52 protein-coding genes (1 of these 52 running past the window's edge) are annotated in these 57,671 nt (G+C 42.5%); 22 read left to right on the forward strand and 30 right to left on the reverse strand.

The genetic code is table 11. The features are described from left to right. Positions 1–53 precede the first annotated feature (53 nt). Positions 54–3,590, reverse strand: a complete 3,537-nt coding sequence (smc, locus tag WG943_RS09365) for a chromosome segregation protein SMC (RefSeq protein WP_340408442.1) — start codon at positions 3,588–3,590, stop codon at positions 54–56. A gap of 195 nt (positions 3,591–3,785) precedes the next feature. On the opposite strand from smc, the gene WG943_RS09370 reads away from it, so the two are divergent. Beyond that, positions 3,786–4,301 carry a hypothetical protein gene (locus tag WG943_RS09370; RefSeq protein ID WP_340408444.1) on the forward strand — a complete coding sequence of 172 codons (516 nt, stop codon included), beginning with the start codon at positions 3,786–3,788 and terminating at the stop codon, positions 4,299–4,301. 39 nt (positions 4,302–4,340) lie between these two features. Here WG943_RS09370 and WG943_RS09375 read toward each other — a convergent pair whose 3' ends face one another. From WG943_RS09375 to pckA, 4 genes are all read right to left on the reverse strand, one after another. Next, positions 4,341–4,514 carry a hypothetical protein gene (locus WG943_RS09375; RefSeq protein ID WP_340408446.1) on the reverse strand — a complete coding sequence of 58 codons (174 nt, stop codon included), beginning with the start codon at positions 4,512–4,514 and terminating at the stop codon, positions 4,341–4,343. Positions 4,515–4,572: 58 nt separating this feature from the next. Next, positions 4,573–5,271, reverse strand: coding sequence for a DUF4159 domain-containing protein (locus WG943_RS09380; RefSeq protein ID WP_340408447.1), 699 nt, complete (start codon positions 5,269–5,271; stop codon positions 4,573–4,575). Between the two features lie 5 nt (positions 5,272–5,276). Continuing rightward, positions 5,277–5,993 (reverse strand): 16S rRNA (uracil(1498)-N(3))-methyltransferase, encoded by a 717-nt coding sequence (locus tag WG943_RS09385; RefSeq protein WP_340408449.1) that lies wholly within the window; start codon positions 5,991–5,993, stop codon positions 5,277–5,279. A gap of 218 nt (positions 5,994–6,211) precedes the next feature. After that, positions 6,212–7,822 carry a phosphoenolpyruvate carboxykinase (ATP) gene (gene pckA / locus WG943_RS09390; protein WP_340408451.1) on the reverse strand — a complete coding sequence of 537 codons (1,611 nt, stop codon included), beginning with the start codon at positions 7,820–7,822 and terminating at the stop codon, positions 6,212–6,214. Positions 7,823–8,051: 229 nt separating this feature from the next. Here pckA and WG943_RS09395 point away from each other — a divergent pair, with 229 nt between their 5' ends. The 3 genes from WG943_RS09395 to WG943_RS09405 all read left to right on the forward strand — a co-directional run bounded on the left by WG943_RS09395 (position 8,052) and on the right by WG943_RS09405 (position 10,958). Continuing rightward, positions 8,052–9,467: a peptide MFS transporter gene (locus WG943_RS09395; protein ID WP_340408453.1), complete on the forward strand. Its 1,416-nt coding sequence runs from the start codon at positions 8,052–8,054 to the stop codon at positions 9,465–9,467. A gap of 229 nt (positions 9,468–9,696) precedes the next feature. Beyond that, positions 9,697–10,311: a hypothetical protein gene (locus WG943_RS09400; protein WP_340408455.1), complete on the forward strand. Its 615-nt coding sequence runs from the start codon at positions 9,697–9,699 to the stop codon at positions 10,309–10,311. A 29-nt stretch (positions 10,312–10,340) separates the two neighbouring features. After that, positions 10,341–10,958 (forward strand): hypothetical protein, encoded by a 618-nt coding sequence (locus WG943_RS09405; protein ID WP_340408457.1) that lies wholly within the window; start codon positions 10,341–10,343, stop codon positions 10,956–10,958. A 128-nt stretch (positions 10,959–11,086) separates the two neighbouring features. Here the strand turns inward: WG943_RS09405 and groL are convergent, their stop codons facing one another. The 11 genes from groL to WG943_RS09460 form a co-directional block, all read right to left on the reverse strand. After that, positions 11,087–12,727, reverse strand: a complete 1,641-nt coding sequence (groL, locus tag WG943_RS09410; protein ID WP_340408459.1) for a chaperonin GroEL — start codon at positions 12,725–12,727, stop codon at positions 11,087–11,089. 39 nt (positions 12,728–12,766) lie between these two features. Beyond that, on the reverse strand, positions 12,767–13,057 hold the full coding sequence (gene groES, locus WG943_RS09415) for a co-chaperone GroES (RefSeq protein WP_340408461.1): 291 nt from the start codon (positions 13,055–13,057) through the stop codon (positions 12,767–12,769). Positions 13,058–13,308: 251 nt separating this feature from the next. After that, a complete protein-coding gene (secG, locus tag WG943_RS09420) occupies positions 13,309–13,692 on the reverse strand; it encodes a preprotein translocase subunit SecG (protein ID WP_340408462.1) in 384 nt (127 codons plus the stop codon). Between the two features lies 1 nt (position 13,693). Next, positions 13,694–15,010 carry a hypothetical protein gene (locus tag WG943_RS09425; RefSeq protein WP_340408464.1) on the reverse strand — a complete coding sequence of 439 codons (1,317 nt, stop codon included), beginning with the start codon at positions 15,008–15,010 and terminating at the stop codon, positions 13,694–13,696. Between the two features lie 35 nt (positions 15,011–15,045). Next, positions 15,046–15,573 (reverse strand): LptE family protein, encoded by a 528-nt coding sequence (lptE, locus tag WG943_RS09430; RefSeq protein ID WP_340408466.1) that lies wholly within the window; start codon positions 15,571–15,573, stop codon positions 15,046–15,048. After that, positions 15,557–16,837, reverse strand: a complete 1,281-nt coding sequence (locus WG943_RS09435; protein WP_340408468.1) for a sigma-54 interaction domain-containing protein — start codon at positions 16,835–16,837, stop codon at positions 15,557–15,559. The genes lptE and WG943_RS09435 overlap by 17 nt, the downstream gene beginning before the upstream one ends. 87 nt (positions 16,838–16,924) lie before the next feature. Next, on the reverse strand, positions 16,925–18,358 hold the full coding sequence (gene miaB / locus WG943_RS09440) for a tRNA (N6-isopentenyl adenosine(37)-C2)-methylthiotransferase MiaB (protein WP_340408470.1): 1,434 nt from the start codon (positions 18,356–18,358) through the stop codon (positions 16,925–16,927). A 194-nt stretch (positions 18,359–18,552) separates the two neighbouring features. Further along, the gene (locus WG943_RS09445; RefSeq protein ID WP_340408472.1) at positions 18,553–19,845 is read right to left on the reverse strand and encodes an anthranilate synthase component I family protein; all 1,293 of its coding nucleotides are present in this window, start codon (positions 19,843–19,845) and stop codon (positions 18,553–18,555) included. Between the two features lie 14 nt (positions 19,846–19,859). Next, the gene (locus WG943_RS09450) at positions 19,860–21,281 is read right to left on the reverse strand and encodes a tetratricopeptide repeat protein (protein ID WP_340408474.1); all 1,422 of its coding nucleotides are present in this window, start codon (positions 21,279–21,281) and stop codon (positions 19,860–19,862) included. A gap of 96 nt (positions 21,282–21,377) precedes the next feature. Beyond that, positions 21,378–22,109 carry a zinc ribbon domain-containing protein gene (locus WG943_RS09455; protein ID WP_340408476.1) on the reverse strand — a complete coding sequence of 244 codons (732 nt, stop codon included), beginning with the start codon at positions 22,107–22,109 and terminating at the stop codon, positions 21,378–21,380. A 3-nt stretch (positions 22,110–22,112) separates the two neighbouring features. Next, positions 22,113–23,216 (reverse strand): Nif3-like dinuclear metal center hexameric protein, encoded by a 1,104-nt coding sequence (locus WG943_RS09460; RefSeq protein WP_340408478.1) that lies wholly within the window; start codon positions 23,214–23,216, stop codon positions 22,113–22,115. A 70-nt stretch (positions 23,217–23,286) separates the two neighbouring features. Between WG943_RS09460 and lpxK the strand changes: the two genes are divergently transcribed. From lpxK to WG943_RS09475, 3 genes are all read left to right on the forward strand, one after another. Continuing rightward, complete coding sequence (gene lpxK / locus WG943_RS09465; RefSeq protein ID WP_340408480.1) at positions 23,287–24,348, forward strand: tetraacyldisaccharide 4'-kinase; 1,062 nt, start codon at positions 23,287–23,289, stop codon at positions 24,346–24,348. A 76-nt stretch (positions 24,349–24,424) separates the two neighbouring features. Further along, complete coding sequence (locus WG943_RS09470) at positions 24,425–26,314, forward strand: putative porin (RefSeq protein WP_340408481.1); 1,890 nt, start codon at positions 24,425–24,427, stop codon at positions 26,312–26,314. 127 nt (positions 26,315–26,441) lie between these two features. Continuing rightward, complete coding sequence (locus tag WG943_RS09475) at positions 26,442–27,050, forward strand: tRNA-(ms[2]io[6]A)-hydroxylase (protein ID WP_340408482.1); 609 nt, start codon at positions 26,442–26,444, stop codon at positions 27,048–27,050. Between the two features lie 148 nt (positions 27,051–27,198). Here WG943_RS09475 and WG943_RS09480 read toward each other — a convergent pair whose 3' ends face one another. Beyond that, a complete protein-coding gene (locus WG943_RS09480) occupies positions 27,199–28,464 on the reverse strand; it encodes an asparagine synthetase B (RefSeq protein ID WP_340408484.1) in 1,266 nt (421 codons plus the stop codon). A 137-nt stretch (positions 28,465–28,601) separates the two neighbouring features. Here WG943_RS09480 and WG943_RS09485 point away from each other — a divergent pair, with 137 nt between their 5' ends. Next, positions 28,602–29,843, forward strand: a complete 1,242-nt coding sequence (locus WG943_RS09485; protein ID WP_340408485.1) for an ABC transporter permease — start codon at positions 28,602–28,604, stop codon at positions 29,841–29,843. Positions 29,844–29,956: 113 nt separating this feature from the next. On the opposite strand, the gene WG943_RS09490 is transcribed toward WG943_RS09485, so the two are convergent. The 6 genes from WG943_RS09490 to WG943_RS09515 form a co-directional block, all read right to left on the reverse strand. Beyond that, entirely contained in the window at positions 29,957–30,409 is a 453-nt protein-coding gene (locus WG943_RS09490; RefSeq protein WP_340408487.1) for a GNAT family N-acetyltransferase, read from the reverse strand. Positions 30,410–30,494: 85 nt separating this feature from the next. Continuing rightward, positions 30,495–31,877 carry a serine hydrolase domain-containing protein gene (locus WG943_RS09495; protein WP_340408488.1) on the reverse strand — a complete coding sequence of 461 codons (1,383 nt, stop codon included), beginning with the start codon at positions 31,875–31,877 and terminating at the stop codon, positions 30,495–30,497. 73 nt (positions 31,878–31,950) lie between these two features. Continuing rightward, complete coding sequence (locus WG943_RS09500; RefSeq protein WP_340408490.1) at positions 31,951–32,649, reverse strand: DUF6794 domain-containing protein; 699 nt, start codon at positions 32,647–32,649, stop codon at positions 31,951–31,953. A gap of 225 nt (positions 32,650–32,874) precedes the next feature. Next, positions 32,875–33,504, reverse strand: coding sequence for an OmpH family outer membrane protein (locus WG943_RS09505; RefSeq protein ID WP_340408492.1), 630 nt, complete (start codon positions 33,502–33,504; stop codon positions 32,875–32,877). A gap of 78 nt (positions 33,505–33,582) precedes the next feature. Next, positions 33,583–34,902 (reverse strand): tRNA (N(6)-L-threonylcarbamoyladenosine(37)-C(2))-methylthiotransferase MtaB, encoded by a 1,320-nt coding sequence (mtaB, locus tag WG943_RS09510; RefSeq protein ID WP_340408493.1) that lies wholly within the window; start codon positions 34,900–34,902, stop codon positions 33,583–33,585. 124 nt (positions 34,903–35,026) lie between these two features. Further along, a complete protein-coding gene (locus WG943_RS09515; protein ID WP_340408494.1) occupies positions 35,027–36,868 on the reverse strand; it encodes an LTA synthase family protein in 1,842 nt (613 codons plus the stop codon). 267 nt (positions 36,869–37,135) lie between these two features. Here WG943_RS09515 and WG943_RS09520 point away from each other — a divergent pair, with 267 nt between their 5' ends. After that, positions 37,136–39,328, forward strand: a complete 2,193-nt coding sequence (locus WG943_RS09520) for a glutamine synthetase III family protein (RefSeq protein ID WP_340408496.1) — start codon at positions 37,136–37,138, stop codon at positions 39,326–39,328. 137 nt (positions 39,329–39,465) lie between these two features. On the opposite strand, the gene WG943_RS09525 is transcribed toward WG943_RS09520, so the two are convergent. Continuing rightward, the gene (locus tag WG943_RS09525) at positions 39,466–40,152 is read right to left on the reverse strand and encodes an MCP four helix bundle domain-containing protein (RefSeq protein WP_340408498.1); all 687 of its coding nucleotides are present in this window, start codon (positions 40,150–40,152) and stop codon (positions 39,466–39,468) included. 198 nt (positions 40,153–40,350) lie between these two features. Here WG943_RS09525 and WG943_RS09530 point away from each other — a divergent pair, with 198 nt between their 5' ends. The 7 genes from WG943_RS09530 (at position 40,351) to WG943_RS09560 (ending at position 46,706) form a co-directional block, all read left to right on the forward strand. Next, a complete protein-coding gene (locus WG943_RS09530) occupies positions 40,351–41,073 on the forward strand; it encodes a peptidase-C39 like family protein (RefSeq protein ID WP_340408500.1) in 723 nt (240 codons plus the stop codon). 3 nt (positions 41,074–41,076) lie between these two features. Then, the gene (locus tag WG943_RS09535) at positions 41,077–42,546 is read left to right on the forward strand and encodes a RimK family protein (RefSeq protein ID WP_340408501.1); all 1,470 of its coding nucleotides are present in this window, start codon (positions 41,077–41,079) and stop codon (positions 42,544–42,546) included. After that, on the forward strand, positions 42,539–43,795 hold the full coding sequence (locus WG943_RS09540) for a carboxylate-amine ligase (RefSeq protein ID WP_340408502.1): 1,257 nt from the start codon (positions 42,539–42,541) through the stop codon (positions 43,793–43,795). Before WG943_RS09535 ends, WG943_RS09540 begins: the two co-directional genes overlap by 8 nt. Further along, positions 43,789–44,517 (forward strand): N-formylglutamate amidohydrolase, encoded by a 729-nt coding sequence (locus WG943_RS09545; RefSeq protein ID WP_340408504.1) that lies wholly within the window; start codon positions 43,789–43,791, stop codon positions 44,515–44,517. The genes WG943_RS09540 and WG943_RS09545 overlap by 7 nt, the downstream gene beginning before the upstream one ends. Before the next feature lie 122 nt (positions 44,518–44,639). Then, positions 44,640–45,248, forward strand: coding sequence for a YqaE/Pmp3 family membrane protein (locus WG943_RS09550; protein WP_340408505.1), 609 nt, complete (start codon positions 44,640–44,642; stop codon positions 45,246–45,248). A 123-nt stretch (positions 45,249–45,371) separates the two neighbouring features. Beyond that, a complete protein-coding gene (locus WG943_RS09555) occupies positions 45,372–46,301 on the forward strand; it encodes a J domain-containing protein (protein ID WP_340408507.1) in 930 nt (309 codons plus the stop codon). Between the two features lie 48 nt (positions 46,302–46,349). Further along, positions 46,350–46,706 (forward strand): hypothetical protein, encoded by a 357-nt coding sequence (locus WG943_RS09560; protein ID WP_340408509.1) that lies wholly within the window; start codon positions 46,350–46,352, stop codon positions 46,704–46,706. Here the strand turns inward: WG943_RS09560 and WG943_RS09565 are convergent. After that, positions 46,693–47,439, reverse strand: coding sequence for a pseudouridine synthase (locus tag WG943_RS09565; RefSeq protein WP_340408510.1), 747 nt, complete (start codon positions 47,437–47,439; stop codon positions 46,693–46,695). The genes WG943_RS09560 and WG943_RS09565 overlap by 14 nt on opposite strands. 140 nt (positions 47,440–47,579) lie before the next feature. Here WG943_RS09565 and WG943_RS09570 point away from each other — a divergent pair, with 140 nt between their 5' ends. The 6 genes from WG943_RS09570 to WG943_RS09595 all read left to right on the forward strand — a co-directional run bounded on the left by WG943_RS09570 (position 47,580) and on the right by WG943_RS09595 (position 51,178). Continuing rightward, on the forward strand, positions 47,580–47,780 hold the full coding sequence (locus WG943_RS09570; protein WP_340408511.1) for a hypothetical protein: 201 nt from the start codon (positions 47,580–47,582) through the stop codon (positions 47,778–47,780). 108 nt (positions 47,781–47,888) lie between these two features. Further along, on the forward strand, positions 47,889–48,326 hold the full coding sequence (locus tag WG943_RS09575) for a hypothetical protein (RefSeq protein ID WP_340408513.1): 438 nt from the start codon (positions 47,889–47,891) through the stop codon (positions 48,324–48,326). Between the two features lie 121 nt (positions 48,327–48,447). Continuing rightward, the gene (locus tag WG943_RS09580; protein WP_340408514.1) at positions 48,448–48,741 is read left to right on the forward strand and encodes an excinuclease ABC subunit C; all 294 of its coding nucleotides are present in this window, start codon (positions 48,448–48,450) and stop codon (positions 48,739–48,741) included. A gap of 180 nt (positions 48,742–48,921) precedes the next feature. Further along, positions 48,922–49,920: a cation diffusion facilitator family transporter gene (locus WG943_RS09585; RefSeq protein ID WP_340408516.1), complete on the forward strand. Its 999-nt coding sequence runs from the start codon at positions 48,922–48,924 to the stop codon at positions 49,918–49,920. Between the two features lie 117 nt (positions 49,921–50,037). Continuing rightward, positions 50,038–50,712, forward strand: coding sequence for a peptide-methionine (S)-S-oxide reductase MsrA (gene msrA / locus WG943_RS09590; protein ID WP_340408518.1), 675 nt, complete (start codon positions 50,038–50,040; stop codon positions 50,710–50,712). Positions 50,713–50,776: 64 nt separating this feature from the next. Continuing rightward, positions 50,777–51,178 (forward strand): phage holin family protein, encoded by a 402-nt coding sequence (locus tag WG943_RS09595; RefSeq protein WP_340408519.1) that lies wholly within the window; start codon positions 50,777–50,779, stop codon positions 51,176–51,178. 459 nt (positions 51,179–51,637) lie between these two features. On the opposite strand, the gene WG943_RS09600 is transcribed toward WG943_RS09595, so the two are convergent. The 5 genes from WG943_RS09600 to WG943_RS09620 form a co-directional block, all read right to left on the reverse strand. Beyond that, on the reverse strand, positions 51,638–52,765 hold the full coding sequence (locus WG943_RS09600) for a tetratricopeptide repeat protein (RefSeq protein ID WP_340408521.1): 1,128 nt from the start codon (positions 52,763–52,765) through the stop codon (positions 51,638–51,640). Between the two features lie 77 nt (positions 52,766–52,842). Further along, a complete protein-coding gene (gene gyrA, locus WG943_RS09605) occupies positions 52,843–55,389 on the reverse strand; it encodes a DNA gyrase subunit A (RefSeq protein ID WP_340408523.1) in 2,547 nt (848 codons plus the stop codon). An 81-nt stretch (positions 55,390–55,470) separates the two neighbouring features. After that, a complete protein-coding gene (locus WG943_RS09610) occupies positions 55,471–55,710 on the reverse strand; it encodes a hypothetical protein (protein ID WP_340408525.1) in 240 nt (79 codons plus the stop codon). Between the two features lie 124 nt (positions 55,711–55,834). Then, a complete protein-coding gene (locus WG943_RS09615; protein WP_340408527.1) occupies positions 55,835–56,602 on the reverse strand; it encodes an SDR family oxidoreductase in 768 nt (255 codons plus the stop codon). 111 nt (positions 56,603–56,713) lie between these two features. After that, on the reverse strand, positions 56,714–57,671 hold the 3' portion of the coding sequence (locus WG943_RS09620; protein WP_340408528.1) for a metal-dependent hydrolase. 59 nt of this gene lie beyond the right edge of the window; 958 of the gene's 1,017 nt are visible here — the last part of the coding sequence; its start codon lies off the right edge, out of view — the gene reads right to left on this strand; its stop codon occupies positions 56,714–56,716.

Genomic DNA, 57,671 nt, shown 5'->3' on the forward strand with positions numbered 1-57,671 from the left:
AAAAGGGAGCCACTTATACTTAGTGGCTCCCTTTTTTGTTGCTATTTTTAAGGCTATGCGATCTGCCTTAAATCTACGGGAATTACTCTGGAAATACCTGCCTCAATCATAGTAATGCCATACATCACATCTGTAGAGGCCATGGTGCGCTTGTTATGCGTTACTACAATAAACTGCGATTCTCCTGAGAATTTACGGATGATGTTGTTGAACTTATCAATGTTGGCATCATCCAGCGGCGCATCCACCTCATCAAAAATACAGAACGGAGCTGGCTTAAGTAGGTAAATGGCAAACAGAAGCGAAATAGCTGTAAGCGTTTTCTCTCCACCTGATAACTGATTAATTGTGAGCGGACGCTTGCCTTTTGGCTGAGCCATGATTTCAATCTTAGACTCCAGCGGATTGCTTGGGTCTGATACTACCAACTCGCAATTATCTTCTTCGGTGAACAGGCTTCGGAAAACGTTTTTGAAGTTGCCCCTGATTTGCTCAAAGGACTCCATAAATTTCTCTTTCGCTACAGTGTCGATCTCGTTAATAGTGTCGATGAGGGTGTTCTTAGCGTTAAGCAGGTCATCGCGCTGCTCAGTAATGAATCTATTGCGTTCCTCAATTTCTGTATAAGCCTCAGCTGCCATAGCATTTACAGGGCCCATTTTATCTAAAGCAGACTTAACAGAGGCAATATGGCTGTTTAATTCTTCATCCGAAAGCGGAATCAGTTCGGTAGGCTCTGGTGGCGCAGTGGCAAACTCTTCCGTAGAGATGTTGAACTCCGCCGCCAAACGTTCCTGTATCGACACTAACTTAATTTTGGTGTCGTTCATGGTCTGCTGCATGCGCATCAAAAGCTCGTCTGCGTTCTGGCGCTTACGCTGCAGTTCACGTATTGTCTTTTCTTTCTCATCCAGCTCACCGCGTAGGCTGAAGTATTTTTTCTCGATTTCCTCCAGCTCTAGACCAAACTCACGTCTAGCCTCAATCATAGTTTCTACTACTGCCTCGTTCTCCTCTATAAAGGCCGTAGATTCCACTGTTTCTTCTTCAGCTTTAGCCAGCTCGTTCTTCAAGCCGGTAATACGTTCCTGGTTTGTCTCAACAGATTTTTGCTTATAGCTGATTTCCTGCTGTAAACTGTTAAAGCGGTTTTTAAGCTGGTGGTACTGTATATTTTCCTGGTTATAGCTGCCCGAAATCACAGCGATCTGTTCTTGCTGCTGTTCTAACTGTACTGCGTGCCGGGGAATTTCTTCTTCCAGGCGCTTAAGCTCCTGCATGTCTGCCTCGGCTTGCGGCGAAACTTCCATACTTTGCTCACGCAGTTCAATCAGGCGTTCGTGCAGTTCGTCGCGCTTCTGATCAAAATTCTTTAGGTTCTGCTGGTACTGCTCATACTTGATGCGTACCGTAAGCAGGTCCTGCTGCATTTTGGCAACATCCTTTTCAAGTTGCTTTATAGCTTCTTTCTTAGACTCGTTGCGGTGGTTCTGCAGGATCTGGTTCTGTGTATTGATGCGGCTTTGCAGCAAGTCTACTTGTTCCTGTAATTCGGTAACCTCTGTAGCCAATTTCTCCAGGTTCTGCTTACGGCCTAAACGGTTACCATCAAAAACACCAACAGAGCCGCCTGATAAACTAAGCGGTTTACGAATGGCACTACCATCTTTCAATATGATAGTCTTGTACTCGCTGCCGTACAGTTCTTCCTCAGAATCGTCTGAGATGTAAACATTTCGGAGCATGTACTTCATAAGGTTGCTATACTTTTTATCAGCAGAAACAACCTCATAGGCTGCTTTCAGGTTGCCTTCACTAAAGGTAGCAGTTGGCTCAAGCTCCTCTATCTCCGAAAGTATGATAAAGTTTGCGCGGCCTTTGTTTTCACTCTTAAGTAAGCTTATTGCATCTACGGCATCCTGCAGTTCATCTACAACAAAGTAGTTCATGTACTGCTCCAGGTAGCTTTCGATAAGCGGCTTATAATCAGGCTCGCAAACAAGTATGTCGGATAGGAGAGGAGCAGGCTTAGACCAGCTGTCGGTTTTGCTCAGAAACTTGATGGCTTCCGGGAAGCCCTCCATGTTCTCTACCAGCGATTTTGTCAGGTTGTACTGGTTCTGCTTAGAATCTAGGACACGGTTTAACTCAACCAGTTTGGTTTTAAGCTCTTCTATGGCCGCTTCTGTAGACTCTATACTTTGAGTTAACGTTTCTTCGTGGGCCTGCAATCTTACCAACTCAGAAGTGTTTTCTTCTAATACCTGTTGTGCTTCCTGTAGTTGTTCCTGAAGTATACGCCCGTCCTCGTCAGCGTTTGATTGCTGCTGCTGTAAACGCTCTAGCTCCTGGTTTATATTCTGTATCTGTACCTGGCCAATTTCCAGGGATTTGCTTAGCTGGTATACTTCATTCTGCTTTTGCTTGTGTTTCAGGACTATTGCTTGGTGTGCCTCCTGCAGGCTTGCTTTCTGCTCGTTTGCCTCCTGCAGCTGCTCTTTAACAGCTGCCATTTGCTCTTCCGATTCAGCAAATTTATCCTGCACTTCCATTAATTCGTCGCGCAGTTCAAGTATACTTTCCTGGGTATGTTCCAGGTTGGCTGTATCCTGCCCAATTTGCTGGCGCAGCTGCTGCATACGCTCTTTCAGGTAGTTGCTTCGCTCGGCCTTCAGCTTAATGTCGTTCTCTAACTGCCGCAGCTTGGCTGTCTGCACCTGCATGGTTTTCTGGCTTTCCGCCAGCTGTTCCTGCGTCTGGTTCAGTTCTTCTTTCTGGTCGGAAATGGCGTCTTCAGCCTCTGTTACGGCAAGCACATATCCTTCTTTCAGCTCCGTTTCATGCTGTACATCCTGCTGCAAGCGGTCCAGTGTATGCTGAAACTGAGAGATGTTGCGGTGAGCATATTCCAGGCTATGATTTTTATAGTCTTCCTTTAGCTGAAAGTACTTAATTGCTTGTTTTGCTTGCCTTTCCAGTGTTTTCATGTTTTTCCCGATCTCGAAAAGTACATCTTCAACACGCTCCAGGTCAGCGTCGGTTTCTTCCAGCTTTTTAAGCGTCTGCTTTTTTCTTACACGGAATTTTGAGATTCCGGCGGCTTCTTCGAACAATAAACGACGGGAGTTTTCCTTGTCATTAAGGATCTCGTCTACCATTTTCAGCTCTATAATGGCGTAGCTGTCGGAACCGATACCTGTATCCAGGAAAAGTTCGTTAATGTCTTTTAGGCGGCAGGTAACGCCGTTTAGTTGGTATTCGCTATCGCCGTTACGGAAGTACTTTCTGGTAACTGTTACCTGAGAATACTCTGTTGGCAATACACCACGGTTGTTATCAAACGTGATAGACACCTCGGCCATTTGGGTAGGCTTACGGGTTTTGGAGCCGTTAAAGATTACGTTCTCCATTTTGTCGGAGCGTAGGTTACGGGTTTTCTGTTCGCCCAATACCCAACGTATGGCGTCTACGATATTAGACTTACCACAACCGTTCGGCCCCACAATCCCGGTAATGCCGTTGTCGAAGTTAATGACTACACGGTCACCAAAGCTCTTGAAACCTTTAATTTCTAATCTTGATACTTGCATTCGCGTTCGCGGAATCTCTTCTGTTCTAACTTCAAAAGTAAGTTAATTTTCTTAATTAGCTATTCGGTTTTGTTTAAGTTCGTAAATAAAAACACTAGAGAATATGTGCGAATTGTTAAGCGGATATAGCCAGGAGGAATGGTTTTATAATAGGTATTAAAATACTATATTTGATAAAGTCATACAGCTACTACCATGGAAGATTTTAAGATCATACTTTACATACTTGCCGCAGTGGCTTATTTTCTTTTCACACAGTGGCGTAAGGCTTTTAGTGCACCTGAGCAGGAAGAAGAGGAGCGGCCTAAACCAAAGCGTGTACAGCAGCAACAGCCACAACAACCACCAAGGCCGGTAACTTCTTTTGAGGATATTCTGCGCGAGTTGCAACCTAAAATGGAGCAGGACAGAGCTGAACCTATTCCTGCACGTGAATTTGCAAGAGAGGTAACTCCAGCTCCCTTAGCTACGGCCACCGAGAGCACTACAAAGTATAAAAGTTATGAGCAGGCAGCTCCGAAAATATTATCATGGGAGAAAAAGGCAGAGGCCATAGAGGCTCAAAAAAGATCGATGGAGAGGCGACAGCCGGTGTTTAAAGCTTATAACCAGGAAAAAGCCCCGGAAAGCCGCTACGCTAAATTACTACGCAACCCTACCACTGTAAAAGACGCCGTTATACTTACTGAGATCTTAAAGCGGAAATTTTAGACTAGTTATTAATGGGGGTTAGATTGATTGGAAGGATTATTATTTCAACTGGTGGAACACAGAAATATCAGATTGGTAAGGTGAGGCAACAGCTCTTACAACGTTTTTTATGTTTACAAGTATCTTGTCGGCTATAAAGCGATAACTGTTTGTGTCCAGAAGCCTCTCCACTTCAGACGCTCGCAGGACCTTCGGACGCTGTGAGGTATTCATAGTCCTGTTTATCTAGAAATATCCAGAAAATCTGTTAAATCCTTTTTAACATTGGTCTTTATTGAAGGCCATCGCCATGCGTAATGGCATATGTTACAATGTTTGCTCCCATGCGTAGCGCTTGCTGCCTAACATGTTCCGGGTCGTTATGCACCTCCTGATCTTCCCAGCCATTTCCTAAGTCTGTTTCAAAAGTATAAAAACACACCAGGCGCCCTTTATGGATGATGCCGAAGCCTTGTGGCGGCTTGTTATCGTGTTCATGTATTTTGGGTAGTCCGCCGGAGAAGTTGAATTTCTGCCTGTAAATTGGATGATCGAAGGGCAGCTCGATAAACTCATACTCTGGAAATACTTTTTTCATTTCTTTTCGGATATACTTGTCCAGGCCATAGTTATCATCAATGTGCAGAAAACCGCCACTTAATAAATAGTTTCGAAGGTTTTGCGCTTCGGCATCGGAGAAGACTACGTTACCATGGCCAGTCATATGCACGAAGGGGTAACTGAAAATCTCAGGACTTCCTACTTCCACTACTGCTTCGTCGGGAGAGATATTCATATTCAGATTTTGGTTGCAGAACCTGATCAGGTTTGGGAGCGATGTTTTGTTAGCATACCAGTCACCGCCGCCGTTATACTTTAGCTTTGCAATTTTAAAACTGTACGTCTGGGCTAAACCCGTAAAGCAGGTTAAAATGACAAATATTACGGCAAGTATGGATTTTCTGAACTCAAAAAGTAGGCTTGTCTGCATAAGCTTTATAGTGGGGCGAATATATCATGTAGTACATTTAACGTATGGCACGCTACCAAGGCTGCCGTTTCGGTGCGTAATCTGCTTTTTCCCAAAGTTACTGGCCTAATGCCTGCTTCATAAGCTGTACTAATTTCAGCTGGAGAAAAGTCCCCCTCCGGGCCGATCAGGATGCAGTGCGGTTCACCGAATACATAATGGTCTTTTATACTTTTGGTGGCGTCGTCTTCTAAGTGAGCAATAAAAGTAGAAGACGGTTGAGATTTCTGAATGAATCTATGATAGGGGGTAAGGTCATTGAGTAAAGGCAGGTAGCCTTTCTGAGACTGTTTCATGGCGGCAACAGCTATTTTCTCAAGTCTGTCGAGGCGAAGCTGTCTGCGCTCTGAATGTTCGCATAGCAAGAAAGTAATTTCACTTACACCAATCTCAACAGCCTTCTCCACGAACCACTCCATGCGGTCTATGTTCTTGGTAGGGGCTACTGCAATGTGTGTGTAGTATGGCAACTTGCCGTACTCTATCTGCTTATCAATTATTTGCAGCTGACATTTCTTGTTATTAGCCTCTTGTATAATAGCTGTGTATAGGCTGCCTTGGCCATCTACTAAGTATATAGTATCACCATTGTGCAGGCGCAACACACGTGTACAATGTTTTGACTCCTCTTCCGGTAAAGTATAAAATTCGGATTTTATGTCTGGTGTATAAAAAAGATGCACTTCTGTTTTTAATTTAATTGTTGCTTGTTAAGTTGTTTAGCCGCACACATTTATAAACTATGATAAGGCTACAAAGTTTAAGTGACGTAGTGTATAGTAACGTACTTAAAACCACTAACATTTTAAATATACGAAAGTATCAGAGTACTTGATAACAGTAAAAGAAAAAGCCTCTCTGCACTGAGCAAAGAGGCTTTATACTTTAATGCTATAAATGCTTAAGCAGTTACTTCAACATTAGGTGCACCTGCCAGAATTTCATCATTTGCATACTCCGCATACTTCTGGAAGTTTTTAACAAATTTAGACGCCAAGTCAGTAGCTTTAGCATCGTACTCTTCTTTGTTAGCCCATGTATTGCGTGGGTTCAGGATCTCGTCCGGAACGTTAGGGCAAGTGTTTGGCATTTCAACACCGAAGATTGGATGCTTGGTAAACTCAACATTGTTAAGCTCACCATTCAGGGCAGCTGTGATCATGGCACGGGTATAAGGCAGTTTCATACGAGAGCCTACACCGTAAGGGCCACCAGTCCAGCCGGTATTCACTAACCAAACGTTTACATTGTTTTCTTCCATTTTCTTACCCAGCATTTCTGCATACTTTGTTGGGTGCAATGGTAAGAAAGCTGCTCCGAAGCAGGCTGAGAACGTCGTTTGAGGCTCAGTTACACCTACCTCTGTACCGGCAACCTTTGCTGTATAACCAGAAATGAAGTGGTACATTGCCTGGCTTGCGTTTAGCTTAGAGATTGGAGGTAACACGCCAAAAGCATCTGCTGTCAGGAAGAAGATGTTCTTCGGAATATCAGCTCTTGATGGCTCAATAGCGTTATCAATGTGGTTGATAGGGTAGGCAGTACGTGTATTCTCTGTTACAGAGTTGTTTGTATAGTCTACAGTACGAGTTCCCTCTACAAAGCGAGTGTTCTCAACAATGGCACCAAATTTAATGGCATCCCATATTTGCGGCTCTTTTTCATGAGTCAGGTCGATAACTTTAGCATAGCAACCGCCTTCAAAGTTAAACACGCTGTCTTCAGTCCAGCCGTGCTCATCGTCACCTATCAGTCCACGGTTAGGATCCGCAGAAAGCGTAGTTTTACCAGTGCCTGATAATCCGAAGAAAATAGCCGTGTCACCGTCTTTGCCTACGTTGGCAGAGCAGTGCATTGAAAGTGTATTGCGCTCCTGTGGTAGGATGTAATTCAGCACACCGAAGATACCTTTTTTCATTTCACCGGCATAACCAGTACCGCCGATCAGGATCATGTTCTTGGTGAAGTTGATGATCGCAAAATTTGACTGGCGTGTTCCGTCTACCTCTGGGTCTGCTTCGAACTCCGGTGCACAAATGATGGTGAATTCAGGTGTGTGGTTGTCGATTTCGTCCTGAGTTAGGCGCAGGAACATGTTGTTACAGAAAAGGTTCTGCCAAGCCTGTGTGTTTACAATGCGCAGGTTCAGGCGGTAGTCAGGGTGAGCACCTGCATAGGCGTCGCGCACATAAAGTTTACGGTCCTTTAGAAAGTCAACCATTTTAGCCTGTAGCTGATCGAATTTCTCTGGGTCGAAAGCGATGTTGATGTCGCCCCACCAAACCGTGTCTTCTGTTTTGGCATCTTTTACAACAAAGCGGTCTTTAGGAGATCGGCCGGTGAATTTGCCAGTATCGCACATTAGAGCACCTGTGTCAGTTAATACGCCTTCACCGTTTTTAACGGCTTCTTCAACCAGTTCGGCAGGAGTAAGATTCCAAAGCACCTCTTTAGCCTCCTTAATACCAAGGCTTTCCAGACCAACCTTAGATTTATATCCAGTTTCTTTCATTTGATTTTTTTGGGGTTTTGTTTTTAAACGGTTTGCTTCACAACTGCAGTACAAAAGTATAAAAAAATGTTTATCATAATATTGTGTAATGCAAATATTGCGCAGGCTTGTACACATTGGTATGGCTCGATACAAAATATTTGCCGGTATGCATTTTAACTAATATATTTACCTTCAATGTTTGCTTAATAACTCTAACCTAAACTAAACATTCAACTAATTAAAATTTATGTCTGTTAACCAACTTCACCCTGATGCTGCGGCGGCAAAAGAAAATCTGAAGCATCCCAAAGGGCTATACCTATTATTCTTTACAGAGTTATGGGAGCGCTTTAGTTATTACGGGATGCGTGGCCTCTTAATGCTATACCTAACTAAAACAGCCCTGGAAGGCGGCTTGGGCTATAGTGTAGCTGATGCAGCTTTAATTTACGGATACTTTACCGGCTTCGTATATTTTACGCCTATCATAGGCGGTTGGTTGGCCGATAAATTCCTGGGGCACCGTCGTGCTATCCTGATAGGTGGTGTACTGATGGCACTGGGCCAGTTCAGTTTATTCTCGACTCCATATATAGGAGTAGAGATGACCTACTTGGGTCTGTTACTGTTAATCATAGGTAATGGTTTCTTTAAACCGAATATTTCTTCAATAGTTGGTAATCTTTATGCGCAAGGCGACCCTCGCCGCGACTCTGCCTTCACTATTTTCTATATGGGTATCAACATTGGTGCTTTCCTGGCGCCACTAGTGTGCGGTTACCTGGCAGAAGACTACTTCGCAACAAAGGCTGTAGTAGATGGCGTTGAGCGTGTAACAAACTACGGTTTCCAGTATGGCTTCTTGGCAGCTGGTATAGGTATGGTGATTGGCCAGATCGTGTTTAACACATTAGGGCCACGCTTACTTGGTGATATTGGTCTGAAGCCGGTTAAAGCCGAAACTGATTCTGAGACTGGTGAAGCAGCTACTTCTAAAAAACTGTCTAAAGAGGAGGTTGATCGTGTTTCGGTTATCTTTATCATCTCTGTGTTTGTGATCTTCTTCTGGGCAGGTTTTGAGCAGGCTGGTAGCTCACTTACAGTTTACACTGATAGATACATTAACCGTGAAGTATTTGGCTTCCTTATCCCAACATCTTGGTTCCAATCAGTAAACCCGCTGTTTATCGTTCTGTTTGCTCCGTTAACTGCTAACTTGTGGCTGGCACTTGCTAAACGTGGCAAAGATTTGAGCATTCCAACTAAAATGGGTATCGGTATGATTTTGCTTGGTGTTGGTTTCTTCTTCATGGTGGGCGCTGTAATGGAGCGTGGCGGTGTTGAGGATGACACAATAAAGGCAAGCCTTGCCTGGTTGATTGCAACTTACTTCTTCCATACTATCGGTGAGCTTTGTCTTTCTCCGATCGGACTTTCAATGGTTACTAGACTGGCGCCTGTTACATTGGTGTCGATGCTTATGGGTGTATGGTTCTTAGCACCTTTCATTGCACAGATTGCTGGTGGTTATATCGCTTCTTATGTAGAGGAGCTTGGTGCCCTAACCATTTTCTCTGCTATTGGCGCTTTCGTAATACTTGCCGGTTTAATACTGCTTGCTATAACCCGTAAACTAGTGAACATGATGCACGGCCGCGGTTAAGCATACTTACATCTAATAAAAATCCCCTGATCTGCTTGTAGGTCAGGGGATTTTTATTTTAAGAAACCTGTGTTGCTTTCGCTGAAATTATCAGCGCAGAGTTGAACTTAAAATTAACTTATATTTTATCTTTCTAATTTAAACTTTTTTAAAAGGCTGCTATGTTGAGTGACAACTTGCAGGATAAGCTATCCTCAGGTTTAGATTTGATCATCAACTTTTAGCCACCATGTCTGCAAACTTAAAAAACACACGCAAAAGCCTTATTCTTTTTATATTTGCACTCTTCTCGCTTACTTCCTGCGAACTTATAGAGGCAGTAGATCAGGTAGTTGTCCCTAATTTTTCTTCGGGTAATAAAAGCGGCACCTACGTCATAAAGAAAGGGAAACACTACTCCAACAACAAAGCTAAAAAGCTTAAGGCAGAGATTATTCGAATCGAGGCCACTTTTGATAGTTCTGCCGTTTACACTACATCTGATCCAAAGAATCAAGCAGATATAAACAAGCTTTACGGCATGTCTGATTGCAAAACTAAGCACCACACGAATAGTGCCCGTTTCGGCTGGAGATGGTATAACAACCAGTTAGAAATATTGGCTTATACTTATGTTAATAAAAAGCGAGAGTTTAAACTGATCAGAGCAGTAGAGATTGGGCAGCCTGTGACTTATGAATTAAAACTTGAAGATAACCAGTATGTGTTTACTGTAAATGGTACAAAGGTAGTCATGCCAAGAAGCTGCAACGGAACTGGCGACGGCTATCTGCTTTACCCATACTTTGGTGGCGACGAAACTGCCCCACATACTATCAAGATAGCTATCAAGAATCTTATTTAATCATTTTGTTTATTAAGCAAATCAAATTAATGGCACCTTTAGAACTATTAATTTCAGCTACAGGCCGCTGCATCTGCTTTATCTTAGTGTCTAGTTGCTTGCTGTTAGGCTGTAAATCTACTGCTGATATTGATAATCCAGAACCAGCCTTAGTAACCTCTGTGCCTACTGTATACACAATTCCTAAAGGTGCTCATGGCACTAAATCTCCGTTCAGCCCCCGTAGCGTAACCAACTTAAAATTTGAAGCCACTTTTGATGCATCTGCCGTGTACGAAACCACAGACAAAGCTAACCAAGCAGATATCAACAAACTGTATGGTTTAGCCGATTGCAAATCGGATCACCATACTAACAGTGCTCGCTTTGGTTGGCGTTGGTACAAAAACCGCCTTGAAATACATGCCTATACTTATACTAACAAAGTAAGACGTTCTGTACTGGTAGATGTGGTGGAGCTTAATAAGTCTTATATTTACGAGTTATCGTTTGAGGACGGAAAGTATGCGTTTAAACTAAACGATAAGGTTGTTACGATGTCAAGAAATTGCAGCGGAATAGCAGAGGGATATCAGTTGTATCCATACTTTGGAGGAGATGAAGCAGCGCCGCATGACATCCGCATATCTATTCTGGACCTGAACTAGTAAACCTCTAAATGTTTACTTAAATAATATGACTTTCAGGACTTACCACTGAGAAATATGAATTAAAAAGCCCCTGCACCAGAAGGTACAGGGGCTTTTTTTATATAGTTATACTATAGGAGGTCTGATTACATCATGCCGCCCATTCCGCCCATGCCGCCTGGCATGCCACCACCCATAGGGGCAGACTCTTCAGAAGGCTCTTCAGAAACTACACACTCGGTAGTTAGAAGCAGGCCAGAGATAGAAGCAGCGTTTTCTAAAGCAAGGCGTGTAACTTTAGTTGGATCGATGATACCGGCAGCGAACATGTTCTCATACTTGTCGTCGCGGGCATTATAACCTAAGTCACCTTTGCCTTCGCGCACAGCCTGTACTACTACAGAACCTTCGCCGCCTGCATTGGCAACAATAGTTCTTAGTGGAGCCTCTAAAGCTGTTTTGATGATCTGAACACCTGTTTGCTCGTCAGCATTGTAAACATCAATGTTGTTAAGCGCGTCGATAGCACGGATAAGGGCAACGCCGCCACCAGCTACGATACCTTCTTCAACGGCAGCTCTTGTAGCGTGCAGTGCATCGTCTACGCGGTCTTTCTTCTCTTTCATCTCAACCTCCGTAGAAGCACCGATATAAAGGATAGCCACACCGCCGGAAAGCTTAGCTAAACGCTCCTGAAGTTTCTCTTTATCATAATCAGATGTAGTAGACTCCATCTGAGACTTGATCTGATTAACGCGGGCAACGATATCATCTTTAGAGCCGGCACCATTTACGATAGTAGTGTTGTCTTTGTCGATGATAACTTTCTCAGCCTTACCAAGATACTCTAATGTAGCGTTTTCTAACTTGTAGCCACGCTCTTCAGAGATTACAGTACCGCCAGTCAGAATAGCGATATCCTCAAGCATTGCTTTTCTTCTGTCACCGAAGCCAGGAGCTTTAACAGCGGCAATTTTAAGTGAGCCACGAAGTTTGTTAACTACAAGTGTAGCAAGCGCCTCACCGTCAACATCTTCTGCAATAATTACAAGGCCTTTACCTGTTTGAACAACTTGCTCCAACACCGGAAGCAGTTCCTTCATAGTAGAAACCTTCTTGTCGTAGATCAGGATGAATGGGCTGTCGAACTCAGCTTCCATTTTCTCTGCGTTTGTTACGAAGTATGGAGAAAGGTAACCACGGTCAAACTGCATACCTTCTACAGTTTTAACTTCAGTTTCAGTACCTTTTGCTTCTTCAACAGTAATTACACCGTCTTTACCAACTTTGTCCATCGCATCGGCAATCATTTTACCGATTTCAGCGTCGTTGTTAGCAGAGATTGTACCTACCTGAGAGATCTCTGAAGAGTTCTCGATTTTCTTAGACTGTGCACGCAGGTTCTCAACTACCACGTTAACCGCTTTGTCGATACCACGCTTCAGGTCCATTGGGTTAGCACCTGCAGCTACGTTTTTAATACCAGCTGTGTAAATAGCCTGTGCCAATACAGTAGCAGTAGTAGTACCGTCACCAGCTTGGTCAGCAGTTTTAGAAGCAACTTCTTTTACCAGCTGCGCACCCATGTTCTCGATAGCGTCTTTCAGCTCAATTTCTTTCGCTACAGAAACACCGTCTTTTGTAATAGTAGGAGCACCGAATTTTTTGTCGATGATCACGTTACGGCCTTTAGGACCTAAAGTAACTTTAACAGCATTTGCCAGTTTATCAACGCCAGACTTTATTTTGCTGCGAGCGTCGGCATCAAATGTGATGTTTTTAGCCATAATTATATCTGTTTAGATAATGAATTTAAAGGATGAAAATTAAAGTACTGCCAGAATATCAGACTCACGCATGATCAGGTAGTCGCTACCGTCTACAGAGATCTCAGTACCTGCATACTTGCCATACAACACCTGGTCGCCAACTTTTACCTGTGGCTTCATCAACGAACCTTGCTCAGATACTTTACCTTCGCCAACGGCTACTACCTCACCACGCTGCGGCTTCTCTTTAGCTGTATCAGGAATAATGATACCAGACTTTGTTTTTTCTTCTGCTGCAGCAGGAGCAACAATTACTCTGTCTGCTAATGGTTTAATGCTGATTGACATAGTTTGTTATGTTTTTTTTGTTTTAATGGTTTATAGTTTATCGTTATAACCGAAGGTGTATTATCATTTCCTGTGCCAATGCCTTAAAACTGACATTTCAGGCCAAATTTTCAGCTTTTAACGCTGTCATTCATGTCAGGTTTGACAAAATTGGCAGACACCGGGAACTTTTTAAGGAAAGATACTGACAGGGTAAAAATAACAAAGCCGGCTTTGAGGGCCGGCTTTGTTTATACTTTGTAAGTTACTTCTTAGTTGTTGGCTGTGTCGATCATTTCTGGAATCTCGGCAGCATCAGGAATAGCAGCAGGATTTTCTCCTTCTGTTGCACCTGGCAACGTAGCAGGAGCAGGGGCATTAAGCTGACGAGCACGCTCTACGTTAATGTTTCTTTCTGTTCCCTGGTTAGCTGTTCCAACTATCATGTGTGTACCGAGTGTAAGTACAACCAGCGCTATGGCAAAGCCCCAGGTTAGTTTCTCCAGCAAGTCTCCGGTACGTTTAACACCCATTAACTGGCTGGTGCTACCACCAAACTGGCTTGAAAGTCCGCCTCCTTTAGGATTCTGAGCCAACACAACCAAAATAAGCAGCACGCAAATGAATACAATAATACTGATAAGGGCGATGTACATATTAGCTTAAGTTTTGTAATTTTTCTATCTGTTCAGCAAAGTAACTCTTTTTTTCCGGATTTTTCAATATGAGTTGCTCATATATTTTAATTGCCTTCTTAATTTTTCCTTGCTTCAGGAAGATGCCAGCAAGGCTTTCAGAGGCCATTCCTTTCTTAATCTTAGTACTCTTGAGTGATAAATCCTCCTGAGGCTCAGGTTTTAATTTAATATTAGCCATAGTTTTGAGCCTAGGGTTCAGCTTTAGAAACTGGTCTATTAAATCCAGTTGGTTGCTAAGCGAATGTTGCACAGGTTGAACTGCCTTTTCCAGTTCATGGGTCTTGCTGTACTCTAAAATAAGCTCCGGGTGAAAGCTCTGAGGCCTTTGTCGGGTATACTCATTCTTTAGCTGTAGCACTTCGCCCATCCGGCTAGAGCTCATCCAATATCCCAAGGCATCCTCAGCATACAGGCGGTCTATCTCATCAAAGGTATAGTTTATTTCGGCGTCTGCTGCGTCCTTTTCATCTATAGCAGGGGCGTCTTCATAAATATCATCTTCAACTATACTTTCTGCTTTAGGCTCTTTATTTGTTATGGCAGTGTCTTCTTCCAGCTCTGATAAAGCTTCTCCAGTTTCTGCCAGGTGATCAGCTATACCAAGTGACGGTGCCTGCAGTTCTGGTTCAGGGTCCGGATCAGGTTTTTGAGCTAGTAAATCGGTAAAAGATGAGCTAAGGCTGTTAATGGTTAGCAACATGGCCAGCTCTGAGTCTATTTGCTGCTGCTCTGCCTCCAAGGCTGCAGGAGAATCTTCTACTTCTTCTGCAACTACTGGTGCTACTTCCTCATCTGCTGTAATTTCAATGATAGTTTCTTCAGCAGGCTCCTCAACAATTTCTTCAACCAGCTCAGGCTCGAAAACCTCAGCTTCAATTATTTCTTCTTCCGGAGTTATACTTTCGGTGTCACCTTTTACTTCTTCATCTGCAGCGGTTACTGCTAAAGTATGTACTGCAGTTGTTGCTTCAGGCTGTAGTACAGACGAGCTTTCTTCCTCCTGATTTGAACTGGTATTTTCTTCAAATACAGGCTCAGCAACAGTGGAAGTATAGATAATGCGTTTAAGCAGCTGCCTATCTGTGGCGTAGGAGGAGGCTTTACGCAAACGCTGTGTCGAAAGCATACTTCCTTTGTCGTAGGCAGATTTGGCGAGCAATAGATGTGCAGTCTGGCAATAAGGGAAAGTGGCGGCCACCTTTTCCAGCTCTTCAGTTTGCTGGTCAGAGATGTTCGCTACCTGTTTTATCAGTTTAAGAAAAGCTGATTTGTTCATTTGGTGTTAGTGATACTTTAGGCGATAGTATATAACTACCAGTCTGCTACCGTTTTATTAAATACATCTACTACAAGGCGTTCCGTCAGTGCATCGATCTCTGCAGGGGTGATTTGTGTAACGTCACGACCTTGCTGAAAATCCTGAGATATGGAGAATAACCTATCAAAGTTCTTATCGGGGTTCTTCACATTAGTAAATCGAACCTGTATGCCCAGTGTAAGCCTGTTTAAGCCTGCTATATCCTGTACACCTTCACGTTGGATGGCAGCAGGGGTATAAGTAAAACTAACAATCTGTCCTTCCAATTGCAAGTCTCCGTCGCGCTGAACAATGTTCAGGTTAGAGTTTCTTTGGAAAAACGTTTTAAAGTTATTTGTTACAAGCTGGGTCAGGTTTGCAGGACCTTCGCCGGTGCTGTTCTCAAAGTTCTGAATAGTAACGGTTTGAATGTCAGGTGGCAGGGTAGAGCCTGAGAAAGAATAAATGCCACAACCACCGCAAAGTATCAGCAAAAGCGGCAATGCATAAATCCATAACCTAGTCTTAATCCTCAATGTCATACTGCTTTAGTTTGCGGTAAAGTGTTCTTTCTGATATGCCGAGGTCCTGGGCGGCATACTTTCTCTTATTATTATGTTTTTTAAGTGCCTTCAGGATCAGTTCTTTTTCTTTATCCTCTAAAGATAAGCTTTCTTCTTCTGTTTCGTGCGGAATATCTTCTACTTTCTGGTCTTCGTACTCGTGCATCTGCGCATGTTGTACCGGCAAATAAAATGCTTCGTGCTGTTTTGGCTCCTGGTGCTGGTAAGTAGTTCGGCCATTGATGGTTTCTATTCCGTCAAATAAGTGCCCGTGCTCTTTTATTAGTTCCTGCTCGTTGTGCTGGTTGGTCATAATCTCGAAAACCAGCTTCTTCAGTTCCGACACATCGCGGCGCATATCAAAAAGCACTTTGTATAGTATATCGCGTTCCGAGAAGTGCTGATCAGAAGAAGCAGATGCCTCTTTGCTTAACACAGCCGGAAGGTTGCTTTGCTCGCGCGGCAGGTAGTGCCTTAATTTATTAGCGTCAATTTCACGGTCATACTCCAGCACAGATATTTGCTCTACAATGTTTTTCAGTTGACGGATGTTGCCTGGAAAACGGAACGCCAGCAGCTCCTGCACAGCATCAGCTGTAAGCGTGATTGGCTTAACTTTATATTTTTCTGAAAAATCTGCGGCAAATTTACGGAACAACAGGTAAATATCGTCGCCACGTTCGCGCAGTGGCGGCACTGTAATAGGCACTGTATTTAACCTGTAGTATAAGTCTTCCCGGAAACGGCCCTTCTCTACTGCGTTTAACAGGTTAACATTCGTAGCAGCCACTACACGTACATCTGTTTTCTGTACTTTAGAAGAGCCCACTTTTATAAATTCGCCGTTTTCCAGTACACGTAGTAGTCTGGCTTGAGTTCCTAGTGGCATTTCACCGATCTCGTCCAGGAAAATGGTGCCTCCGTCTGTTACTTCAAAATAGCCTTTACGGGTATCGTGAGCACCAGTAAAAGAGCCTTTTTCGTGTCCAAACAATTCAGAATCGATTGTGCCTTCAGGTATAGCGCCGCAGTTAATAGCAATAAATTGGCCGTGCTTGCGGGGGCTCAGCTGGTGTATGATTTTGGAGAACGACTCCTTGCCACTGCCGCTCTCGCCTGTAATAAGCACCGTCATTTCGGTAGGGGCCACCTGGGCTGCTACCTGTATGGCATGGTTTAGCAAGGGTGAGTTGCCTATGATGCCAAAACGCTGCTTTATACTTTGAATATCGATATTGCGCATGTTTCTAATTTGAAGATTTGGAAAGGTGGAGATTTGAAGATGCCATAAAGTCAATTTTTAAATTATGACATCTTCAAATTTCCAAATCTAATCTAAAGCCTCACCGAACAGGGTGCCTACGCTGCAGTCGTGCACCAGCACGTTCACGTAGTCGCCTTTTTTGTAGTGCTTCTTATCAAAGATAACCACTTTGTTCTGGTCGTTGCGGCCGCTAAGTTGTTCTTCTGATTTTTTGGATTTTCCTTCTACTAATACTTTGTGCACCTTGCCAACATCACGTTTGTTGCGGTTAAGCGACGTTTCACGCTGCTTGGTAATGATCTCGTCCAGGCGACGCTTCTTCACTTCCAACGGAATATCGTCTTCCAGCTTTCTGGCTGCCAGTGTGCCCGGACGCTCAGAGTAAAAGAACATGTATGAGTAATCATACTGCACATAATCCATCAGTGAAAGCGTGTCCTGGTGCTCTTCCTCTGTTTCAGTGCAGAAGCCGGCGATCATATCCGAAGAAATACCACAGTCTTCGCCAAGTATAGCACGAATGGCATCTACACGGTTAATGTACCACTCACGGTCGTAGGTGCGGTTCATCAGTTCCAGCACACGAGAGTTACCGCTTTGCGCCGGCAGGTGTATATATTTGCAGATGTTGTCATACTTTTTCATGGTGTACAACACTTCATCTGTAATGTCTTTCGGGTGCGAGGTAGAGAAACGCACACGCAGATTTGGTGATAATAAAGCCACCATTTCCAGTAGTTGCGCAAAGTTTACGCTTTCCGCTCCGTCTTCAGAAGCCCATTTGTAAGAGTCTACGTTCTGGCCCAGTAGTGTTACTTCTTTATAGCCCTGTGCCACTAGTGCCTCAGCCTCACGCACAATAGAATGCGCATCGCGGCTACGCTCACGGCCACGCGTAAACGGTACCACACAGAAAGAGCACATATTATCGCAGCCACGCATAATCGAGATAAACGCACTAACACCGTTGCTATTCAAGCGGATAGGATTGATGTCAGCATAGGTCTCTTCACGCGATAAAAGCACGTTAACGGCTTTCTGACCACCGTCTACTTCATTAATCAGGTTCGGCAGATCGCGGTAAGCATCCGGGCCAACCACCAGGTCAACAATTTTCTCTTCTTCTAATAATGATTTCTTAAGACGCTCCGCCATACAGCCTAGCACGCCAACCATCATCTCCGGCTTCTTCTTTTTAAAATAGTTGATTTGACCTAATCGGTTACGGACAGTCTGCTCCGCTTTCTCACGGATAGAGCAGGTGTTAAGAAACACCAGGTCAGCCTGCGCAATATCAGAGGTGGTATCAAAACCATTCTCAAACATGATGGACGATACGATCTCACTATCCGAGAAATTCATGGCACAACCATAGCTCTCGATGTACAGTTTGCGCAGCTTTCCAGTCTTTGTTTCCTGGGTAATATGGGTTGTATCACAGGCCGCTGCCTCTTCTGGTGTGCGGCTGTCTATAAAATCTAAATCTACTATCGGATCCATGCTTATTCTTTTACTGCTGCAAATATACTATAATCTAATCAAAGCCGTGACAGAATGGCAGCTTTAATCAATTATGAATTACGAATTAATAATTATGATTTGATTGTAAGTATAAGTTTCTAAACCTGTAGTCGTATGACTGCATAAAACCTATTCATAATTGATAGTTAAGCATTCATAATTCAGGCGAGAACTCAGTCTTGTGCCAACACCTTTAAAATTGCCTGCGCCTTTAAAAGGCATTCTTCATACTCTTGATCAGGGTTAGAATCATAAGTAATGGCGCTGCCTACCATAAAAGAGAGATAGCGGCTGCTGGCGTTGTATTGTATACTTCTGATTACGACATTAAAATCACAATTATTTTCTGGCGTTATATATCCAAAAGTACCAGAGTATAAGCTTCGCTTAGTGTCTTCCAGTCCCTCAATGATCTGCATAGCGCTTATTTTTGGTGCACCAGTCATACTTCCCATCGGAAATGCTCCGTTTAATGCATCAACCAGGTCGTTGGCTGGTTTAAGCTCACCGGTTATGGTAGAGATCATCTGCGACACCTGCCTGAAGCCGTAAATCCCAAACATTTCCTCTACCTGCACGGTTCCGGTGCTGCATGAACGGCTTAAGTCGTTGCGTACCAGGTCTACGATCATCATGTTCTCGGCCAACTCTTTTTCATCGTAGCGCAGTTGGTGCTGTAGTTGTGCGTCTTCTTCGGGTGTTTTGCCTCGTTTGATGGTACCTTTTATTGGCTGAGAAATCAATTTCCGGCCTTCTTTTTTAAGGAAGCGTTCCGGAGAGGCACACAACAAATACTTGTCGTTATACTTCATGTAACCGGAAAATGGAGTAGGAGAAGCCTTGTTCAGAGCCAGGTATAAAGGCAAAGGTTGCAAATCGGCATCTTCAGCAAAGAACTCTATGCAGTAGTTTAACTCATATACATCGCCCTCCAGAATATGCTGTTTTACCTGCGCTACATTGGCTTTGTACTTCTCCGGAGATACCCGCTGCTGCACCTGAACCTTTTCAGGAGACCCAGCAGCTGGAGCTTTTGTAGATAGTATAGCATCAAGTATAGTATTTATACTTTGTGCTGTGCTATAAATAGTTACGGTTGAATCGTTAAAGTATAAGTATACTTCTGGTTCAAAGAAAAAGGCTAGCGGAAAACCTATGCCATCGTTATTTTGGCTGCTTAGTTTTTCGATCTGGTTCTTCAGGTCGTAAGAAATATAACCACACCATAAGCCATGTTGCTCCGTGAGCTTTCCCCGCATACTATCCAGTACATTGTCTTGGTCAAGCTCCAAAGGCTTGCCTGCAGATACGGCCAATAAATGTTTGAAGCCGTTGTGAGGATAGGGTATGTTGTTGGGGTTATAGTAGGAAACCAATGGGTACTGATCAGCCCAGGCAAGAGCTTTGTGCACGAATCTCTCTAGAGCTACAGGTAATTCTTCTGCTTTTATAGTTTTGGTAAACATATGGCGTGTCTTACCTAAAAAGATGAAAGGGCGAGCTTGGCTTTGGCGTCGATGCTATTTTTGTACTCATGGTCTTTATAGCTCATTGCTTTTTTGAAGTATGCTTTGGCTAAAGTGTCCTGGTTTTGTACTCGATAAATGTACCCCAGTTGCAGGGCTGCATTAGGGGCAAAGTATAAATTGGAGTTTCCGCTAACTGAGATTGTGTTCTTATAAAACTTAACTGCCTGCGTAGTATCCTTTAAACCATCAAAGACGCGGGCCATGCGATAAGTATATTCTGCCTGAGCAGGAAGAGCGGCTTTAGAAACATCTAGGCTGCTCAGAGATTTTAGTGCCTCTTTGTAATAACTACCGTCCGACTGCAATCTGGCTAGCAAAAGTGGCTTTATAGGGCTTTCATTTTTTAATACATACTTAGCTGCATACTTATCTTCTTCAATTTCTTCGAGGCCAACATCTGCTATTTTATTATAATACCAAAGTGCCTGTGGCCGGTGATCACTTAAAAAGTAGGCAAGGTATAGTTTAAAATGAGCTGCCTTAAGGTAATGCTTGCCTTTGTGCTTATTCAGGAAAGATAAATTAAGGTTTGCAGATTCCTCAAAATCTCCTCGGTACAAATATAAGTCAGCAGCCATGTGTTGCAGGTAAGGAAAGCTGAGGTACTGTATACCTTGAGGCCTTTTAGTATAGAGTGCCAGTGCCTTTTCGCTGTGTTTAGTCTTTTTAAGCAAATGAATGGCTGCAAACCGGAACAAGAGGTTATCAGAGTGACGGTTGGTTATACTTTCGAGGATGCGAATTGCCTGCTGCTCGTGCTCCTGATCTACTAATTGAAGTGTAAGGCCATACATTATCTGCGCCTCCGCCTGAAAAGGGTTCTCTTTTGTAGCAGCTGCTTTTAAATTGGCAAGTCCGGCTTTTATACTTCCTTTCATACCGATGATATTCAGAAACCATTTATAGTTATCTGGAACAGAACCAATGAGCACCTGCAGCATGCCCAGAGTCTTTTTATTAGGTATAAAATCGGGGTGATGTTTTGCAATAGAAGTATAATGAAGGTAAGCCTGTCGAATGTCCCAGGCAGCAGATAACTTATTGCCAAATAAAAGCTTACTAACGCCTATCTGCATTTTTACTTCGGCTTGCGCATACTTTTTCCAGATGCCGTTATCTTTTACTTTTTCGATTTTATAAAGTCTGTCCTCCTGCCTTTTAATTAAAGCATCATACGCGGACGCATCCTGCTGCACACATAAGGTCAGGAAATCCCCATAGTTTTCGATAAGCAATGCCGCAGCATTAGTAGGGTTTACCTGTAACTCCTGCTCAACTAGCTGTCGGCCAGATGTAACCTTTAGCTTAAGGTATTCCTGGTGTGCTTTTAGTGTAGCTGTATTGTAAACAGATGAGGCAAAAAGAGGCTGCATGCTGAGCAGGGCAATGCAGAGCATCAAAAAAAAAGGATGGGGTTGAGCCATCCTTTTTGAAATTATATGTAAGCGATTGCCGCTCAACTTTTGATATTAGAATACACGCTGCTCAACACCAGCCAATATACGGCCGCAGTGTTCGCAAACAATAACCTTCTTCTGAGCTGCGATATCTGCCTGGCGCTGTGGTGGCACAGTGTTAAAGCAACCGCCGCAGGCATCACGCTTTACAGTAACAACAGCTAGGCCGTTGCGTACGTTTTTGCGGATACGAGAATAAGCACTTAGCAAACGATCTTCGATGTTAGAAGAGGCATCCTGACGCTCTTGCTCCAGTTTGTTTTCTTCTTCCTCACTCTCCGATACAATCTGATCTAGTTCGTGTTTTTTGTTATCAAGGTCTTTACGACGCTCTTCTAAGCGGTGCTTAGTGCCCTCGATATCGTTGTTTTTCTGCTCGATCTGGTAATGTGCTTCTTTGATCTTTTTCTCAGCGATCTGAATTTCCAATTTCTGAAGCTCTACTTCTTTAGTGATGGCATCGTATTCGCGGTTGTTGCGAACATTCTGCTGCTGATCTTCATACTTACGGATTAGACCTTCTGCGTCTTTGATGGCTTGCTTACGCTGTGCGATTGATTCGTTTAGCGCTGCGATTTCATCATCAAACTTACGAACCCTCACCTCATAGCCTTCAATCTCATCTTCCAGGTCCTGAACCTCTTCGGGTAGGTCACCTCTTACGCGTCTAATTTCATCAAGCTGCGAATCGATGCTCTGGAGCTTTAATAATGCTTCCAATTTGCTGGCTACAGTACTTTCCATGTATTAAAAAGTGTATCTGATAGGGTTTGTGTTTACTTTTGTTAAATAGACTGCAAAATTAGTAAAGTTTTTGGAAATTGTATCATAAAAAATCTCCTTTGTAAATACCTCACTTTCATAGTGTCCGATATCGGCTATCATCATTTGGCCTTCTGCGTCGAAAAATTCATGGTATTTAACATCGCCTGTTACCAATGCATCAGCCCCCTGCCGCAACGCATCTTTTATAAGGAAACTGCCAGCACCGCCGCAAACAGCAACCCGTTTTATACTTTTGGATCCTACTGTAGTATAGCGCAATCCCTGCAATTCCATTTTCTCTTTTAGGTAAGCAAGAAACTCTTCTTCGGCTAAAGCATTTTCTAATTCGCCTATTATGCCAATTCCTACTTCCTGGTTCTGGTTCTCCAGGGTATATAAATAGTGTGCTACTTCTTCGTAAGGGTGTGCTGCTTTAAGTGCTGCCAATATTTTGCCCTGCAGGTAAGCCGGGAAAATTACCTCAATACGGTTTTCCTGTACCTGCTCTAGTTTGTTGATGCCTCCAATAGTAGGGTTAGCCTTATCAGTAGGAGTAAAGCGGCCTGTGCCTGCTACACTAAAGCTGCAACTATTGTACTCGCCAATATTACCTGCACCTGCCTGGTGTAGCGCATCTAACACCTGATCCGTGTTGTCTACCGGCACAAAAGTAACCAGCTGCATTAAGGTTTGAGGCTTGTTTATTAGTATCCGATGCTTACTTAAACCTAATTTGTCTGCTATTTTAGTATTAACACCATTTATTACACTGTCCAGGTTAGTATGGCTGGCATAAATGGCAATGTCATGTTTAATGGCTTTTATAATAGTGCGCTCTACATAATTTTTACCTGTCAAAGACTTCAGCCCTTTAAAGATGATCGGGTGGTGTACCACGATTAGGTTACAGCCTTTCGTAATGGCATCTTCTACTACCTCCTCGGTACAATCTAATGCAATTAATACGGCTCTAACTTCGTCGTTTGGGTTTCCGGTTAACAAACCGGCGTTATCGTAACTTTCCTGGTATATAAGTGGTGCAAGCTGCTCCAGATGGTTGGTTACGTCTTTAATGCGAGTAGTCATAGTTCTGATAATTTCCGGTTTTGGCGTCTCGGTTTAAAATTAATTCTAATTTTGCTTTAGCTAAAATGATATGGTGAAATATCTCAAATTACTGCTCTGGCCTTTTGCTGTACTTTATGGTGCTGTTACAAGTTTGCGCAACCAGTTTTATAACAAAGGTATACTTAAAAGCACCTCCTTTGAATTACCTGTAATTGCAGTCGGTAATTTAACAGTAGGCGGCACAGGTAAAACGCCGCATGTAGAGTATTTAATCCGGTTACTACAAAAGTATAACTTAGCAACACTCAGCCGAGGATATAAGCGTAAAACCAAAGGGTTTATACTTGCCGATGCCACATCAACTGCAGCACAGCTCGGCGATGAGCCCTATCAGTATTATCAGGATTTTCCGGGTATAAGCGTGGCTGTGAGCGAAAGCAGGGTAGAAGGGGTGCAGAAACTGAGGCGGCTAGTGCCTGATATTGAGGTGGTAGTGCTGGACGATGCCATGCAGCACCGGGCTATCAGGCCTTCTTTCATGATCATGCTAACGGATTACAATCGGCCATTTTTTAAAGATTTTATACTTCCTGCTGGCTTATTGCGCGAAAGCAGGTCAGGTGCAGCACGTGCCGATGTGGTGGTGGTAAGCAAATGCCCGCAGCACATGAGTCATTCTGAAATGGAGAAGTATACTTCCAGCATCAGAAAGTATACTACGGCGGCAGCACCTGTTTTCTTTTCAACTTTTAGATACGGTGCGCCGGTAAGTATAGGGGCCGCAAGTCAATTATCAAAAAGTATAATACTCTTAACTGGTATTGCCAATCCGGCACCATTAAAGGAGTATCTTGCTACAGCGGGTTATCAGGTAGTTAAAGTCTTTTCTTTTCCTGATCACCATACTTATTCTTTGCAGGATGTGGCTCAAGTAAAGTCTTATTTGGAAAAGCATAAAAACCAAATTATAAGCATTATAACCACCAGCAAAGATGCCGTTAAACTTACTGCCGGCGAGTTAGCCGATGCTACAAAAACACTTGATTTATTTTACCTGCCAATACAAGTAAGCTTTCTAAAAGACGCTGCACTTTTTGATTCTATGGTTGCAGGACACGTAAAGGATTTTATGACCGTTAATAGCATATAGTGTTTAACTAATACTTTTGAGAAGTATAGGCAATGTAAAAGCATGCTTGTTGTGCTAAAATCACTAATTTTGAATTGTGAAAATTAAGTTACTCTTCGGATTACTCCTCGTTACATGGCTGTCAGGCAATAATGCCGCTGCTCAGGTTATAGATGATTCTACAAAAGTGTTGTACGGTCCCAGAACAACTTTGCAGTTGTTTGAAAGAGATGTAATGGAAGGTCGTTTGGTGCGCAGCCGCATCGATACTTCTATCAACAACATGCAAAATGAGCGCTACTGGTACAATGATACCGCTTATTACCAGCACCTTGGCAATGTGGGCACTGCAGCACAACCTTTATTGTTCCGGATGCCCCAGAAAATTGGTGTTCGTTTCGGGAGAAATACCTTTGATCGTTATGCTTATGATCCGGAAACGATAAATTATTATGACACGCGTTCACCTTATTCGCATCTATACTATGTACAGGGGCAGCGTGGCGAGCAGGTGTTTGAGGGTATTTATGCACGCAACATAACGGAACGCTGGAATGCCGGTGTTGCCTATCGAATTATCTCGTCTAACAAGCAACTCGATGCACAGCGCCGCGAAGGGCTAATCGATAACCAGGCAGTCAAAGCATTTTCACACTATACTTCTGAAAACGATCGCTTCGACCTCTTCTTTAACTATACTATGATGAAGGTTGAGCAGATAGAGACTGGTGGCATCAGGCCAGAACCTACAGATACGCGCGATGACTTGTTTGACTATGAACAGGAAAGTGTGTTTCTGAACCAGGCAGCCTCAGAAGAAACCAGACATGGAGTGCATCTAACTAACATTTATAAGCTAGCTGACGAAAATCTAAAAGTATACAGTACTACGGATTGGTACCGTCAGGCTAATGAATACAGCGATAATGCTTTCCCGACTGATGATAATGGCACGCTTCTTTTGTACCCGGCAATATTGTACACTGGTGTCCGGACACAAGACCGTAATGTGTATACTGAGCTGCAAAACCAATTTGGGTTTACAGGCAACAGCAGCATATCTTTCTATAAAGCATATTTAAAACACCGCCATGCAAATATCGACTACACCATACTTGACTTCATGCGCAGGGATACCACAAACACTGAAGTCAGGAAAGGGGACGCTGCAACATTTAATCAATTATTTATAGGCGGGCAGTTGCGGTTGTTCTACGAAAACAAGGCCGAGCTTTTAGTTGATGGAGAGTTTCAAATCTCTACGGACTATCGTGTGAAAGCACATGGTAAGTTAGCAGGATTATGGGCATCTCAGGAGCGCATATTGCGTTCTCCATCACTGCTGGAAGAGTTCATGATCAGTAACCATTTCCGGTGGGACAACGAGAATTTTAAAAGTTCTGTGATTGACCGCACTGAAGTAGGTTATTCTGGTAAATTAGGAGAGAGGCAGCACATAAAACTTGGCCTGAATTATACTAACATCAAGCGCTATATCTTTTTTAACGAAGGGGCAGTGCCAGAGCAACTAGGAGGAAACCAACGCCTATGGGGTGCTGAAATAAAGCATCATATAAGGTTCGGACCAATGCATTTCGAAAACTTTGCCGCTTATACTAATACCGATGAGGCTACACGTGTTAGAGTGCCGGAGTGGGTGCTAGACTCTAAGTTATACTTTGAAGGTTTTATATTTAAGAAGGCTTTGTTTGGTCAGGTGGGGGTGCAGGCATACATGCCAAGCGGATATTTTGCCGATGTTTATATGCCTGTAACGCAGCAGTTCTATCTACAAGATGGTTTTAAGCTGAACACATACCCAGTGATTGATGTGTTTTTGAGCGCCGACATTAAAACGGTAAATGTTTTCCTGAAAATGAGCCATGTAAACAACGAGCTGTGGGAGCCTGGTTATTTTGTAACGCCTGGATACCCTGGGATGCGCCGCAGTTTCATTTTCGGCCTGAAGTGGATGTTCTTTGATTAACAGTTAGCGAATGACTGTATGAGTAAATTGGTCGCGGCGTTATAAAATATGACAGACTGTACCTGAATCTTTGTTCTACCTACATCCACTCAATCACTCATTTAAGCATTCGAAATTATACTTTCCCATGTCTGAATTACAGCCTAACAAAACCATACTTCGCTTAGAGTTACCTACCGACCCGCGTTGGGTCAACATCGCGGAGAAAAATATAGAAGAAATTCTTGTAGATCACGCTTACTGCGAGCAGAAAGCTGCCACTTCGGCTATTTCGCTAATCGTAAAGTATCCAGACAAAACAAAGCTGGTGGACGAACTGACAGACCTTGTAGCTGAGGAGTGGAGCCATTTTGAGCGTGTGCTGGAGCAGTTAAAGAAACGCGGCTATGGCCTAGGCCGCAACAGACCTGATGAATATGTGGTGCAGCTAAGCAAGCATATCCGAAAAGGCGACAAGCGTGAACGCCAGCTGATGGACCACCTGTTAGTAAATGCTCTAATTGAAGCCCGTAGCTGTGAGCGTTTCAAACTTCTATGGAAGAATATTCAGGATGAAGAACTGCAGAAGTTCTACTATGAACTCATGGTGTCAGAAGCCGGACACTATGTGAGTTTTGTAAAGCTTGCCAAAGAGTATATGCCTTTTGATGTGGTAGATGCCCGATTTAAAGAGCTTCTTCAGATTGAATCGGAGATAATCCGTAACCTGGAGCCGCGCCCGGACAGGATGCATTAGTTAATTGTTAAATTGCTGATTGTTGAATTGTTTAGGCTCTTAAGTGTAATAGTGGTTTCTGTTAAATCTGGCCTTTAGTATAACTTTAAGTAGTCGCCTAAATCGCACTATACGAAAAACAACAATTAATCAATTTAGCAATCAACCATCACGTCTTTTGCTTCTTCTTCTTTGCTGCCGGGAACAGGATGTTGTTTAAAATAAGTCTGTAACCAGGAGAGTTAGGATGTAAAGCCAGGTCTGTTGGGTCTTCGCCTACTAAGTGCTGGTAATCTTCGGGGTCGTGACCTCCGTAAAAGGTCCAGGTGCCTTTGGCGTAGGTGCCGTGCATGTAACGTATCTCGCCTAATTCTCCGTTTTCACCCATCACCACCACTTCTGGTTTAACCAAGCCTTTTCGGAAGGCTGTTGTTTGGCCCATAAAACCCTTTATAGTTTTAGCGTGGTTCTGAGTAAGCATAGTTGGGATGGGGTCCCATTTGGCTGAAAACGTGAAGAGCTGAAAATAGTCGTTTGTCTCTGTAACCGGACGCTCCTGGGGCTGCATATCGATATTCGAGTACTCATATTCTAATGGGTTTCGAGATATTTTAAAGTCCTTAAAGGCAAATGTTTTAGAATAATCGAGTTTACTTTGTGCGTTAGGGTCGGCGGCATCACCGTCAAACATACCTTCAACAATATCCACTCCTTCGGCGGCCAAGGCAATATCGTAGGTATCGGTGGCAGAGCACATGGCAAACAGGAAACCGCCTCCTGCACAAAAGTCTTTAATTTTGTTTACTACAGCCAATTTTAACTGCGATACCTTCTTAAAACCAAGCTTCGTGGCAGATTCTTCGGCCTCGCGCTGCTGCTCCTGGTACCAAGGGTAGTGACGATAACTCGCATAGAACTTTCCGTACTGGCCTGTGAAGTCTTCGTGGTGCAGGTGTAGCCAGTCATACTTTGGTAGGTCGCCTTTAATAATTTCCTCGTCATAAATTACATCATAAGGAATTTCAGCGTAGGTAAGTACCAGTGTTACGGCATCATCCCAGGGCATCTTAGACTTTGGCGTATAAACAGCCACCTTTGGCACTTTTTCCAACTTCATAATATCCATGTTGGCTTCCGGGTTGCTGATCTCAGTAAGTATACCGTTATATTGTGCATCCGAAATTACGGTGTAGCTGATACCACGCACTACCAGCTCATTCTCCAACTGCGGACCATGCTGAAAGGCAAAGCTGCCGCCTCTGTAGTTAAGTAACCAATCTACGGGAACATTTCTGCTGAGCACCCAATATGCCAATCCGTAAGACTTCAGGTGGTCTTTCTGTGCCTCATCCATTGGCACAAGTATAGTGCTGGCTAAGGCAGAAAAAGTGGTAAGTATGAGCGTTAAGAATAGCAGCGTGGTACGGAAAAACATCTGGTTCGTCTTTATATTATAGTCAAATGTATAAAAATGATTCTTCTTTCGCAGAAAGCAGTTATATTAGAAGCTGAGCAGCTGTTTTATACTTAACGGAAAAACAGAGGAAAGCGCATAAAAATCTTTTTTAAAGGATGAATCTGATCGAAAACATACGGGAAGGCATGCGTGCCATCTACGGGAACATGCTAAGAACCATACTTACAGGGCTAATTGTTTCAATTGGCATAATGTCGCTGGTGGGTATATTAACGGCAGTGGATAGTATGAAATACTCCCTTACACAGACTTTCTCAAGTCTTGGCGCCAACTCGTTCGACATTCGCAAAAAAAGCTCCAATAACCGCGGTAACCAGCAGGGGCGTGTAGGCAAAGTTTATCCCAACATTACTTATGTGCAGGCCATGAAGTATAAAGACATGATGTCTGACAACGCTATAGTTAGTTTATCTGCGAATATATCGGGAGCTACTGTAGTAAAAGGCGAAACAGACAAGACAAACCCTAACATTAGTGTTGTTGGTGGCGACGAATATTATCTGGAAACACAGAATCTAGTATTAGAAAAAGGCAGAGGCTTCTCTAACTACGAACATGAGTTTGGCTCTAATGTGGCTATTATCGGAAATGAAATCAAAGAAAAGCTGTTTAAAAAACAGGAGGCTATCGGGCAAAGCATCACGTTTTTAGGACGTAGATTCAAAATTGTAGGCCAACTAGAAACAAAGGGCAGCAGCATGGGTGGTGGCAGTGACCGCAGAATCATCATTCCGCTAGAGACAGGACGCCAGATTCCACTTATGGGCGGTGGAGAGCTAAACTACGCTATCAAAACAGCCATTCCTAAGCCAGAGGAGCTTAATTATGTAATGGGTGAGGCAACAGGCATTATGCGCAACGTGCGCCAGGATCCTTTAGGCCAGGAGGAATCTTTTGAAATAAGAAGAAGCGACTCGCTGCTGCAAAGCCTGAACGAGATATCTGGCTTCCTGAAGGCCGGTGGCTTTATCATTGGTTTCATTACCTTGCTCGGCGCATCTGTTGGCCTGATGAACATCATGATGGTATCTGTAAATGAGCGTACCCGTGAGATTGGTGTGCGCAAAGCACTTGGCGCAACATCTAAACAGATACGTCAGCAGTTTCTGATAGAGGCTATCGTAATCTGTATACTTGGTGGACTGGTTGGTATATTCCTTGGCATTATGATGGGCAACGGTATTGCTGCTCTAATAGGCGAGGGAGGATTTATTGTGCCATGGCTATGGGTGATAGTAGGTCTTACTATATGTGTGGCAGTAGGAGTGATCTCTGGATATTATCCTGCTTTTAAAGCGTCCAAGCTAGATCCGATTGAATCGTTGCGATATGAATAAAGTATAAACTGCTGCTGATACAGAACCGTTTGCTTTTATACTTAAAAGAAATTAAGAATGCTTTTGAGTAACGGTGGAACTGCAAAAGTATAAGTTATTAGCTGTTAGCGCTATTATGCTTTTGCAGCCTCTCCGTACTTCCAGTTATCATAGCTCATTTCAAACCTAATTTCAGCTTCTCCGTTCATGCCTGTCTCTCTCCAGCCTTGGAGGCGGTAAAATTGCTCGGCTCTGGTGTTAAACTCTGTTCCCAGCCATAGCGTTTTAGTTGTTTGGTTAAAGTACCAGTCCAGCATAATCTTGTGCAGCATTTTTCCAATGCCTTTGCCTTCGAACTCAGGTTTTATAAATAAGGCCCATACATTGTGATCCTTTAGATCTACTATGGCAAAGCCTACAATTTCATGTTGTATTTCGCATACCCAACCTTTGCCTCTCACAGTTAAGTAATCTTCGCAGTTTTTGTCGGTAACTTTGGATGGGTCAGAAAGTATATTTTCTTTAACAGAGTGCCTGACGAGCTGAATTTGAAGGATGTCGGATATGGTTGCTTCTCGATAGATCATAAGAGCCTAATAAATGCGTTAACGGTTGGATTAGCAATGATGATAGAGCTGACTGATTTTTTTGTATACATTTTTTAAAGACAGCTTATTCTATTTTGGTAAAAGAAACGCTCATTAACGGAGCACTTATCTGAACTTTAGTGGTCTTCTGTTGTGTGAAGGAATATATATAGTCATCTTCTCCGCTCCAGTTATCGTTACCTATGTAGTTAAGAGGTTGCTTTTCTTCTCCTATGCTGATATAAAGTTGGGTGCCATCTGCTTCAAAGTTTCTTGTTAAGGCTCTTCCCATCACTTTCCCTGTATATGTACCAACTAGTGGGGATAAGTCTCCCTCAAATTTTTGTTCATTTCTCTTTTCATCAATGTAGTAATCTGCGATGGCAGTAGTCACATCTTTAGGTTTTACTGGACCTAATGTGTTAATTAGGGTTACCACTGTTAAATCATATGCTGGAAAGTATTTTATATCTGAAAGGAAACCTTCAATGATACCATGGTGCGAGATAACTTCATTGCCCTTATAGGTGTTTATTTCCAGGCCTAGTCCGTAGCGTAATGTTGTGCCGTTTGCCAATTTAGATGGGGTTATCATGGCACGGTAGCTATCTTTTGAGAGGAGTTTTTCAGCATTGTGAAGTGCAATACTCCAGGTTAACAGGTCTTCAGCAGTAGAGCAAAGAGAGCCAGCGGCACTTGCCAACTTAAAGTCTCCTGGGTTAACCTTAATTAAGTTGCCATCTTTATTTATGTTGTAACCTTGTGCCAAATTGTTAGGACCGCTAAGTAAGTTCCCACAGTCACAGGTGTTTTCTAAATTGGCTGGGTTGTAAATATACTGTCTCAGGTAGTCGTTGTAAGAAAGCCCAGATACTTTTTCGATGATTAGACCCAGCATAAAATAGCCAGAATTACTGTAGCTCATGGCTTCACCAGGTTCAAACTCGAATGCCTCCTTCTCTAGCATCCTAACAATAGTATCCTTAGCATATGTAATACCATCAAGTTTATTTGGAATAACTGACCTGGTGTAGTCTTTGATGCCTGAAGTATGATCCAACAGTTGTTTGACTGTCACAATCTTACCTTTGGAATCAAATTGAATGTATTTGCTTATGTCATCCTCTAAGTCTAAAAGCCCTTTCTCAGCTAGCTGTAATATTGCAATGGCGGTAAAGGGTTTGGTTACTGAGGCAATCTCAAAAGTTGCATTTGCTGGCAACTCTGCTTTAGACTCGACGTCATTAAACCCATAAGATTTTACAAAAAGAATATTGCCGCCTTTCGCCACACCAATTGTTGTTCCTGCAATTTTGCTGCTGTCTATAAGAGGCTTAATTAAATTATTAACATGAACATCTAAACTAACTGTGTTTGTTGCTTTATGCGAGCTTGACTTTACACAGGATATAAGTGACAATACAATAAAGTAAAAGGGGATATAGAGCAAGTTTGTTTTTCTGTTCATGATAGTGTTTTGCTAACGGTTAATGTATGGTGCATTTTAATGCGCTATACATAGGGTTAGGCTATGTATTTCTTTATTTAACATGCCATAGACTATAATCAAGCCACTTCTTTTCTCCTTCTTGCATTAGTTCGATGTGCTCTTCCCCAACCTGCATTCCTGAATTGTCAGCTTTAGAATATCTTGCAACTACGATTCCATTCTCGTCACAGGCTCTGAGTAACTTAACAAGAAGGGTTAAATCCTTTTTGTTTTTATTGATTACTACCCCATAAGCTTCACATAAATCATTCATATAAGAATCTTCTTGTTGAGAGCTAATGAACTCGTAGTAGTAAGAAAACTCTACAGTATCGCCCTTAGAAAATTCTTTGAAAGCTTTTTGCTTTAGCTCTTTTTCTTCCTTTTCTGCTTTTTTCCAGTACTGCTTGATATGTTGAACCTGTGCCTGTACTTCTAGTGGCTTCCCAGTTATTTTCCTATGGTAGGATGTAAGGATTATACCCGACATGTCATCTGGGTGATGTACTCCCATTTTGTGGAAGTACTCAGAAAGCCGTGAACCGCCCCATAATCCCCAGTTATTTCTAATCCATGTGCCGAACCCATGAAGAGCTTTTCCAATAAGTTCATCTTCTGTCCATTCGGCTACTTCCTGTTTTGTTGAATCATTCCAGAAGGTGTCAATTTGCTTAAGGCTTTCTTCTAAGTTCTTAGGAATATAGACACCGTTAATTGAGTCCGAGAAGAACCTTGCTTTGTCTTGAGCCATAGACGCAAAGGCTGAAAACATCATGAGCACAAGTAGACCGATTCTATACATCTAATTCATAATGATTATAAAGCCTAACTATCTGCTAAACGGAAGTCTATTCGGATTATCCGTCAAAATTGACGGATAATCCGAATAGCGCTAATGCTAAATATATAAAATAATATGTAGTATAAACAAAAAAGGCGAACCGTTTGGTCCGCCTTTAAAGTATAGCTGATAATACTACTTCTTCTTTGTAGCTTCTTCTGCTTTAGCAGTGTCAGCCTTTACAGTTTCGTACTCTTGGTTCAGGCCCTGCACCACTTCAGAAGTAATATCTCTTGTTGAGTCGCTGTACAGGATGGCGCTGTTACCACGCTGGTAAGTTAACACCATTTTATAGCCTTTATCTTCGCTCAATTTTTTAAGGTAAGATTCTACCTGGTCATAGATCTTCTTCATCTCCTCAGACTCCTCTGTCATCAGTTCGTTGCCAGAGTTTTGCTGAAGTGCCTGTAGCTGCTGCTGCTTCTGCATTAAACGCTGCTCTGTAGCACTTGCTTGCTGTACCGTCATGTTAGCAGCTTGCTGCTGGAAACGCTGCACCTCTTTCTGGAAAGACTCCGCCTGAGAACGCAGGCTCTTCTCTTTAGCCTCAGCTTTACCCTGCAGCCTTGTTCTTACTTCTTTAAAGTATTCGTAATTAGCCAATAAAGAGTCAGAATTAACATATACGATATCAGGAACACCTGCTTCTGCTCTTTGTGTAGCGCCAGTTTCTGAAACAACTGCTGCTTTTTCGCCATTCTGGTTGCAAGCTGCAAGGGTAGCTGTAGCTACAGCAAGACCCAAAGTTAGTTTTACTAATTTCACAGTAAGTTTATTTGTTTATCTAAGTTGGAAGTTATTCAACTCTAAATATAGGGCTTTTTTACAATAAGCCTAAAAAAATTAATGCTTTAGGATCTCCTGATAGGTTTCTTCTGCTTCCATCAGGCCGTTTGCGTCAATACCTGTAAGGCGCACATGCTTTAACTCATTCACAAGTACAGGATCATACTTGGCTGCCACACGCACATAGTTCTCAGTCCAGCCTTCCATCACACCCTCTTTTACATCATCCTCGAAAAGCACTGTAAACTCACGGCCAATGTTCTGCTCGTAAAAGTGGCGCTTCTTTTTCTCAGAAAGGATGCGCAACATATCGGCGCGGCGGTTGCGGTCTTTTATACTTACCTTACCCGGCATATCCGGCGCAAGTGTATTTTCACGCTCAGAGTATGGGAATACATGTAAATAGCTAACATCCAAGTCGTTAATAAAGTTGTATGTCTCCAGAAAATCTTCTTCCGTTTCTCCCGGGAAACCTACAATCACATCAACACCAATGCAGCAATGCGGCATCAGGGCTTTGATTGTTGCCACTCGGTCAGCGTACAGTTCGCGCTGGTAGCGGCGTCGCATTAGTTTTAATATCTTGTTTGAGCCCGACTGCAACGGCACATGGAAGTGCGGCATAAAGCGTTGGCTCTTGGATACAAATTCTATAATCTCGTCTTTAAGCAGATTAGGCTCGATAGAGGATATACGGAAACGTTCAATGCCTTCTACCTTATCCAGTTCCTGCACCAGCTGGTAAAATGATTCTACTCTATTACCATCCTGTAAACCAAAGTCACCGGTGTTTACGCCTGTCAGCACAATCTCCTTTACACCAGATGCTGCTATCTCATTAGCAGATCTCACCACGTTCTCGATACTATCAGAGCGGCTGTTGCCTCTGGCTAATGGTATAGTGCAAAAGCTGCAGGAGTAGTCGCAGCCGTCCTGTACTTTAAGAAAGGTACGGGTACGGTCGCCGAAGGAGTATGAGTTATGAAATGTATTTGCTTCAGAGATCGGGCTGGCATATACTTCGGCCTTCTCTTTTTTCTCAAAGGTTTCCAGAATATCTACCAACTGAAATTTCTCTGCAGCACCTAACACGGCATCCACCCCTGGTATTTCAGAGATCTCTTTTGGCTTAAGCTGCGCGTAGCAGCCTACGATGGTAATAAAGGCATTAGGAGAGTGCTTCAGGGCCTCCTTAACAATCTTACGGCACTTCTTATCAGCGTTATCCGTTACCGAGCAGGTATTGATAACATAAATATCCGGAGTATCGGTAAACTCTACTTTTTCAAAACCACGTTCCTGGAAAATACGTCCGATCGTGCTGGTCTCAGAGTAGTTCAGCTTACAGCCTAAGGTATAAAAAGCTACTTTTTTCATAATCAGACGGCAAAGGTACGAAAATTAATTGTGAAAGAGAGGGTGAGTAAATGAGTGAATAACTTATTTTAAGTCAGTGGTTTATAAATTTAGATAGTGCTTTGCCTTCAGCTTGTCATAGAGGTTATTTCTTCACAAAATCACCAAACGAATACTGCATATAAGCTTTTCCGTGCTCTAGCTGCTCTGCTGTTACACCTGTATCCTGTGTGATAACCTGCTTCGAAACGTTATCGAAGGTTAGTATACCCTGCGGCGTAACATACCCGAAGCCATCGTTAAACACATAAAAAGCAAAAGGATTAGCAATAGGAGCCAATAAGTTGCGGCCCCAGCTAAACTCCTGGTGTGGTAGGTTTAACGTTGCGAGCAGGGTAGTGGCTATATCTGTCTGGGAACCTATAGTTTCTATTTGTAACCCTTTCTGCTTTAAAGCTCCTCCTGTAAGTATAAACGGCATTCTAAATTTGCTGGGCAGGTGGTTGGCATCGTTCCCCGGAAGAGGATGACCATGGTCGGCTGCCAGTACGATTAGGGTGTTATCCCACCAAGGCTGCTGCTTTGCCTGTTCTATAAACTTACCCAACGCCCAATCGGTATAGTACATACTGTTCTGGAAAAGCGTTTCATTGTCCTTGCCCGGAAACTTGGGTGCAATGGGTATTTCATAAGGTTCGTGGCTGCTTAAGGTATAAACCGTAGAGAAGAACGGTTCTTTTTCCTGCTTCAGTTCTTCCAGGACTCTTTCAAACAGCACATGGTCATGTGCACCCCATTTAGAGTTGTAGGTACTTGGGTCGAAATCATACTTATCTACCAGTTTGTTGTAGCCTCCATTAAGTAAGTATGATTTAATATTAGCAAACTCTAGTTCACCGCCGTAATAGTAGCTGGTTTTGTAGCCCTGTTCCTTAAAAACTTTACTTAACTGCGGCAGCTTCTCTGTTTTTTTAGGGGTTTTGATGATGGAAGTGATCGTTTGTACAGGATAACCGCTTAACAAAGCCACCATACCTTTTTCACTTCTGTCGCCGCTGGAGTATAGGTTTGTAAAGGTGATTCCTTCTGCAGCCAACTGGTCTAGGTTTGGTGTAACACCCTGTTCTCCGCCCAAATGTCCCACCAGCTTTGCCGTGTAGCTTTCCAGAATAATGAAGAGTACGTTGGGCTTAACGGTAGTAAGTATGGCAGTTGTGTCTGTGGTTGAAGGTGCAGCATACAACGTTTTTACTGTTGCCTCAGCCTCTTCATCTGGCATATACTTATAAGGGTTACTGCTCGATTTGCTATACTTTAGCATGGCGTGCATCAGGTTCCAGGGCATGTTCAGACCAACATGGTTAGCGTAGGGTTTTTCGGAAAAGTATACCACACTCTGGTTAATGGGTATCTGCTGCCATCCACCGCGCAAAGGCAACACCAATAAGATCAGGAACAGAAAGGAGAGAGCGCCTACGGCAAATTTTTTTCCGACCAAAGTATACTTCTTCAGATCAAAAATACGCAGATATAAAAGTATAAACCCTGTACTAAGAGCAAAAGCAACAAGGCTTAGCAAAAAAACCGGTGCAGCTGCTGTGGTAGCTACCATTTCGCCGGGAGTGTTCAGGTACTGTAACGGCGTTGCATCCAGCCGGAAGCCCCAGAAAGTATAAAGCTCCAGATCGGCTGCAAGTAGTATCGAGATTAAGCCTAGTAAAATAAAAGTATAATACCTGATAACCGTTGCAGCTGAGAACCTATGCCAGGCAGAGGCTACCAAGCTAAGCAGAAATGGAATGGCACATATATAAGCCGTAAAAGACGCGTCGAGCCTTAAGCCATAGAGGAAAGTATAAAATATATCCCCACCAGATAACTGACCTGATTTATCGGCATGATATACCAGAAACAAGGCCCGTGCTACTACAAAGTATAGCAGCCAGAACAGAAAGTATAATGGTTGAAAGTAAATGCGCTTTTTCACAGTGCAAATATAAAAGTATTACACCAGCCTATCTTAACTATATCATCTCAAAGAAAATTCCTGAGCAAATCATTTAATGGTTGCAAAGTATAAAGCGAACAATACAGAAAAGCTAATTATGTAATTACCCCATATAAATTAGAAGGGGGGTGGTTGTTTTTACTATAAATTTAATTGATACCCCTTAAAAAATAACACCCTATTTGCTTTCGGGTTAATAATTCTATTTATATTTGCTCTGAAAATTAAACCCAACCCATCAAACCCATGGCAATACTTCGTTTTAAGGCGCTTGAACTTGTTAGTCAGCGCAAACCAGGTGAGGTAATTCTCCCATCTCACAAAATCTCTGACTACTACGGTGAAAACGTATTTGGTTTTGATGCCATGCGTGCAACTATGTCATCTGAGTACTTTAAACGCTTGGTTCGTACTACAGAGGCAGGAGAGAAGGTTGACCGTAACCTGGCAGATGCTGTGGCAGCTGCCATGAAAACATGGGCCATGAGCAAGGGGGCAACACATTACACCCATTGGTTTCAGCCGCTAACAGGCGCTACAGCCGAAAAGCACGACTCTTTCTTTGACTTAACTTCTGATGGTGAGGCAATTGAAAGCTTTAAGGGCAACGCACTTGTACAGCAGGAGCCGGACGCATCATCATTTCCAAGCGGCGGTATCCGTAATACGTTTGAGGCACGTGGCTACAGCGCCTGGGATCCGTCTTCTCCTGCGTTCTTAATCGAAAACGCTGGTACTAAAACGCTTTGTATCCCAACTATTTTTGTTTCTTACACTGGTGAAGCTCTGGATTACAAAACTCCATTGTTAAAGTCGCTGAAGCTGTTGAACGATGCTTCGGTGCCGGTTTGCCAGTATTTTGATAAAGATGTTACCAAGGTAACCACAACGCTTGGTATTGAGCAGGAATACTTTCTGGTAGATAAAGCGCTTTACGAAGCCCGCCCTGACCTAATTGTCTCCGGAAGAACGCTTTTCGGGCACACGCCTGCTAAAGGCCAGCAGCTGGAAGACCACTACTTCGGAAGTATACCTAGCCGCGTACATGCCTTTATGGTTGATTTTGAGAAATCGGCCTGGAGACTGGGTATTCCCCTAAGAACACGCCATAACGAAGTTGCTCCTAACCAATTTGAGTGCGCGCCTACTTTCGAAGATGCCAACCTGGCTGTAGACCATAACCAGCTGTTAATGGATATTATGGATCGTGTAGCCGAGCGCCATAACTTTAAAGTGTTACTGCACGAGAAACCATTTAAAGGTGTAAACGGTAGTGGCAAACACAACAACTGGGCGCTTAGCACTAACACAGGCACCAACTTGCTTGCTCCAGGTAAAAAGCCAAAAGAGAACCTGCAATTCCTGACGTTCTTCATTAACACGATAAAGGCTGTATATAAGTATGATGATCTGCTTCGTGCTAGTATAGCTTCTGCCAGCAACGACCACCGTCTGGGTGCAAACGAGGCTCCTCCGGCAATTATGTCGGTATTTATCGGGCAGCAATTAACAGCTGTTCTGGATGAGTTTGAGCGTACCTCTAAAGTGCCTATCGAGAAGGGCGACAACATGTACCTGAAACTAGGTATCGACAGGATTCCGGAAGTATTGCGTGACAACACAGACCGCAACCGTACGTCACCGTTTGCTTTTACAGGTAATAAGTTTGAATTCCGTGCAGTGGGCTCATCTGCTAACTGCTCTTCTTCTATGACGGTACTAAATACCATCGTGGCAAACCAACTGCTGGAGTTCCGCAAAACAGTTGATGACCTGATCGAGAACCAGGGCGTAAAAAAAGAGGTAGCTATTATTCAGGTGCTACGGGAGTACGTGGCCGATTCGAAGCGTATACGTTTTGAAGGCAACGGTTACTCCAAAGAGTGGGAAGAAGAGGCAGAGCGCCGGGGCTTGTCTAATATTAAGTCTACTCCGCTTGCTCTGGATGTGTACGAGCGCGAAAATGTAGTGGAGCTATTCTCAAAGCATGGTATCCTTACTGCAGTAGAGTTAAAAGCACGCCACGAGATCCTTCTGGAAGACTATATCAAGAAAATCCAGATTGAATCCAGGGTTATGGGCGACCTTGCTGTTAACCACGTTATACCTACTGCAGTTGCTTACCAGAACAAACTTATCCAGAACATCCGCGGACTGAAAGACCTTGGCCTGGAAGATGAGTTCACGCAAACCACACTAGATGCTATCAAGAAAATGTCGCGCCATATCACTACCATTCAGAAAAGTGTGGATGCTATGATAGAAGCCCGTAAGGTAGCAAATAAGGTGGAAGATGTGCGTGAGCGTGCCATTATGTACCGCGAGCAGGTTTTTGGGTATTTTGATACAATCCGTTACAGCGTAGATAAATTGGAGCTAATGGTAGACGACGAAGACTGGCCATTGATCAAGTATCGCGAACTGATGTTCCGTCGCTAGTAGTTAGTTTATACTTCAAAATAAAAAAGGCACCTGTAATGGGTGCCTTTTTTATTTGCCCTTAAATCAATAATGATGACTTTAGTTCTTGCTAGTCACTTTTAAACTGGATTATTGTATAAAGTATAAACCACCGACTAATTCCAATGGAAGTTCTGCTGTTTAATCGAGTTTAGTTTTTTAGATGTCTGCAATAGCGTAGCAACAAGCAAGGCAATGATAACGGCCATTGCAATAACTAGTGTCGATAGGATTTTAATCGCATTCATCTGTCGCTCTGCCGAGTCCAGCAGATCATGGCCAACAGTTTCCTGCACTTTACTTAAGTCATGTAAGGGGTTTAGCAGTAACTGAAAAGTGGTATTGCCAGCTGTGGTAAACTTTTCACGTGCCTCTCGGGTGTTAAGGTCGCCGCTTTGCTTAAGTATAGCCTGTTGTACTTCAAGCAGGTCTTGGCGGGCAACTTTATAGTTTTGCAGGTCTTTATATTCCTCTTTTGTAAGATAAGTGGCCTCGAACTTTACAAGTATAGAATCTATTTCGTGTTGGTTCTGACTGATCTGGCTGGCCAGCTTTTCTTTTACGCCGGCCTCTGCAGCTAATATATGCTCTTCCAGTAACAGATGGTTTTCGTAACTACGCTCCACAATAGCCGAGATATCTAAAGCAGGTACCAACCTGTCTTCATAAACCGATTTGAACTGCCCACTGATCTGCTTCATGCTGTAGCTCATAAACCAATTTGCCAGAACTATCACCAGAAAGATAATACCAAGAGCCAGTGCAATCTTATCCCGTTGCCTTAAGTTTATGCTCCAATTCATATCTTGCTCCGTTTATAATAAACTTAAATCTAATAAATATTAAGAGATTAGCAAGTATAATACAAGCACAATTCGAGCACAATTCGAGCCACACTTTCATTCTAAGCCAACAATATCACTTAAAAGTGCCAAAACTAATAAGAGTAATCGCGTATAAAGGCACAACTTGTTGTAACTATACTAAACGCTTATTAATTAGTGATTCCGATTAAAATACACACGCAGCCCGACGACTCCACCTGTGGACCAACCAGCCTGCATGCCGTATACCGCTATTTCAAGGATCCAATTCCGCTGAGTGATGTCATCAAAGAAGTGCCTTACCTGGATGAGGGTGGTACGCTGGAAGTTTTACTAGCCTGCCATGCTTTAAAAAGAGGCTACAGAGCCAGCATTTATACATATAACCTACACATTTTCGATCCTACCTGGATTGGGCTAAGCAACGACGAGATTATCATCAAACTGGAGCAGCAACTCGAGTATAAAAAAGGCAGCAAGTTTCGCAGAGCCACCATGGCCTACATTGATTTCCTGAGGCTGGGGGGAGAGCTTAAAAGCCGCGACCTGACAAAATCTCTGCTAAACGAATACTTTGAACAGGGCATACCCTTACTTACCGGCCTTAGTGCCACTTATCTGTATAGAAGCTCTAGAGAGTTTGGTGATGAACATGGTAACTCAATTTATGATGATGTGCGTGGCTACCCAATGGGGCATTTTGTAGTATTATGCGGACTCGGCGAAGACATGAAAAGTATAGTAGTGGCAGATCCTTACCAGGAGAACCCATACTTTAAAGACAACTACTATGAGGTAAAAGCATCTCATCTAATTAACTCCATTATGCTGGGTATGGCCACGTTTGATGCAAATCTTCTGGCTATACAACCTGCCAATAAAGAACCCCTGCAAGTATAAAAAATGCGAAAAATTGTTGTTGTTGATTATCTCAAGGATTGGGATGCGGCGATAGAAGACATAGAGGTAATTGAAGCACAAAGCTATCTTACCGATACTAATTACACTGATATCCGGAATGCCCGGATTTTTAATCTTTGCAGGTCGTACAGGTACCAGAGCGCTGGCTACTATGTATCGTTGTTGGCAGAGGCCAGAGGCCACAAGCCAATACCCAGCGTAACTACCATGCAGGATTTAAAGAGCCCTACTATTGTAAGAGCCATAACAGTAGAGCTAAATGAGCTTATACAGAAAAGCCTGTCTAGCCTACGATCTAAAAGTTTTACTCTAAGTATATACTTTGGGCAAAACGTTGCAGCAAAGTATGAAAAGCTTTGCAAGCAACTTCACGATCATTTTCAGGCACCGTTGCTGCGTGCTCAGTTTATTTACAAGGATGAGTGGGTGCTGCAAAGTATATCGCAAATCCCGATAAACGAGGTACCCGATAGCCATCAAAGTTACCTTACACGTTTTGCGAAAGCATACTTTACCCGTCATCGCTTTTCAGGTGCGCGCATTACCCGCAAAACTTATGACCTGGCTATACTAGTAGACCCAGAGGAGCAGGAACCGCCTTCAGATAAGAAAGCTATACAGCAGTTTATGGATATGGCAGATACAATGGGCTTTTATGTAGAGCAGATAACAAAGGATGATTACAGGCGCCTGCCAGAGTTTGATGCGTTGTTTATTCGTGAAACAACATCTGTAAATCATCATACGTACAGATTTGCCCGTAAGGCCTTTGCAGACGGACTGGTAGTGATTGACGATCCGGTTTCGATACTCAGGTGTACGAACAAAGTATACCTGGCCGAGCTGCTTACGAAAGCCAAAGTACCCACTCCTAAAACTATGATTATCCATAAAGATAACCGAGAGGAGGTAGAGGCAGCTCTAGGATTGCCATGCGTGCTAAAAAAACCGGATAGTTCTTTTTCGCAGGGGGTGGTTAAAGCAAAGACAACAGAGTGCCTGCAGAAGAACCTGGATGAGATGCTTGCAGATTCTGAGTTGATCATCGGGCAGGAGTTTTTGCCAACAGACTTCGACTGGCGCATAGGCGTACTGGATAAGCAGCCGCTTTACGCCTGTAAGTACTACATGGCAAAAGGACACTGGCAAATCTATAATTGGGAAGGAAAGAAACAAGACACGTCCGGAGACGTAGAGACAGTTCCATTCGAGGATGTTCCGTTTGTTGTACTGCACACAGCCCTGAAAGCCGCCAATCTAATAGGTGATGGCCTTTATGGAGTTGATGTGAAAGAAATAGACGGAAAAGCTTACATAATAGAAGTAAATGACAACCCAAGCATTGAAGCTGGTTGCGAAGACAAAATTCTAAAAAAAGAACTTTATGCATCCATTATTAAGTCCATTAAGCGCCGCATCGACAATCATAAAAACATCAGGACCGATGAATAGGAATAAAACACCTTTACGTCTGTTCGAGGGCTTTGGTGTAGAGCTGGAGTACATGATTGTTGAGCGTGATACTCTTAAGGTAAAGCCAATCACAGACAAGCTTATTTATGATCAAGTTGGGGAGTATTTGTCTGATGTAGAGTTTGGTGATATTGCCTGGAGTAACGAACTGGTACTGCATGTAGTAGAGTTAAAAACCCAAGGCCCGGTAGCCAATTTAGCCGGCTTACAATGGAAAATGCTGGAGCATGTGCGCAAAATAAACCAAATGCTGCAAAAGTATGATGCTATGTTGCTGCCTACAGGTGCGCACCCGCTCATGAATCCGGATACCGACACTATGTTATGGCCGCACGAACATAACGCAGTATATGAGGCATATAATAAAATATTCGACTGCCGTGGCCATGGATGGGCTAACCTGCAAAGCACGCACCTGAACCTACCGTTTGCCGACGACGAAGAGTTTGAAAAACTACATGCGGCTATACGTGTGCTGCTGCCAATCATTCCGGCTTTAAGCGCCTCATCGCCTATACTTGACGGTAAGCTTACCGGTATTGATGATGCCAGGCTGGAAGTATACCGCCATAACCAGGATAGTGTTCCTCTTATTGCAGGCAAGGTAATCCCGGAGCAGGCATTCAGTAAAAAGGAGTACGAAGAAAAAATTCTGAATCGAATTTACGAGAGCATTAAACCCTACGATGAAGAAGGCGTGCTGCAGGATGAGTTCTTAAATTCGAGGGGAGCTATTGCACGCTTCCAACGCAGTGCCATCGAAATTAGATTACTGGACATACAAGAAAGCCCTGTTGCCGACATCGCCATTGTACAAGCTATAGTTGGAGTTTTACAGGCATTGGTGGCAGAGCGTTGGGCAAGTATTGAAGAACTGAAGTCGTGGCACGAAGACAGGCTTGCAGCCATACTTCAAACTGTAATTGCAAAAGGGCAGCAAGCTGTGATCACTGATCTGGAGTTTATAAACCTGTTCGGCTTTAAATGTGGTGAGAACTGTACCGTTGGCGAACTTTGGAAACATCTGTCTAAGGAAACCTTGCAACTAGACGATGAACCAGAGGTGGCCTATGCGCTGCATGTTATACTATCTAGAGGTAACCTGTCGCGCAGAATTGCAGAGGCTACTGGAGAAAACCCTACAAAAGAAAGTATAAAAGAAGTGTATAAAAACCTTGCTATTTGCCTTCAGAACGGAGGCGTGTTTCTACCCGAAAAACCATGTTAAAACTTTTGCTTACCTGTGAGCACGGAGGCAACCAGATCCCGGTTGCTTTTCAAAGCTTGTTTCAAGAACATCAGCAGGAACTTAAATCCCATGCGGGCTACGACATAGGTGCTCTTGACCTATTTAAGGAACTGGAGCCATTAGCCGATATCAGTTTTTATTCTGAAACATCGCGGCTTTTGGTAGAGTTAAACAGGTCGTTGCACCACAGAAAATTATTTTCAGACTACACCCGCAACCTTGCTGATGGCGACAAGAACTTTATTCTTAAAAACTACTATTACCCTTACAGGGATAAGGTGGAGCAGCTTGTGCAGGATTTTGTGATGGCAGGACGTAAGGTCTTGCATATTTCCATTCACTCTTTTACGCCTGTGCTTAACGGAGAAGAGCGGCAGACTGACATTGGCTTATTGTATGATCCTAAACGTAAAGGGGAGCAGCAGTTTTGTAAAGAATGGAGAGTGGCGATAGCTAAGCAAAAATCTGATCTAATAGTACGAAACAATTACCCATACCTAGGCATAGCAGACGGTTTTCCAACTTATCTGCGTAAGCGTTTTAAAGCGGATGAGTATTTAGGTGTTGAACTTGAAGTGAACCAGAAATTTCCGCAAGGTGACTCTGCTCAATGGGCTGCTTTTAAGAAAGTAATGAAAACATCTCTAGAAGAAGCCTTAATGTATAATAAACCTGATATAGAGCAGGGGCAAGTAGCCTGAAACGATAAAAAAGGGCATATTGTAAAACAATCTTTCTATATATGAAGTATTGTTCATAGTATAGCATGTGGTTCACGTGCATACAGTATTAATAACTATTTTTTACTTCAAATCCCGAAACTATGAAATTTAGAAGTTTACTAAATCTGGCATTTCTACTTATTGCAGGGCAGTTGTTTTTTGCCTGTAACTCTGCCAAATATTATGAGTTTGCCGGCCATAAGGCAGATGCATACAACACAATAAAAGCCAAACCTGCGCAGGCTGAACAGGATAAAGCACCTTCTTTATCAGAGATTGCACTGGAGGCTGCAGATGAAAAGGCAGAAAAAGCTGCTGCTGAGCCTGCATTGGAAGCTAATGTTGAAGTTGCGGCAGTTGTTACACCTAAAAAAACAGTAAAGGCAAATATTGTTAAAGAGGCTGCAACCGCTGAGGTTAAAACTGTAACCGAGGCAGAAGCGCTGGAAATGGCTAAGGAACGCATGGCCAACATGACAAAAGCCGAGAAAAAGGAACTGAAGAAAGAACTTAAAGAGGCAATCAGACAAGACAGGGGCGGTAGCAGAACCTCTATTGTGGAGATTGTACTGGCCGTTATACTACCTCCGCTTGCTGTGTTCCTGCACGATGGCATCGGCACCTCATTCTGGATTAATATCATCCTGACATTACTGTTCTTTATACCAGGTATTATACATGCCTTATTGGTTGTAACAGATTCGATCTAGCACATAAACGGTTAAAGAACAACAGAGAAGCACTACATTTTGTGGTGCTTTTTTGCTTTATGCAACTAATCAAAAGTGTAATAGTAAAAATAGCATACCTTACTATTCAAAATTTATCGCCACATGGAATATAAAGACTACTATAAGATTCTAGGCGTAGACAAAACTGCTTCGCAGGCAGACATCAAAAAAGCATATCGCGCTTTGGCAAAAAAGTATCACCCTGATAAAAATAAGGATGACAAGGCTGCAGAAAATAAGTTTAAAGATGTAAGCGAAGCCTATGAGGTACTTGGAGATAAAGATAAACGCACGCAATACGATCAGTTAGGTGCCAACTGGAGACAGTTTCAGCAGGGAGGAGGCCCACGCGGTGGGCAATACCAACAACATGGCGGCGGCTTTTCGCAGCAGGATATACATGATATGTTTGGAGGTGGAGGTAGAGGAGGGTTCTCTGACTTTTTTGAGCAGTTTTTTGGCGGTGGCGGAGGCTTTGGGCAAGCAACTAGTGGAAGAGGGCGTGCAAATAAAGGCCAAGATTATCAGGCCGAAATGGAAATTACATTAGAGGAAGCTTATACAGGTACATCCAGGTTGATTTCTACTGATACACAACAACTACGCATTACTACAAAGCCTGGAGTGGCAGATGGGCAAACTTTGCGAATTAAAGGCAAAGGTGCTACCGCTGCAGGAGGTGGCGAAAATGGAGATTTGTACATAAAGGTGCTTGTGAAGCCACATCCTAAGTTTGAGCGCAAAGGAGATGATTTGTACACAGATCTAAACCTGGATATATACACGGCCATACTTGGCGGCGAAACGCAGGTAAACACCATGTCAGGCAAGTTAAAGCTAAAGATTCCGGAGGGAACACAAAACGGTAAAACTTTGCGCTTGAGAGGTAAAGGTATGCCACACTACGGTAAGCCTGACCATTATGGGGATCTTTACGTAAAAATAAGTGTGATGCTGCCCGCAAAGCTGAGTACCGAAGAACGTGGCCTGATGGAAAAATTAAGGGATTTGTACCATTCAAAGGCTGTGTAAATGCTTTTAGCAGGTATAAACTAGTATATAATTTAATTCCAATAAGCCATGCTGATGACCATAGACAATACAACTGTAAATACTCCGCTAGAACAGTTCATTGATAGTTTAGCTGATCAGAAGCTTACTTACTATGCATCTGACCTGCTGGCCCTTACCGGTTGTAAAAGTATGGACGAATTAGGTATTGCCCTTAAAAGAGCCACAGAAGTATGTAATTGCATGCACATCCCTCTCCGCGAAAACTTTAAAGTCGTATTCAGGCCGCAAAATGGTGAGCTTCTGCAGGATTGGCGACTTTCTCCGATGGCATACATGCTTATGGTGCTTAACTCAGATGCCCAAAACGATTTGGTGGCCCATCTGCAGGTAGAAATGGTAAAGCGTGTGCTTAAACAGGATTAACAGGAACAGGTTGCGGTAGTACAATTTGTGTACTCAGTTTTTCCTCCCAGCCAAATTTATAACAAAGCCGCAGCATATTATCCGGCATTTGAGCCTTTATATTTACAGCCTCACCGGTAAAAGGATGAGTAAAATATAAGTTAGCGGCATGCAGTAATAGGTACGGACTTTCCAGCTCCTCCAGAAACATTTTGTTGTGGCGCCAGTCACCGTGTCTTTTATCACCTACTATATAATGGCGAATATGTGCAAAGTGTTTTCGGATTTGGTGCATACGGCCAGTTTCCGGGCTAATACTAACCAGGCTATAACGTGAAGTTCCGTATCTACCTACCGGAATAGGCAATTCTATAGTAGCCAGTCTTGTGTAGTGAGTTACGGCATCCTGAGGCGCCTTGTTCTTATGGTCTTTATCAGGCTTTATTGGGTTATCTATAGTTGCTCCTTCGGGAGTGTAGCCGCGTACAATGGCAAAGTACGTTTTATCTACCTGTTTCTCCTCAAATGCTTTAACAATGGGCGTAGTGGCCTCAGGAGTTTTAGCAAAAAGCAACACACCGGATGTTCCTCTGTCGAGGCGGTGAACCGGGTGCACACGATAACCCAACTGGTCTCGCAACAGTTGCAGTGCAAACTCTTTTTTCTCCTCTGCAATGCGGGTACGGTGCACTAGTAGTCCGTTTGGCTTGTTAATAGCCACGTAATGCGCATCTTCGTAAATCAGGTTCAGCAATGTTCCTAAAATTTAAATCGGTTGCGAAGTTAAAGCTTTATACCTGTATCAACCTATCTTTTAATTATAGATACTGCCTAACATAGACTACACAACGAACCACTTCTCGTATATTTGCTGATACATTAAAAGGCGCTGCCATGGCTATATCAGTAGATAACCTGCGAAAAGGAAAAAAATACCGGCTAACTAACTACGGAGAACAGTTTGAGTTTAGGGTAGTAGATATGCCCGAAGAAGAGACATACCTGCTTAAGGACCTGCATACACTGGAAGTATACTTTCTGCATGAGCTTGTAAAGTATGGCAAGGGCAGAGACTTTGATCTGGAGGAAATGTAATGTTATACTTTTTAAGTTTTTCTAAGTATAACATTATAAAGGATAACATTTTTGTATCTTAATTTTAATTATTAATATGATCGTGTTTCGTAGTAAAGTTATACTTTGATGTTTAGAATGGATGATAAAAGTAGTGCTAAAGAACTATTCAGAAGTGATTTTTTAACTATAACTGCTCAGCCAGATGGTGATTATTTATTAGCTGATTGGAGTGGCGTTTTAGATGCTACTAAAGCACGCATGGGTTGCACTACTGTTTTAGAGATTTTAAAGACAAACCCTCATTCTAAAATTCTAAACAACAACACTAGAGTAACAGGTCACTACCCGGGCGCTATCGACTGGGTAGGTACTGTATGGTTTCCGATGATGAGCTCACTTGGTGTTAAATGGTTTGCCTGGGTATACTCACCTGAATTTTATACTCAACTTGGTACCGACGAAGTTATAAGGTTAAGCTCGCAGGTTAAGATATGTACGTTTTATGATATAGAGGATGCAAAGCAGTGGCTAGCAACTTACTCTGTTAAAAATGCTTTAAAGTAACTTGAGACATACTATTTAGCTTAATTATTCATATAAAATTTTTAATAGGCTTTGTCGTTAACCTTACAGGCACGCATACAGTATATTAAACGTACTATTTAACTGTTTAAAGACCTAACCTATGCAAGAGAAACACCCGCATTACTTCGTGTATATATTTGGCGAACAGCCAGGTTCTGATGTACAGATCGGCATTGCCGATAATCTTCAGCAGCATGTGGATCAGGTAAGACTGAACGATGAAACAGTAAACAGCCACATACAAAGGCATAAATTAGTTTATTATGAACACTACGAACAGGAGGAGGTAGCATTAAACAGAGAGCGGCAGATTAAAAGCGGTGATAACAACAGCACTTATAGTCTTATTGCATCGATGAATCCTAACTGGCTCGATTTAAGCGACACATTATAACCATAAATAAAAATTTTAATGGGCAGGCGATGGATGGCTTCATCGCCTGCTTTTATTTTATACTATACCACGACCGGCGCTGTGTTATAGGTAAAATTGGCCTTTGTAATGGATATAATTTAACTTTAGTATTAACAGGCAGTAACCTTTACCTAATGCCAAGCTGTACATCAAAACCAAGTGGAGAAAAGGATAAATAACATAAAAGAAAATTTAAGGCTGCAGGTTTTTGTTGTACTTGTGGGAGTAGTTTTACTGCTGGCAAAGTTTGTAGCTTTTTTTCTAACCAACTCCAATGCTATTCTAACAGATGCTCTGGAATCTATTATAAATGTGTTGGCTGGTGGTTTTTCTTTATATAGTCTTATACTTTCCGCGCAACCAAAAGACCTGAATCACCCTTACGGGCACGGTAAAATAGAATTTGTAGCAGCTACACTAGAAGGTTCTTTAATTGTTGTAGCCGGAGGTGCGATAATAGCTAAATCGGTTTACAATTTGTTCCACCCACAGGTTATCAATCAATTAGACATAGGTATCATACTTACGGCATTGGCTGGCATAGTTAACTACCTAGTTGGAGCAATTACAGAAAGGAGAGGAGCTAAAAACAACTCAATGGTATTAATAGCAGGAGGGAAGCACCTTAAAACAGACGCTTATTCAACTGCCGGCATTTTAATTGGCCTGTTATTAATCTATTTAACCGGATTGATATGGCTCGATAGCATAGTTGCTATAATATTTGGATTGATGATTGGCTTTACTGGTTACAAAATCTTACGATCAGCTATAGCGGGTATAATGGACGAGGCAGATTACGAACTCCTTAAACGAATTGTAGAGGTATTAAACAAAAATCGCCGCGAAAACTGGATTGATATCCATAACCTCAGAGTAATAAAATACGGTGCTACTTTGCACATAGATTGCCATTTAACAGTGCCTTGGTACTTAAATGTACTTGAAGCCCACGATGAAGTAGAAGCTGTAGGTAAGCTTATTAGAAGCAAAATAGACCCAAGTATAGAGTTGTTTATTCATACTGATCCATGTATAGCATCATCTTGTACTATCTGCATTAAAAATAATTGTAATGTTCGACAGCATCAGTTCAAACAAAGGGTTGAGTGGGATTTTGATAAAGTTATTGCCGATAGAAAACATGGAATAGATTAACTCGGAAAGGAGAGGGGGAGTACAAAAATTCAACAAAACCAAATGCTGAATGTTATTATTACTACATCTGATTAATTGTTTATTTAAAATCATAACCTTAAACATAAATAAGTCTCCATGCATATATTACTTTATACTTTGTTACCGCTTGTTCTTTTTCTAAACTCATGTAAACAAACAAGTTCAGACGATACTGCCAACAATAAAAACACAGAAGCTGAAACTTTAGCTAAAGCAGATACTACAGGACTTGCTAAGGCTACTTTTGCGGGAGGCTGCTTTTGGTGTACCGAGGCATATTTTGAGCGCCTACAGGGAGTCGGTGCTGTTATATCGGGCTACGCAGGTGGCACAACGCCTAAACCTACTTATGAAGCAGTAAGTGCAGGAAAAACAGATTATGCTGAAGCTGTGCAAGTATATTACAACGCAGACAGTATTTCTTATGATAAACTGGTAGAGGTTTTCTTTGCCACACATGACCCAACTACATTGAACAGACAAGGCCCTGATTATGGTGAGCAGTACAGGTCTATAGCATTTTATAGAACACCTGAAGAACGAAGAGTTATTGAAGATCACATTCGTAAACTTACAGCATCAGGTAAGTATAAAAATAAGATTGTAACGTATGTACAGCCTTTAAAAAAGTTTTGGGAAGCCGAAGAATATCACCAGGATTACTATCAGCGTAACCCTACAGACCCATATGTAGGATCGGTAGCAAGACCAAAAGTACAAAAGTTTGAAAAACAGTATAAAGAAATTTTAAAGCCTAAATTTATAAACTAACGCGGTTTTCCTATCAAAATTAGGAGCGAACACGTAATATGAAGTCAGATAAAATAATAAAACTATGGACTTCATCATTAACCTGCTGGTAAGCGCAGCTGTAATTTTGATATTATCTTATGCGATGTCTAGCGTACATGTTAAAAGCTTTGGCACAGCTCTTTGGGTTGCATTTTTAATCGCCATTGTAAACGCTACACTAGGCTGGATTATAAGAGGGGTTTTTAATTTGGTAACATTCTTCCTGTTAGAGGCAATAATTAGCCTTATTGTAACCGCTTTAATGATAAAATTGGTAGACAAACTGGTCAGCAATTTTAAGGTCGATGGTTTTTTGCCTGCAGTAATAATTGCGCTTGTTACAGCGCTGGCAGTAGCAGCAGTAGGATGGCTGACAGGCGGAAACGATGAATACAGTTTAATGCTTGAACCAATACATAATCTTACAAGACAATATTTCGCTTAAGATTTATTAGTCGGTTTATCTCAACTGTTTTCTAAGCAATATCTATTTAACATAAAGTATATTATTAGTGACACTTATTGTAGATGTATAACATCGTATGTTATAAGTCTTATAATTTATATTATGTTAAGTAGCTTATCTGTTATAGTGTCGATTCTCTTAAATTCATACTCTACTGTTTCTACTGTATAATTTATAATCAATATAACTGCTTCAAACATTTCATTAATGTAGCTAGCTCATTACACTGTTAATTAATGTATTCTAATATTTTCAAGATGTATTTTTAATGTATATTGACTACCTACCTTCAACTTACTCCCATTTTATCTAAAACATTATCTCTTCTATTCTTCAGCATATAAGTGTTAAAAAGTTAAGCTATTTAACATAATCTGGTGAAGCGCATAAAAAAAGAGGAACATTACTGCTCCTCTTTTTTATTAAGTAATATAATTACTAGTTCATCTGCTTTGAAAGCTTATCTGCCTCAGCTTTACGGCCTAAGCGTGTATAGACTTTAACTAGCGTCGAAATGGTACCCTTATCACCAGGTTGAATTTCTAATGCCCTCTGGAAGTATGGCAGTGAAGCTTCGTAGTGCTTTTTAGCTTGAGCCTCAAGTGCTTTACCTTTTTTCTGGTAAGTAGCATAGTCCATTTTCGCTGCTTTGTTGTTTACTTCGCTGCCTTTGTTATACTCTAAAACACCAAGGTTATAGTAAGCGTCAAAGTTATTTGGATCTATTTCGATTGCTTTTTTGTAGCTGGCAGTAGCGCCTTCTAAATTATTTTTGCGCTCCTGTAAGTTACCCAACACTGCGTGAAGGCTGGCGTTTTTAGGATCAGCTTTAATAGCATTTTCCAATTTAGTCATCGCCTCGTCTGCACGGTCGTTTTTAAGATAATACTTAAGCTCTTCCTGCATTAGAAATACACTGTTTGGATGCTCTTTTAAAGCAGAAGAAAGGGTGTTCATTACAGTTTCATCGCTAGCTTCAGTAGCCTGCTGCAGCTGAACCTTGTTTTTATAAACATCCTCCGTTTTGTGTCCGATCTCAATTAATTTGTCATAAAATGAGATGGCCTGCGGATAATCCTGCTTAGCGGTAGCGGCATAAGCAGCATAAAGTACAGCAGTTGTATCTTTAGGATTAACTTGAGAAGCTAATTTATACTTAGCAATGGCATTGTCCCAGTCTTGGCTGTTATGAAACTCAACTGCCTGGTTAAGCACTTGTCCATAAAGAATTTCTCTGCGCTCAGGTATTTGCCCTTTAAACTCTCCTTTGCTGTCAAGGTTCTCAGCCTTATCAAAAGACTCTAATACAATCGTTGGTGTATTATCATTTACCAATTTACCATAGATCGGATTGCCGATCATGTCTTGATAAATTACGCCACGGTAAAACCAAGTTTTTGCCTTATCCTTTGTTTTATCGTGCTGTATTGCCTTGTCGATATCAGTCTGTGCTTTGTCTAATGTACCATTTTTATGGTTTAATATAGCACTGTTCACAGCTGAATTCTGCGCGCTCACAACTGTTACAGTAGCAGCGGCAAAGGCAGTCAAAAGTATTCTTTTCATACTAATTTGTGAAAAATGGTTTGTTTGTCTGTTTAACGAATATTAATTGAAATAAAATTCCCTTAATGTACAGTTTACTATTCTTCAGCTGTCTCAGGATCGACCATGGTGTCTGGCTGCAGAGAATCTTCAGGAGAAATTTCTGATTGCTCCATTACAATCTCTTCAATTTCTTCTTCGTCTTCCATCTCAATTTTAGCTACCGAAGAAATCTGGTCACCTTCTGTAATCTTGATCAAACGCACACCTTGTGTCGCACGTCCAATAACTCTGATATCAGCAACACGTAACCTGATCGTAATACCAGAACGGTTGATGATCATCAAATCGTCTGTATCAACTACACCTTTAATGGCAACAAGATTACCAGTCTTCTCTGTAATGTTCATGGTTTTAACACCCTTACCGCCACGGTTCGTAATACGGTATTCCTCTAGTAGAGAGCGTTTGCCAAAACCGTTTTCTGAAACTACAAGCAATTCTGTGTTTTCGTTCTGTACACAAACCATACCAACTACTTTGTCTTCAGGGCCAGCAAGTGTTACGCCACGTACACCAGCTGCATTACGTCCCATTGGTCTAACCTGGCTTTCGTTAAAGCGAATTGCTCTACCGGACTGTAACGCAATTACAATCTCGCTGTTGCCATTTGTAAGCTGAACATCAAGTAGCCTATCACCTTCATTGATGGTAATTGCGTTGATACCATTTGTTCTTGGACGAGAATAAGCTTCCAGTACTGTTTTCTTGATCGTACCTTGTTCTGTGCAGAACACCAGGTTATGATTCAGTATGTAATCTTGATTCTTAAGATCATGTACGTTTAGTACAGCGCGTACTTTATCTTCTTTCTCAATTTGAATGATATTCTGTATCGCGCGTCCTTTTGTGGTTTTGCCACCCTCAGGAATTTCGTATACTTTAAGCCAGAATACTTTACCAAACTCGGTGAAGAACAGCATGTGGTGGTGAGTGCTGGCAATGAAAAGGTGCTCTGTAAAGTCACTTTCCTTAGATGCCGCCACACCTCTCGAGCCCACTCCTCCTCTACTCTGGCTGCGGTATTCGCTAAGCGAAGTACGCTTAATATACCCCTCGTGAGAAATGGTGATTACCATGTTCTCTTCCGGAATCATATCTTCGTAAGAGATGTCGCCTGTACTTGCTTCTATGCTCGTACGACGTACATCTCCGTAGCGATCCTTAATTTCAAGAAGCTCATCTTTGATAATCTGCATTCTTCTTTCTTCATTAGAAAGAATGTCAGTCAGATCTTCGATCAACTTCATGATCTCCTGATACTCTGCCTGAATTTTATCACGCTCAAGGCCTGTAAGGCGCTGCAGACGCATATCAAGTATAGCACGTGCCTGAATTTCAGTCAGCTGGAAACGCTCCATTAAACCGTTGCGTGCAATCTCCGGATCACGTGAAGAACGGATCAGGTTGATCACCTCATCCAGGTTATCCAGGGCAATAAGCAAGCCTTCCAGGATATGCGCACGTTTCTGAGCTTCCTCTAGCTCATACTGCGTTCTGCGGATAACAACCTCATGTCTGTGCTCCACAAAGTGGTGGATCATGTCTTTCAGGTTCAACGTCATTGGGCGACCTTTTACCAGTGCCACGTTGTTAACGCCAAACGAAGATTGCAGAGCTGTGTACTTATACAGGTTGTTTAATACAACATTAGGAATTGCATCACGCTTCAGATCATACACAATGCGTAAACCATCACGGTCCGACTCATCACGTAGGTCAGAAATACCTTCGATTTTCTTCTCGTTGATCAACGCAGCTGTTTTCTCGATAAGAGAGGCCTTGTTCACCATATAAGGAATTTCCGTTACAATAATCTGCTCTTTGCCTGTTGCCGTAGTTTCAAAAATGGCACGGCCACGCATCAACACACGGCCACGGCCGGTTTCAAAAGCAGATTTAACACCATCGTAGCCGTAAATGATACCACCAGTCGGGAAGTCTGGAGCAGTGATATACTGCATCAGCTCAGCTATTGTAATCTCACGGTTATCAATGTAGGCGACTATGCCATTAACCACTTCCGTTAGGTTATGAGGCGCCATGTTGGTAGCCATACCTACCGCAATACCAGAAGTACCGTTCACCAACAGGTTTGGCAGTTTGGCAGGCATTACGCTAGGCTCTTTTAAAGAGTCGTCGAAATTGGGTACGAAGTCAACGGTATTCTTGTCCAGATCGTTAAGAAGCTCATCAGCAACACGCTTCAGGCGCGCCTCAGTGTAACGCATGGCAGCAGGTGAGTCACCGTCTATCGAACCATAGTTACCCTGTCCGTCTACTAATGGATAGCGCAAAGACCACTCCTGGGCCATACGTACCATGGTTTCGTAAACAGAGGAGTCGCCGTGTGGGTGGTACTTACCAAGCACCTCTCCTACTATTCTGGCAGATTTCTTGTAAGGTTTATTGTACGATACCCCCAGTTCGGACATACCGTAAAGTACACGACGGTGTACTGGCTTAAGTCCATCCCGAACATCGGGTAAGGCTCTTGAAATGATAACAGACATTGAGTAGTCGATATACGCACCGCGCATTTCGTCTTCAATGTTGATCGGTATTATTCTTTCGCCTTCAGTCATGTCTAAAGTCTAAAATAATTGTTTTGTTCGTGAATTTGGATAGGGCAAGTTACGCAAAAAAGCCATTAAGCCCTATATAGCTTAATTCTTATTTTTGCTTTTGTTCGTTCTCTTAGGCGGTTCTTCTTTCGATGCCTTCGGTAGCTTCTCGCCTATTCTGGGATTTTGCTTTTTCCAGATCGGCTGGCCTCTGAACTCCTGCTCACCATGGGCATGCACCATGCGCACATGACAGGAATAAATCGGGCAGGTTTTACAAGAGGTTAAAGTCGAGAGGATTAAAGCAATGCCTAGCAAAAAAAGCAGTCTGGTTGTTGCCATTCGTAAAAGGTTTGTGAGCGTTACTAAACACTAACGCTTAGTGTCTCCATATCATACAAAAGTAAGCAAATTTGCTTAAAAAAACCAGTTTTTTGCCGCCTAGTTTATGTGCTAAAAATACTATTTAAGGCTGAAAACCATTAATCGTAAAGCCACCGTCTATAGCCAGTGTTTGGCCCGTTATATAGGCCGCTGCCGGCATACATAAAAAGGCAACAGCAGCAGAAACATCTTCAGGGTTTCCTATCTTTTGCATGGGCGTACGGCTGATTACAGCATCTGCATACTCTTTATTCTGCAAAACTGCCTGGGCAAGTGGCGTGTTGATGTACCAGGGAGCCACTGCATTCACGCGAATACCATCCTGTGCCCACTCTGCTGCAAGGTTCTTAGTAAGTTGAGTAAGTGCAGCTTTTGTCATGCCATAGATGCTGCCGGTGCGTACATGGGTTAAACCAGCCACAGAGGTTACATGTATGATGTTTCCTTGACCACACTTTTTAAGTTCAGGGTATAGCAGTTGGTTAAGGTTAAAAGCAGATCTGAGATTTGTGTTCATCACAAAATCGTATTCTTCTTCACTATATTCAGCTGTAGGTTTGCGGATGTTGGTGCCTACATTATTTACCAGTATATCCAGGTCAGTCCAGAGTTCCTGTACTGCCTGCAACACCTTTTGGCGGCCATTTTGTGTACTCACATCTGCAACCAGCGTGTTTAACCTTTTTGAGTGCCTTTCATGAAGCTTTTCAAGATCTTCTGGTTTTCGGGCTACAGCCAGCACTTCAGCACCTAATGCGATAAACTCATCTACAATAGCCTCTCCTATGCCTTTAGAGCCACCTGTAACAACTGCCTTTTTACCGGTAAGTAACCACCTGCTATCGTTCATACTTTAGTTCTGGTTTATTTATACTTTAAAGTTACACTACTCAGGTGTGAATACTTCACACTTGAAGAAAATTAGAGATTAACTATATTTCTTTATGGAGTTAAATTGTTATTATATTCCAAGTATCCTATCCCAGTACGCAAGTAGGTAACCTTTATCAATTTTTGGCCTGTTATTGATTTCCTCGAACTGTAGCGCTCCCGCTTCATCTTGCCATAAATGGTACACAAACACATAGCCTCCTCCGTTCTCTCTCCATCCATCAAATTTACCAAATCGCAGGTCGTTTATGTATACTCCCTTATCTGGAGCACGCTCTACAGTATAGTACCCTTTTGTTAATTCCAGTAATCGGTCAAGCTTTGGGTGCCCTAAGTATGGGTTTAGTAAATGCGCCTGCTGTGGTTCTGCCTTTAGCTCAACTACTTTATCTTTGTCTGCCAGTGAGTAAAAGCCATTATAAAATTCATCATCAGCTTTAGCTGTTACAGACCAAAATATTGTATTTAGAGGGGTTGGTTTGCTTATATATGACTCTGGGTTTATACTATGAGCGGTAAAATTTTGCTCAAATACTGCATTTGCTTGTGATTTAAAAACTAAAGACAAAAGCAGATAAAAAGTGCTAAGTGATAAACCTGTGTAGTTAATTAGCCTGCGCTTCTTGTTTTGCCTGCTGTAAAATGCTGTTGCTAAAGTAAAACATAAAAAAGGAACTGTGTACAGTGGATCTATTACAAATATGTTGTAAAAAGCAACACCATAGTTAGAGAATGGCCAGAAGAGTTGCGTTCCCCAAGTGGTGCAGGCATCTAGCAGAGCATGCGTTGTAAAGCCAAAAAAGAAAAGCAGCGTCCAGGGCCAAAGGCCAGCATCATACTTCTTGTAAAAGCGGTGCAAAATCCATCCCAAAACCGGCGACATAACCAAGGCAAAGAAAAAGGAGTGTGTTATGGAACGATGGAAACTAAGCTGCTGCACCATATCGAGCCACGGGTTAATGAGCACATCCAAATCGGGTATAGTGCCAGCTACTGCTCCCCACAATAAAGCTTTGTTGCCCAGTTTT

Origin of the sequence: Pontibacter sp. H249, assembly GCF_037892465.1 — a bacterium.
Classification (GTDB): Bacteria; Bacteroidota; Bacteroidia; order Cytophagales; family Hymenobacteraceae; genus Pontibacter.

Coding starts and splice junctions, on each gene's coding strand:
- smc (WP_340408442.1), bottom strand. CDS start 3,590: ATGCAAGTATCAAGATTAGAAATTAAAGGTTTCAAGAGCTTTGGTGAC.
- WG943_RS09370 (WP_340408444.1), top strand. CDS start 3,786: ATGGAAGATTTTAAGATCATACTTTACATACTTGCCGCAGTGGCTTAT.
- WG943_RS09375 (WP_340408446.1), bottom strand. CDS start 4,514: ATGAATACCTCACAGCGTCCGAAGGTCCTGCGAGCGTCTGAAGTGGAG.
- WG943_RS09380 (WP_340408447.1), bottom strand. CDS start 5,271: ATGCAGACAAGCCTACTTTTTGAGTTCAGAAAATCCATACTTGCCGTA.
- pckA (WP_340408451.1), bottom strand. CDS start 7,822: ATGAAAGAAACTGGATATAAATCTAAGGTTGGTCTGGAAAGCCTTGGT.
- WG943_RS09395 (WP_340408453.1), top strand. CDS start 8,052: ATGTCTGTTAACCAACTTCACCCTGATGCTGCGGCGGCAAAAGAAAAT.
- WG943_RS09400 (WP_340408455.1), top strand. CDS start 9,697: ATGTCTGCAAACTTAAAAAACACACGCAAAAGCCTTATTCTTTTTATA.
- WG943_RS09405 (WP_340408457.1), top strand. CDS start 10,341: ATGGCACCTTTAGAACTATTAATTTCAGCTACAGGCCGCTGCATCTGC.
- groL (WP_340408459.1), bottom strand. CDS start 12,727: ATGGCTAAAAACATCACATTTGATGCCGACGCTCGCAGCAAAATAAAG.
- groES (WP_340408461.1), bottom strand. CDS start 13,057: ATGTCAATCAGCATTAAACCATTAGCAGACAGAGTAATTGTTGCTCCT.
- secG (WP_340408462.1), bottom strand. CDS start 13,692: ATGTACATCGCCCTTATCAGTATTATTGTATTCATTTGCGTGCTGCTT.
- WG943_RS09425 (WP_340408464.1), bottom strand. CDS start 15,010: ATGAACAAATCAGCTTTTCTTAAACTGATAAAACAGGTAGCGAACATC.
- lptE (WP_340408466.1), bottom strand. CDS start 15,573: ATGACATTGAGGATTAAGACTAGGTTATGGATTTATGCATTGCCGCTT.
- WG943_RS09435 (WP_340408468.1), bottom strand. CDS start 16,837: ATGCGCAATATCGATATTCAAAGTATAAAGCAGCGTTTTGGCATCATA.
- miaB (WP_340408470.1), bottom strand. CDS start 18,358: ATGGATCCGATAGTAGATTTAGATTTTATAGACAGCCGCACACCAGAA.
- WG943_RS09445 (WP_340408472.1), bottom strand. CDS start 19,845: ATGTTTACCAAAACTATAAAAGCAGAAGAATTACCTGTAGCTCTAGAG.
- WG943_RS09450 (WP_340408474.1), bottom strand. CDS start 21,281: ATGCAGCCTCTTTTTGCCTCATCTGTTTACAATACAGCTACACTAAAA.
- WG943_RS09455 (WP_340408476.1), bottom strand. CDS start 22,109: ATGGAAAGTACTGTAGCCAGCAAATTGGAAGCATTATTAAAGCTCCAG.
- WG943_RS09460 (WP_340408478.1), bottom strand. CDS start 23,216: ATGACTACTCGCATTAAAGACGTAACCAACCATCTGGAGCAGCTTGCA.
- lpxK (WP_340408480.1), top strand. CDS start 23,287: ATGGTGAAATATCTCAAATTACTGCTCTGGCCTTTTGCTGTACTTTAT.
- WG943_RS09475 (WP_340408482.1), top strand. CDS start 26,442: ATGTCTGAATTACAGCCTAACAAAACCATACTTCGCTTAGAGTTACCT.
- WG943_RS09480 (WP_340408484.1), bottom strand. CDS start 28,464: ATGTTTTTCCGTACCACGCTGCTATTCTTAACGCTCATACTTACCACT.
- WG943_RS09485 (WP_340408485.1), top strand. CDS start 28,602: ATGAATCTGATCGAAAACATACGGGAAGGCATGCGTGCCATCTACGGG.
- WG943_RS09490 (WP_340408487.1), bottom strand. CDS start 30,409: ATGATCTATCGAGAAGCAACCATATCCGACATCCTTCAAATTCAGCTC.
- WG943_RS09495 (WP_340408488.1), bottom strand. CDS start 31,877: ATGAACAGAAAAACAAACTTGCTCTATATCCCCTTTTACTTTATTGTA.
- WG943_RS09500 (WP_340408490.1), bottom strand. CDS start 32,649: ATGGCTCAAGACAAAGCAAGGTTCTTCTCGGACTCAATTAACGGTGTC.
- mtaB (WP_340408493.1), bottom strand. CDS start 34,902: ATGAAAAAAGTAGCTTTTTATACCTTAGGCTGTAAGCTGAACTACTCT.
- WG943_RS09520 (WP_340408496.1), top strand. CDS start 37,136: ATGGCAATACTTCGTTTTAAGGCGCTTGAACTTGTTAGTCAGCGCAAA.
- WG943_RS09525 (WP_340408498.1), bottom strand. CDS start 40,152: ATGAATTGGAGCATAAACTTAAGGCAACGGGATAAGATTGCACTGGCT.
- WG943_RS09535 (WP_340408501.1), top strand. CDS start 41,077: ATGCGAAAAATTGTTGTTGTTGATTATCTCAAGGATTGGGATGCGGCG.
- WG943_RS09540 (WP_340408502.1), top strand. CDS start 42,539: ATGAATAGGAATAAAACACCTTTACGTCTGTTCGAGGGCTTTGGTGTA.
- WG943_RS09545 (WP_340408504.1), top strand. CDS start 43,789: ATGTTAAAACTTTTGCTTACCTGTGAGCACGGAGGCAACCAGATCCCG.
- WG943_RS09550 (WP_340408505.1), top strand. CDS start 44,640: ATGAAATTTAGAAGTTTACTAAATCTGGCATTTCTACTTATTGCAGGG.
- WG943_RS09555 (WP_340408507.1), top strand. CDS start 45,372: ATGGAATATAAAGACTACTATAAGATTCTAGGCGTAGACAAAACTGCT.
- WG943_RS09560 (WP_340408509.1), top strand. CDS start 46,350: ATGCTGATGACCATAGACAATACAACTGTAAATACTCCGCTAGAACAG.
- WG943_RS09570 (WP_340408511.1), top strand. CDS start 47,580: ATGGCTATATCAGTAGATAACCTGCGAAAAGGAAAAAAATACCGGCTA.
- WG943_RS09575 (WP_340408513.1), top strand. CDS start 47,889: ATGTTTAGAATGGATGATAAAAGTAGTGCTAAAGAACTATTCAGAAGT.
- WG943_RS09580 (WP_340408514.1), top strand. CDS start 48,448: ATGCAAGAGAAACACCCGCATTACTTCGTGTATATATTTGGCGAACAG.
- msrA (WP_340408518.1), top strand. CDS start 50,038: ATGCATATATTACTTTATACTTTGTTACCGCTTGTTCTTTTTCTAAAC.
- WG943_RS09595 (WP_340408519.1), top strand. CDS start 50,777: ATGGACTTCATCATTAACCTGCTGGTAAGCGCAGCTGTAATTTTGATA.
- WG943_RS09600 (WP_340408521.1), bottom strand. CDS start 52,765: ATGAAAAGAATACTTTTGACTGCCTTTGCCGCTGCTACTGTAACAGTT.
- gyrA (WP_340408523.1), bottom strand. CDS start 55,389: ATGACTGAAGGCGAAAGAATAATACCGATCAACATTGAAGACGAAATG.
- WG943_RS09610 (WP_340408525.1), bottom strand. CDS start 55,710: ATGGCAACAACCAGACTGCTTTTTTTGCTAGGCATTGCTTTAATCCTC.
- WG943_RS09615 (WP_340408527.1), bottom strand. CDS start 56,602: ATGAACGATAGCAGGTGGTTACTTACCGGTAAAAAGGCAGTTGTTACA.